The sequence below is a fragment of the Bacillus taeanensis genome (assembly GCF_003318295.1).
Lineage (GTDB): Bacteria > Bacillota > Bacilli > Bacillales > UBA6769 > Maribacillus > Maribacillus taeanensis.
On record NZ_QOCW01000018.1, the window covers coordinates 1 to 57,671 of the forward strand.

64 protein-coding genes and 2 pseudogenes (1 of these 66 running past the window's edge) are annotated in these 57,671 nt (G+C 36.0%); 10 read left to right on the forward strand and 56 right to left on the reverse strand.

What is annotated here, in order from left to right; translation table 11 throughout:
• Positions 1-201: 201 nt before the first annotated feature.
• A complete protein-coding gene (locus DS031_RS15470; protein WP_113806982.1) occupies positions 202-597 on the reverse strand; it encodes an acyl-CoA thioesterase in 396 nt (131 codons plus the stop codon).
• Positions 598-764: 167 nt separating this feature from the next.
• A complete protein-coding gene (locus DS031_RS15475) occupies positions 765-1,922 on the reverse strand; it encodes an MFS transporter (RefSeq protein ID WP_181833186.1) in 1,158 nt (385 codons plus the stop codon).
• A gap of 383 nt (positions 1,923-2,305) precedes the next feature.
• Here DS031_RS15475 and DS031_RS15480 point away from each other — a divergent pair, with 383 nt between their 5' ends.
• Positions 2,306-3,064 (forward strand): IclR family transcriptional regulator, encoded by a 759-nt coding sequence (locus DS031_RS15480; protein WP_113806984.1) that lies wholly within the window; start codon positions 2,306-2,308, stop codon positions 3,062-3,064.
• Between the two features lie 147 nt (positions 3,065-3,211).
• Here the strand turns inward: DS031_RS15480 and DS031_RS15485 are convergent, their stop codons facing one another.
• From DS031_RS15485 to DS031_RS24690, 10 genes are all read right to left on the reverse strand, one after another.
• Positions 3,212-5,104: a TRAP transporter permease gene (locus DS031_RS15485; protein ID WP_181833188.1), complete on the reverse strand. Its 1,893-nt coding sequence runs from the start codon at positions 5,102-5,104 to the stop codon at positions 3,212-3,214.
• A gap of 153 nt (positions 5,105-5,257) precedes the next feature.
• Positions 5,258-6,226, reverse strand: coding sequence for a TAXI family TRAP transporter solute-binding subunit (locus DS031_RS15490; protein WP_113806986.1), 969 nt, complete (start codon positions 6,224-6,226; stop codon positions 5,258-5,260).
• A gap of 69 nt (positions 6,227-6,295) precedes the next feature.
• Positions 6,296-6,457, reverse strand: a complete 162-nt coding sequence (locus DS031_RS15495; RefSeq protein WP_342767252.1) for a sporulation histidine kinase inhibitor Sda — start codon at positions 6,455-6,457, stop codon at positions 6,296-6,298.
• Positions 6,458-6,532: 75 nt separating this feature from the next.
• On the reverse strand, positions 6,533-7,381 hold the full coding sequence (locus DS031_RS15500) for a 3-hydroxyacyl-CoA dehydrogenase family protein (RefSeq protein ID WP_181833189.1): 849 nt from the start codon (positions 7,379-7,381) through the stop codon (positions 6,533-6,535).
• Between the two features lie 21 nt (positions 7,382-7,402).
• The gene (locus tag DS031_RS15505; RefSeq protein WP_113806988.1) at positions 7,403-8,596 is read right to left on the reverse strand and encodes a thiolase family protein; all 1,194 of its coding nucleotides are present in this window, start codon (positions 8,594-8,596) and stop codon (positions 7,403-7,405) included.
• Positions 8,597-8,619: 23 nt separating this feature from the next.
• Positions 8,620-9,393 (reverse strand): enoyl-CoA hydratase/isomerase family protein, encoded by a 774-nt coding sequence (locus tag DS031_RS15510; protein ID WP_113806989.1) that lies wholly within the window; start codon positions 9,391-9,393, stop codon positions 8,620-8,622.
• 46 nt (positions 9,394-9,439) lie between these two features.
• Entirely contained in the window at positions 9,440-10,204 is a 765-nt protein-coding gene (locus tag DS031_RS15515) for an enoyl-CoA hydratase/isomerase family protein (protein WP_113806990.1), read from the reverse strand.
• 37 nt (positions 10,205-10,241) lie between these two features.
• Positions 10,242-11,024 (reverse strand): enoyl-CoA hydratase/isomerase family protein, encoded by a 783-nt coding sequence (locus tag DS031_RS15520; RefSeq protein WP_113806991.1) that lies wholly within the window; start codon positions 11,022-11,024, stop codon positions 10,242-10,244.
• 34 nt (positions 11,025-11,058) lie between these two features.
• Complete coding sequence (locus DS031_RS15525) at positions 11,059-12,267, reverse strand: CaiB/BaiF CoA transferase family protein (protein ID WP_113806992.1); 1,209 nt, start codon at positions 12,265-12,267, stop codon at positions 11,059-11,061.
• Between the two features lie 463 nt (positions 12,268-12,730).
• Complete coding sequence (locus DS031_RS24690; protein WP_113807074.1) at positions 12,731-13,012, reverse strand: competence protein ComK; 282 nt, start codon at positions 13,010-13,012, stop codon at positions 12,731-12,733.
• Positions 13,013-13,066: 54 nt separating this feature from the next.
• Here DS031_RS24690 and DS031_RS15535 point away from each other — a divergent pair, with 54 nt between their 5' ends.
• Complete coding sequence (locus tag DS031_RS15535; protein ID WP_113806993.1) at positions 13,067-14,020, forward strand: D-2-hydroxyacid dehydrogenase; 954 nt, start codon at positions 13,067-13,069, stop codon at positions 14,018-14,020.
• A 628-nt stretch (positions 14,021-14,648) separates the two neighbouring features.
• Here the strand turns inward: DS031_RS15535 and DS031_RS15540 are convergent.
• A complete protein-coding gene (locus DS031_RS15540) occupies positions 14,649-14,909 on the reverse strand; it encodes a hypothetical protein (RefSeq protein WP_113806994.1) in 261 nt (86 codons plus the stop codon).
• A gap of 107 nt (positions 14,910-15,016) precedes the next feature.
• Positions 15,017-15,901, reverse strand: coding sequence for an AraC family transcriptional regulator (locus tag DS031_RS15545; RefSeq protein ID WP_113806995.1), 885 nt, complete (start codon positions 15,899-15,901; stop codon positions 15,017-15,019).
• Between the two features lie 118 nt (positions 15,902-16,019).
• Here DS031_RS15545 and DS031_RS15550 point away from each other — a divergent pair.
• Positions 16,020-16,969, forward strand: a pseudogene (locus tag DS031_RS15550) (EamA family transporter).
• A 163-nt stretch (positions 16,970-17,132) separates the two neighbouring features.
• On the opposite strand, the gene DS031_RS15555 reads toward DS031_RS15550, so the two are convergent.
• A complete protein-coding gene (locus DS031_RS15555; protein WP_113806996.1) occupies positions 17,133-18,407 on the reverse strand; it encodes an MFS transporter in 1,275 nt (424 codons plus the stop codon).
• A gap of 94 nt (positions 18,408-18,501) precedes the next feature.
• Positions 18,502-19,284 carry a PhzF family phenazine biosynthesis protein gene (locus DS031_RS15560; RefSeq protein ID WP_113806997.1) on the reverse strand — a complete coding sequence of 261 codons (783 nt, stop codon included), beginning with the start codon at positions 19,282-19,284 and terminating at the stop codon, positions 18,502-18,504.
• A gap of 107 nt (positions 19,285-19,391) precedes the next feature.
• Here DS031_RS15560 and pdxR point away from each other — a divergent pair, with 107 nt between their 5' ends.
• Positions 19,392-20,870: a MocR-like pyridoxine biosynthesis transcription factor PdxR gene (pdxR, locus tag DS031_RS15565; protein ID WP_113806998.1), complete on the forward strand. Its 1,479-nt coding sequence runs from the start codon at positions 19,392-19,394 to the stop codon at positions 20,868-20,870.
• A 142-nt stretch (positions 20,871-21,012) separates the two neighbouring features.
• On the opposite strand, the gene DS031_RS15570 is transcribed toward pdxR, so the two are convergent.
• The 5 genes from DS031_RS15570 to DS031_RS15590 form a co-directional block, all read right to left on the reverse strand.
• Positions 21,013-21,456 carry a MarR family winged helix-turn-helix transcriptional regulator gene (locus tag DS031_RS15570; protein ID WP_113806999.1) on the reverse strand — a complete coding sequence of 148 codons (444 nt, stop codon included), beginning with the start codon at positions 21,454-21,456 and terminating at the stop codon, positions 21,013-21,015.
• Positions 21,457-21,483: 27 nt separating this feature from the next.
• On the reverse strand, positions 21,484-22,245 hold the full coding sequence (locus tag DS031_RS15575) for a pirin family protein (protein ID WP_113807000.1): 762 nt from the start codon (positions 22,243-22,245) through the stop codon (positions 21,484-21,486).
• Positions 22,246-22,272: 27 nt separating this feature from the next.
• Positions 22,273-22,626, reverse strand: coding sequence for a DoxX family protein (locus DS031_RS15580; protein ID WP_113807001.1), 354 nt, complete (start codon positions 22,624-22,626; stop codon positions 22,273-22,275).
• Positions 22,627-22,865: 239 nt separating this feature from the next.
• The gene (locus tag DS031_RS15585) at positions 22,866-23,297 is read right to left on the reverse strand and encodes a DMT family transporter (protein WP_113807002.1); all 432 of its coding nucleotides are present in this window, start codon (positions 23,295-23,297) and stop codon (positions 22,866-22,868) included.
• 16 nt (positions 23,298-23,313) lie between these two features.
• Positions 23,314-24,009, reverse strand: coding sequence for a Crp/Fnr family transcriptional regulator (locus DS031_RS15590; protein WP_113807003.1), 696 nt, complete (start codon positions 24,007-24,009; stop codon positions 23,314-23,316).
• A 476-nt stretch (positions 24,010-24,485) separates the two neighbouring features.
• Here DS031_RS15590 and DS031_RS15595 point away from each other — a divergent pair, with 476 nt between their 5' ends.
• Positions 24,486-25,283, forward strand: coding sequence for a LysM peptidoglycan-binding domain-containing protein (locus DS031_RS15595; RefSeq protein WP_113807004.1), 798 nt, complete (start codon positions 24,486-24,488; stop codon positions 25,281-25,283).
• A gap of 384 nt (positions 25,284-25,667) precedes the next feature.
• Here the strand turns inward: DS031_RS15595 and DS031_RS15600 are convergent, their stop codons facing one another.
• The 29 genes and pseudogenes from DS031_RS15600 to DS031_RS15755 all read right to left on the reverse strand — a co-directional run bounded on the left by DS031_RS15600 (position 25,668) and on the right by DS031_RS15755 (position 49,159).
• Positions 25,668-26,174 carry a hypothetical protein gene (locus DS031_RS15600; RefSeq protein WP_113807005.1) on the reverse strand — a complete coding sequence of 169 codons (507 nt, stop codon included), beginning with the start codon at positions 26,172-26,174 and terminating at the stop codon, positions 25,668-25,670.
• Positions 26,175-26,479: 305 nt separating this feature from the next.
• A pseudogene (locus DS031_RS15605) lies at positions 26,480-26,593 on the reverse strand (acetyltransferase); the annotation flags it as partial.
• A gap of 122 nt (positions 26,594-26,715) precedes the next feature.
• Positions 26,716-27,075 carry a hypothetical protein gene (locus tag DS031_RS15610; RefSeq protein ID WP_113807006.1) on the reverse strand — a complete coding sequence of 120 codons (360 nt, stop codon included), beginning with the start codon at positions 27,073-27,075 and terminating at the stop codon, positions 26,716-26,718.
• Positions 27,076-27,292: 217 nt separating this feature from the next.
• Positions 27,293-27,676 (reverse strand): pepsin/retropepsin-like aspartic protease family protein, encoded by a 384-nt coding sequence (locus DS031_RS15615; RefSeq protein WP_113807007.1) that lies wholly within the window; start codon positions 27,674-27,676, stop codon positions 27,293-27,295.
• Positions 27,673-27,933 (reverse strand): hypothetical protein, encoded by a 261-nt coding sequence (locus tag DS031_RS15620; RefSeq protein ID WP_113807008.1) that lies wholly within the window; start codon positions 27,931-27,933, stop codon positions 27,673-27,675. The genes DS031_RS15615 and DS031_RS15620 overlap by 4 nt, the downstream gene beginning before the upstream one ends.
• A 169-nt stretch (positions 27,934-28,102) precedes the next feature.
• Positions 28,103-28,663, reverse strand: a complete 561-nt coding sequence (locus tag DS031_RS15625) for a sugar O-acetyltransferase (protein WP_113807009.1) — start codon at positions 28,661-28,663, stop codon at positions 28,103-28,105.
• Between the two features lie 49 nt (positions 28,664-28,712).
• Positions 28,713-29,723, reverse strand: a complete 1,011-nt coding sequence (locus tag DS031_RS15630; RefSeq protein WP_113807010.1) for an ROK family transcriptional regulator — start codon at positions 29,721-29,723, stop codon at positions 28,713-28,715.
• A gap of 302 nt (positions 29,724-30,025) precedes the next feature.
• The gene (locus DS031_RS15635; RefSeq protein WP_113807011.1) at positions 30,026-30,535 is read right to left on the reverse strand and encodes a CBO0543 family protein; all 510 of its coding nucleotides are present in this window, start codon (positions 30,533-30,535) and stop codon (positions 30,026-30,028) included.
• 160 nt (positions 30,536-30,695) lie between these two features.
• Complete coding sequence (locus DS031_RS15640; protein ID WP_113807012.1) at positions 30,696-30,989, reverse strand: Dabb family protein; 294 nt, start codon at positions 30,987-30,989, stop codon at positions 30,696-30,698.
• A gap of 137 nt (positions 30,990-31,126) precedes the next feature.
• Positions 31,127-32,044, reverse strand: coding sequence for an AEC family transporter (locus tag DS031_RS15645; protein WP_113807013.1), 918 nt, complete (start codon positions 32,042-32,044; stop codon positions 31,127-31,129).
• A gap of 15 nt (positions 32,045-32,059) precedes the next feature.
• Positions 32,060-32,371, reverse strand: coding sequence for a hypothetical protein (locus DS031_RS15650; protein ID WP_113807014.1), 312 nt, complete (start codon positions 32,369-32,371; stop codon positions 32,060-32,062).
• A 131-nt stretch (positions 32,372-32,502) separates the two neighbouring features.
• Positions 32,503-33,375 (reverse strand): LysR family transcriptional regulator, encoded by an 873-nt coding sequence (locus tag DS031_RS15655; protein ID WP_113807015.1) that lies wholly within the window; start codon positions 33,373-33,375, stop codon positions 32,503-32,505.
• A gap of 182 nt (positions 33,376-33,557) precedes the next feature.
• The gene (locus DS031_RS15660) at positions 33,558-33,827 is read right to left on the reverse strand and encodes a hypothetical protein (RefSeq protein ID WP_113807016.1); all 270 of its coding nucleotides are present in this window, start codon (positions 33,825-33,827) and stop codon (positions 33,558-33,560) included.
• Between the two features lie 82 nt (positions 33,828-33,909).
• Entirely contained in the window at positions 33,910-34,413 is a 504-nt protein-coding gene (locus tag DS031_RS15665) for a hypothetical protein (RefSeq protein ID WP_113807017.1), read from the reverse strand.
• 36 nt (positions 34,414-34,449) lie between these two features.
• Positions 34,450-35,265, reverse strand: coding sequence for an undecaprenyl-diphosphate phosphatase (locus tag DS031_RS15670; protein ID WP_113807018.1), 816 nt, complete (start codon positions 35,263-35,265; stop codon positions 34,450-34,452).
• Positions 35,266-35,347: 82 nt separating this feature from the next.
• A complete protein-coding gene (locus DS031_RS15675; protein ID WP_113807075.1) occupies positions 35,348-36,157 on the reverse strand; it encodes a DUF817 domain-containing protein in 810 nt (269 codons plus the stop codon).
• A gap of 58 nt (positions 36,158-36,215) precedes the next feature.
• Positions 36,216-36,431 (reverse strand): helix-turn-helix domain-containing protein, encoded by a 216-nt coding sequence (locus DS031_RS15680; protein ID WP_113807019.1) that lies wholly within the window; start codon positions 36,429-36,431, stop codon positions 36,216-36,218.
• Between the two features lie 10 nt (positions 36,432-36,441).
• On the reverse strand, positions 36,442-36,924 hold the full coding sequence (locus tag DS031_RS15685) for a DUF2975 domain-containing protein (protein ID WP_113807020.1): 483 nt from the start codon (positions 36,922-36,924) through the stop codon (positions 36,442-36,444).
• Between the two features lie 288 nt (positions 36,925-37,212).
• Positions 37,213-37,524, reverse strand: coding sequence for a hypothetical protein (locus DS031_RS15690; RefSeq protein ID WP_113807021.1), 312 nt, complete (start codon positions 37,522-37,524; stop codon positions 37,213-37,215).
• A 437-nt stretch (positions 37,525-37,961) separates the two neighbouring features.
• The gene (gene iscB / locus DS031_RS15700; protein WP_113807023.1) at positions 37,962-39,209 is read right to left on the reverse strand and encodes an RNA-guided endonuclease IscB; all 1,248 of its coding nucleotides are present in this window, start codon (positions 39,207-39,209) and stop codon (positions 37,962-37,964) included.
• Between the two features lie 934 nt (positions 39,210-40,143).
• Positions 40,144-40,359, reverse strand: a complete 216-nt coding sequence (locus DS031_RS15710) for a spore germination protein (RefSeq protein WP_113807076.1) — start codon at positions 40,357-40,359, stop codon at positions 40,144-40,146.
• 1,337 nt (positions 40,360-41,696) lie between these two features.
• Positions 41,697-43,232, reverse strand: coding sequence for a malate:quinone oxidoreductase (locus DS031_RS15720; protein ID WP_113807025.1), 1,536 nt, complete (start codon positions 43,230-43,232; stop codon positions 41,697-41,699).
• An 830-nt stretch (positions 43,233-44,062) separates the two neighbouring features.
• Positions 44,063-44,728, reverse strand: coding sequence for an NAD(P)H:quinone oxidoreductase (gene wrbA, locus DS031_RS15725; RefSeq protein ID WP_113807026.1), 666 nt, complete (start codon positions 44,726-44,728; stop codon positions 44,063-44,065).
• 42 nt (positions 44,729-44,770) lie between these two features.
• Positions 44,771-45,196, reverse strand: a complete 426-nt coding sequence (locus tag DS031_RS15730; RefSeq protein WP_113807027.1) for a DoxX family protein — start codon at positions 45,194-45,196, stop codon at positions 44,771-44,773.
• Positions 45,197-45,236: 40 nt separating this feature from the next.
• The gene (locus DS031_RS15735; RefSeq protein ID WP_113807028.1) at positions 45,237-45,839 is read right to left on the reverse strand and encodes an alpha/beta hydrolase; all 603 of its coding nucleotides are present in this window, start codon (positions 45,837-45,839) and stop codon (positions 45,237-45,239) included.
• 59 nt (positions 45,840-45,898) lie between these two features.
• Entirely contained in the window at positions 45,899-46,507 is a 609-nt protein-coding gene (locus DS031_RS15740; protein WP_113807029.1) for a flavin reductase family protein, read from the reverse strand.
• A 23-nt stretch (positions 46,508-46,530) separates the two neighbouring features.
• Positions 46,531-47,469 (reverse strand): ring-cleaving dioxygenase, encoded by a 939-nt coding sequence (locus tag DS031_RS15745; RefSeq protein ID WP_113807030.1) that lies wholly within the window; start codon positions 47,467-47,469, stop codon positions 46,531-46,533.
• A gap of 149 nt (positions 47,470-47,618) precedes the next feature.
• Positions 47,619-47,960, reverse strand: a complete 342-nt coding sequence (locus DS031_RS15750) for a MarR family winged helix-turn-helix transcriptional regulator (RefSeq protein WP_342767253.1) — start codon at positions 47,958-47,960, stop codon at positions 47,619-47,621.
• 335 nt (positions 47,961-48,295) lie between these two features.
• The gene (locus DS031_RS15755) at positions 48,296-49,159 is read right to left on the reverse strand and encodes an MBL fold metallo-hydrolase (protein ID WP_113807031.1); all 864 of its coding nucleotides are present in this window, start codon (positions 49,157-49,159) and stop codon (positions 48,296-48,298) included.
• Positions 49,160-49,380: 221 nt separating this feature from the next.
• Between DS031_RS15755 and DS031_RS15760 the strand changes: the two genes are divergently transcribed.
• From DS031_RS15760 to DS031_RS15780, 3 genes are all read left to right on the forward strand, one after another.
• A complete protein-coding gene (locus tag DS031_RS15760) occupies positions 49,381-49,761 on the forward strand; it encodes a VOC family protein (RefSeq protein ID WP_113807032.1) in 381 nt (126 codons plus the stop codon).
• A gap of 520 nt (positions 49,762-50,281) precedes the next feature.
• Positions 50,282-50,752, forward strand: a complete 471-nt coding sequence (gene trmL / locus DS031_RS15770; RefSeq protein WP_113807033.1) for a tRNA (uridine(34)/cytosine(34)/5-carboxymethylaminomethyluridine(34)-2'-O)-methyltransferase TrmL — start codon at positions 50,282-50,284, stop codon at positions 50,750-50,752.
• 254 nt (positions 50,753-51,006) lie between these two features.
• A complete protein-coding gene (locus DS031_RS15780) occupies positions 51,007-51,780 on the forward strand; it encodes a class I SAM-dependent methyltransferase (protein WP_113807034.1) in 774 nt (257 codons plus the stop codon).
• 148 nt (positions 51,781-51,928) lie between these two features.
• On the opposite strand, the gene DS031_RS15785 is transcribed toward DS031_RS15780, so the two are convergent.
• Positions 51,929-52,474 (reverse strand): helix-turn-helix domain-containing protein, encoded by a 546-nt coding sequence (locus DS031_RS15785; RefSeq protein ID WP_113807035.1) that lies wholly within the window; start codon positions 52,472-52,474, stop codon positions 51,929-51,931.
• A 149-nt stretch (positions 52,475-52,623) separates the two neighbouring features.
• Here DS031_RS15785 and DS031_RS15790 point away from each other — a divergent pair, with 149 nt between their 5' ends.
• Complete coding sequence (locus tag DS031_RS15790) at positions 52,624-53,247, forward strand: LysE family translocator (protein ID WP_113807036.1); 624 nt, start codon at positions 52,624-52,626, stop codon at positions 53,245-53,247.
• Between the two features lie 84 nt (positions 53,248-53,331).
• Positions 53,332-54,687: a D-serine ammonia-lyase gene (locus DS031_RS15795; protein ID WP_113807037.1), complete on the forward strand. Its 1,356-nt coding sequence runs from the start codon at positions 53,332-53,334 to the stop codon at positions 54,685-54,687.
• 341 nt (positions 54,688-55,028) lie between these two features.
• Here DS031_RS15795 and DS031_RS15800 read toward each other — a convergent pair whose 3' ends face one another.
• The 5 genes in view from DS031_RS15800 to DS031_RS15820 are tightly spaced (at most 57 nt apart) and all read right to left on the reverse strand, a layout consistent with a single transcriptional unit that may run on beyond the window.
• Entirely contained in the window at positions 55,029-55,274 is a 246-nt protein-coding gene (locus tag DS031_RS15800; protein WP_113807038.1) for a biotin/lipoyl attachment domain-containing protein, read from the reverse strand.
• 32 nt (positions 55,275-55,306) lie between these two features.
• Positions 55,307-56,854 carry a tripartite tricarboxylate transporter permease gene (locus DS031_RS15805; protein WP_113807039.1) on the reverse strand — a complete coding sequence of 516 codons (1,548 nt, stop codon included), beginning with the start codon at positions 56,852-56,854 and terminating at the stop codon, positions 55,307-55,309.
• A 57-nt stretch (positions 56,855-56,911) separates the two neighbouring features.
• Positions 56,912-57,046 (reverse strand): sporulation histidine kinase inhibitor Sda, encoded by a 135-nt coding sequence (gene sda / locus DS031_RS15810; RefSeq protein ID WP_113807040.1) that lies wholly within the window; start codon positions 57,044-57,046, stop codon positions 56,912-56,914.
• A gap of 42 nt (positions 57,047-57,088) precedes the next feature.
• On the reverse strand, positions 57,089-57,565 hold the full coding sequence (locus tag DS031_RS15815) for a tripartite tricarboxylate transporter TctB family protein (RefSeq protein WP_113807041.1): 477 nt from the start codon (positions 57,563-57,565) through the stop codon (positions 57,089-57,091).
• A gap of 45 nt (positions 57,566-57,610) precedes the next feature.
• Positions 57,611-57,671 carry the 3' end of a Bug family tripartite tricarboxylate transporter substrate binding protein gene (locus DS031_RS15820; protein ID WP_113807042.1) on the reverse strand. Its footprint extends 938 nt past the window's final position, so only the last 61 of its 999 coding nucleotides appear in the window; its start codon lies beyond the right edge, outside the window; the stop codon is at positions 57,611-57,613.

Below are 57,671 nucleotides of genomic sequence, written 5' to 3' on the forward strand. Positions count from 1 at the left end.
CTAATTCCTAACTTTCCTTCTTGATACTCTTTAACCACCATTAACTTTAATTCATCACTATATTTCTTAGCCAAAATAAGCACCCCAAAAGATTAGAATTTCACTCTAACTTTTGGGGTGCACCATAAAACTTGGCTCAAGTAAGAAAATTGTCTAGTTTAGTGCTGCCAATCCAAATTAAATAACCGCAACTAGCTCTCCTTATTTGAAATGATGTGCTATTTCCTCCACTACTTTTATGCTCTTTCGGTTTATTGTGTCGAACATGACGACCGTAACAGTAGTGTCTGTTAAGTGTTCATCATTTTGATTATAAATATCTTGCTTTAATAAAAAGCTTTTATTCCCAAGTCGAAGTGGCCGAGTAATAATTTTTAATGAGTCTCCTAATCTAGCTTCCTTCAGGAAATTTACTTCTAATTTTCTAATTACGGTACCTATATTTCTTTCCTGCTTTTCCTCAAATAATAATCCAGCTTCACGATACCATTCCTTACGTGCTATTCCAAAATAGGAAACATAGATACTGTTATTAACATGCTCTAAGCCGTCAATATCTTTTTCCATCACATCTATTTTTGTAACTGTCTCTAACAATATAATCCCCTACCTTTTCATCATTTTATTGTCTCTTTCTTTACACTTAATAAATTCTAATCCTGTCCCATGTAATCTCAATTTATTGAACATTGCCGTCTGCAATTGTGTTTATTTTCCATTAGAGAGACGCTATCTGAGAGATTTTTCAAGCTGTCTCTTGAAAGTTATGATTTAATCACTGATTTGACACTACTTCTATCATCAATTCTACTTGACATCATAGAACCTAAAGTTAAAAATATGGCATTAAAGGCAAATATAAAACTAACACCTGTAACTGTTGTTACTCCAGCAATTAACAACGGCATCACTATTTGAGAAAGTCTATTACCTGCTATTCTTAAACTTAACACTTCACCCGTTCGTTCTTCAGGTGCTAAACTAACAGTGACCATTATTGTAAGTGGTTGTACGATACCAAGTCCGACACCAAATATAGTTGCTGCAATAAGCATGGAGACAAAACCATTCATAAAGGATAGAGAACCGTATGCGATTGCACCAATAAACATAAAAACAGATAATACTCTAAATTTTTCATATCGATGTACTAGTTTAGGAATAAATACTCTAGTAATTACACTAGCCAAAGATTGAATGGTTAAAATCCAACCAATTTGAGAAGGGCTAAGTCCTATTGAATTGGCATACAGTGGAAAATAAACGTAAAATATATCTAGTGCACCTAAATTTAACATACTAATGAAAAAAGCACTCTTAATACCTGGAATCATGAAAACCTCTTTTACATTCCGCTCCTGACTGGAAGCATTCTGATCCTGTCCCTTACCTTTATTTAATAAACCTATTACAAGTAAGCACATTGTTATAACTGTATAGAGTAAATAGGAATCTTGAAATCCTATATGTTCTGAAGAATATCCACCAATTAATGGACCTACCATCATTCCAGATGAAACAAATAAACTAAAGGTTGCGATTGCACTATCACGATTATTATAAGGAACAGATTGGGTTACTCCTTTTTGAACTGCAACAAAAGTTAAAAAATGTGATCCCCCTAAAAGTAACTGTGAAAAATATAAAGCTATTAAGTTCGGAAATAGAAAAGGGATGGTAAATGCTAAAGCCATTCCTGAAGAGCCTATCAAAATAGGAATCTTCTCCCCAATTCGGTCAATAAAACGTCCAGTACTTACCGCTAGAAATAATGGGATCAAAGAATAACAGGCCGTCAGTATGCCCACCTCCATCACAGATGCACCAAGAGACTCTGCAAATAACGAGGTCATTGGACGTACAGCTGATATAGGTATTAAAACAAAGAGTGCTGAAACTAAATATAAAAAGTAATGCTTCATCATAACTCCGCCTTTTTAGTGGTTGATTAGCCTCTAGATTTTAACGACCATATATCTACCATAACAGCTATAGCAATCAATCCCCCATGAACTGTTCCATGTCTTTGAGTAAGAAATTTTGTAACCTCTAACTTTACAAAAGCGTAAAAAGGCAATATATTAAAACGATAATCGGATTAATAATCCGATAATTGAATTTTATCATTATTATCAATCTTTTTCAATAATTTTAAAAATTAAATCATTATTGATATTAATACTTGTAAACCACCTATTGTTATTAAACTGTAAAAGGTGGTAATATACGTATAATATTAAAAATAGAAGACCTTTTTATTCAAAATCAATAAACTATTTTCTATAGAGCGAAAGAAGGTATCTCAATGGTAGACAAATCGACCTCCCAAACATTACGAAGAGGATTAATGGTATTAGATCATTTTCACGGGAAAGACAAGGAGCACAGTGTAAAAGAACTAGCCAATCAATTAGAGATTTCATCAACTGTTACATTTCGATTAGTTAATACTCTAGTCGAATGTGGTTATTTAGAAAAAAATAATACTACTGGAAAATACAGATTAGGATTCAACGCTTATAAACTTGGCTTAAATGCAAATCCACATTTTTTGCTACAACAATTAGCAATGCCGTTTTTAGAGAAAGTTGCCGAAAAAACACAAGAAACCGTTAGCATGTATGTGATAAATCCTCTAACTTTAAAAGGAATTTGTATCACATCACTTGAAAGCCCAAATGAAATTAAATTTTCAACCCCTGTAGGTTCAATCCGCCCTCTGTATCGTGGTGCATCAAAAAAAGTATTACTAGCGTTTATGGATCCAGCACAGCAGGAACAAGTTTTTCAAAGAGCTATTGCGGATGGTTTTACAAAAATAGACGAATTAAAAAAGGACTTAGAGGATATAAAAAATAGAGGCTATGCTTATTCAGAAGGAGAAGTATACAAAGGAGCATTCAACATCTCTGTTCCTATTTTATCTTCTAAAGGAGAAATCCTCGCGGGTATATCCATCACTTTTCCGGTGTTTAGAAAAGAGAAAGATACTGTTTCTACATTTTCCAAACATTTAATAGAAGCTGCTAATCAAATTGAAAACGCGTTACAAACATCCAACTGAAATCATGCAAAAGGGGCTGTCTCAAAAGCATAGGTCAGACCCTCCCCGCCTCATATATAGTATACGATTTATAAAACGTATCTATATCTTGTGTGAGGTTGTGGGGGGTCAGACCCTATTGAGACAACTCCTTTATTATTTTTCCAGCTAACTAAATTTGCGCTTTTCTACATCGTTTGAAACATAGCTTTTCTTCGTCTTAACTAAGTAAACATATGCTGCAAAGAGTACGGCCATAGTTACTCCAGCTATATCCGTTACAAACTCTGGAAAAATTAATAAAAGAGCGGCTGCCAACGGTATAACTCTTTCGATAATATTTAAATTACTTTTCAACCATCCTACCATTGAAGCAGATAGTAAAGTAACACCGATAATACTAGTAATTAGTGATGTAATAATATCTTGTACATCTCCCTGGAACAATAAGGATGGTCCGTAAACAAACATAAAAGGAATGATAAACCCTACCAGACCTATACGTAAGGAACTAAAGCTGGTGGCCATCGGTTTACTACCAGCAATACCTGCTGCAGTATAGGACGCAAGAGCTACAGGAGGTGTAATTGGTGCTAGACAAGTATAATAATAAACGAACATATGAGCTACAATGACAGGTAAACCTACTTCAACCAATGCAGGTGCTGTTAAAACACCTAATAAAATATACGCAGCGGTTGGCGGAAGTCCCATACCTAGAATGATACTTGCTATTGTTGCAATAAGAAGAGTTAAAAACATCGAATTATCAGCAATACCTATCATAAGAGATGTTAACGTAATACCAATACCAGTTAAATTCACGATACCTACTACAATACCAGCCGTACCACAGGCAACCGTTACCATTAACATACCTTTAGCGCCTGTATATAGGGCATCAATAATAAAATCCCATTTAACTGTTTTACGTTTAAAAATAAAGGTTGCGATAATGATAGCAAATATGGCCCAAACAGCTGCTTTCATTGGAGATGAATGTGCAACCATCAGCATATAAATTAGCACGGCTAATCCGATATATAGATGAATACCTTGTTTGGCTACTGTCTTGAAATCAGGTAGATCTTCTTTTTTCATCCCACTCATATTATTCTTAGCAGCTTCAAAGTCAACCGACCAGTATACAGATAAAAAGTAAAGGAATGCTGGTATAATAGCGGCTATAACAATTTCAGAGTATGGTATCCCCGTCATTTCTGCCATAACGAATGCCCCTGCTCCCATAATTGGCGGCATAATAGCTCCACCTGTTGAAGCAACAGATTCAATTCCGCCTGCTACTTTTGGCTGATAACCTACCTTCTTCATAAGCGGGATTGTAAATTGGCCTGTAATACTTACATTCGCTACCTGGCTGCCTGAAATAGTACCCGTTAAAGCACTCGCAATTACCGACACTTTTGCAGGTCCACCTCTAAATTTACCACCAATAGCAAAGGCTAAATCTATAAAAATCTTCCCGGCACCTGTTGACTCTAAGAAAGCTCCAAAGAGGATAAACAAAGCAATAAATGTTGCTGCTACCCCTAAAGTAGTACCCCAGATTCCACTAGTAGACATATAAATAAGTGAAATCATTCTATCATATGAAAGCTCTCCAATTGAGAATATTCCAGTTAAATAATGGCCGAAGTACCCATAAATTAAGAAAAAAACACCAATCAAAGGTAGAATCCAACCTGTTAATCTACGTGTACTCTCCAAAAGTAAAATAATCGTAACTGCTGCAAAAAATTGATCAAGCACGTTTGGATTTCCTACTCGATTAAACAAGTCTGAATAGGATGAATAAAGGTAAATACCATTTGCTAACGCTAGAATTGCACTTACATAGTCTATCCAGCGTAACTTAGCTGATTTACTAATTGGGTAAAGTAAAAATACTAAAATCAATACCAGTGTTAAATGAACACTTCTTTGCAGCATTGGAGTTAGTACACCAAATCCACCTGTGTAAATTTGAAATATAGATAAAATTAACGCTATTGGTAAAATAACTTTTTTTAGAACCCTATTTTCTGAAATCGGCTTAGACAAAACAATCACTCCTTTCTTATCCCAGTCCCACTATTTTGTGAAATTAAAGTAATCAAATCATTAAAATTAATAAATCGGAGGAGACTATAAACTCCGAATAGTATTAGCAAGTCTCCTCCGTTTTATAGAAACCGCTTCCAATTACTCTGAAAATTATTCGATTGCACCGACTTCCTTGTAGTACTTTTCTGCACCTGGATGTAAAGGAATAGTATTTTCAGTTGCTGTCTTTAAAGAAAAGTCCTTAACGGCATCATGTGAAACACTAAAGTCATCTACGTTTTCAAAAAGCGTTTTTACAAAAGTGTAAACGACATCTTCATCAACCTCTGGAGAAGTAACTACTTGAGCATTCACAGATAGGGTTGTCATATCTTCATCCATACCTTCGTAAAGACCGGCAGGAAGTGTGTAATCAACATAATAAGCATGCGTACTAGAGACTCGTTCTCTTTCTTCATCTGATAGTGAAATGAATTTAATGTCTTCAGTTGTCGCTAAGTCCATAATAGATGCATTTGGACTACCAGACCAAAACATTCCAACATCAACATGATTATCTTTTAATGCATCAACTGCTTCAGAAAATGAAATAAATTGAGGCTCAAAATCATCATACGTAATATCTAAAATTTCAAGCATCCGTTTCGATTTAACTTCGTTTCCACTACCTGGTTGTCCAACGACAACTTTTTTACCTTTAATATCCTGAATTGAGTTAATATCAGAATCCGCAAGCGTTACAATAGTTAGCGGCTGATCATAAGCTACAAACACACCACTTAATTTTTGAGGATTACCTTCATAAACATCTGCACCTTCATACCCGTTAACAGCAACATCTCCACCCATTATAGCAAATTCAGCATCACCTTGTTGTAGTAAAGTTACATTTTCAACTGAACCACCAGAAGCTTGGTTTGTTACTTTAATGGTATCTTGACCTCCATTTACAATTTTAGTAATAGAAGCACCAATTGGATAAAGCGTACCACCAGTACCACCAGTTGTAATCGTTACGTTAGACTTATTTCCACCGGCACTTGAATTATCGGAACAACCTACCATTGCAAAAATGACGATTAATGAAATAAATAAACCCACTATTTTTCTTGTTTTCACTTATATACCTCCCCTATCTTTAATTTAATATATAAAAATCCCCTTTATTATTTCAACATATAAAATGTATCAAACGACAGCTTTCCATTCATCTTTTCTATACCTTATTAACAGTAATTCTCTTTTTTTTATTTCTTTTTCTAATAAAGAAATAAAGTCAGGGTCGAGCTTTAATACCCTTGCTTGAATATAGGCCTTTACTAAAAACTCATTACTTAGCCCTTCAATCATTGTTAATACCCTCTCCATAAACAAATAGATTTTTAAAGATATGTCGAAAGATTAAATTGAACTTATATAGTTAAATCAATTTTTATAGTTAAAAAACCCAGAACCAGTTTTCACCCCTAATTTACCTGCTTTTACATACTTAGTAAGTAATGGACAAGGACGATACTTTTCCCCTAAAGTTTGATATAAATATTCCATATTACGCAATCTAGTATCCAAACCAACTAAATCTGCTAGTTGTAATGGTCCCATTGGGTGATTTAACCCTAGTTTAATAGATTTATCAATATCTTCTGCAGATGCCACACCTTCCATCAACATGTTCATTGCTTCATTTCCTATTAAGCAATTCATTCTACTAGTGATAAATCCTGGAAACTCATTAACCTCTACTGTTTCCTTTTTCATCTGCTTGCCTATATCTTTTACATACTCTATTGTTTCCTCAGAAGTATCCAATCCTTTGATCACTTCAATGAGCTTCATCTTATGAACAGGATTAAAGAAATGCATAGCAATGACTTTATCAGGTCGTGATATTTGAGCTCCTATCTCCGTCGGACTCATTGTTGATGTATTTGTAGCAAGAATGGTATGAGGAGGACATAATTGATCAAGTTCTTTGAAAACTTTTATTTTTACGTCCATAATTTCTAATACGGCCTCTATAACAAGATCGGCATCTTCAACACAATCTTTCATATCTAATGAAAAAGTCAAGCTGCTCTTGCCTTTCTCCATATCTTCTTTTGTAATAAAACCTTGTTGTTCACTTTTCTTCCACTCATCATAAATGTACTTTTCAGCATCTTTTAAAGATTCTTTATTTATATCATGTAACGACACTGTAAATCCATTAAGTGCAGCAACATAGGCAACACCTCGCCCCATCGTTCCAGATCCAATTACTGCGATTTTAGTCATAGTCACCCCACCCTCCTTCAGTTAAACTTGTAAATTCTCAAAAATTGTCGTAATCCCCAGCCCTCCTGCAATACAGAGAGTGACTAATCCATATTTCGATCCTCGACGTTCCATTTCATGCAATAGTTTTGTCGCTAGGATAGCACCTGTTGCACCTATCGGATGCCCTAATGCAATAGCTCCACCATTAACATTAACTTTATCTAAATTAAGATTGAGCTCTTTAATTACAGCTAAAGCTTGAGCTGAGAACGCTTCGTTTAATTCAATTAAATCGATATCATCTAATGAGAGCCCACTTCGTTTCAAAGCCTTTTGTGTAGACTGGATAGGTCCTATCCCCATAATTTCAGGTGAAACTCCTGCACTTGCATGGGCTACAACTCTTGCTTTAGGAGTAAAACCTCGTTCCCTCGCAACAGACTCTCTCATTAAAAGAAGAGCAGAAGCTGCATCATTTCTACCTGAAGAATTACCTGCTGTTACTGTCCCGCCTTTTTTAAAAACAGGTTTTAAAGCTAGTAACTTTTCTAATGATGTTTGCCTTGGATGTTCATCTTGATCAAAAAGAATAGTATTTTTTCCCTGTTTCACTTCACATGGTACGATTTCATCTTTAAAAAGGTCGTTTCGGATAGCTTTTGCGGCTAACTCCTGACTTCGTAATGCAAATTCATCCTGCTCTTGACGTTCAATGTTGTAAAGATTTGCTAGATTTTCAGCTGTCATTCCCATTGTTAAATCACCGTATTCCTCAATTGGTTGTGAGTGAGGCTGACTCTCTATATTAGGATCAAGTAATAATCCATTTCCTGAACGATATCCAAATCTAGCATTCCGAATATAGTATGGTGCAGTACTCATACTTTCGGCTCCACCTGCTATGATTACATCGCTTAATCCTAACTTAATTTGCATATCTGCATTATTAATAGCTTGTAAACCGGAACCACATTGACGATGAATCGTATAACCAGGCACTTCTTTAGGCAGTCCTGCTCGTAACAAAGCAAGCCGTGCTAAATTAGATGAATCGGCACTTTGCTTTGCCTGCCCCAAAATAACCTCATCAACTAAATCTGCTGATGATCCTGATCTACGTAAAGTTTCTTTTAAAACACTTGCAGCTAAATAATCGACAAGAACCGTGCTTAACGTCCCTCCAAGTCTACCAATAGGAGTTCTAACCGAATTAACTATTACTGTTTCATGCATTTTTTATCCCACCTCTAGAACAATTAGCATTTATTATAACTTGGTTTTCTTTTTTCTAAGAAAGCTCTCGTACCTTCTTCCTTTTCTTCTGATGCAAAGGCAACGGTTTGCGCTAACTTCTCTAACATTAAACCTGTATCTAAATCAACATCTGCTCCTTTATTTACGACCATTTTGGCAAGTTGAACGGCTAATGTTCCTTTGGATAAAATCGATTTCACTATATCATCTGCAGCTTCAGCTAGTTTATGTCCCTCAACAGCTTGGGTTACTAAACCAATCCTCTCAGCTTCCACCCCGTCTATGATTTTTCCAGTTAAAATCATGTCCAAAGCTCTACCTTTACCAATCATTCTGCTTAATCTCTGTGTACCACCTGCACCTGGTATAATAGCTAAATTTAATTCTGGCAAACCCATTTTTGCGTGGGCTGCTGCAATTCTAATATCACAGGCTAAGGCAAGTTCTAGTCCACCGCCTAAGGCATGACCGTTTATGACAGCAACGGTAACCTTAGTTAATTGCTCAATTTTTTTATAGATGCCTTGCATTCCAGGTGCAAGTGCCTCCAGCGTGGATTTTTCATGTAGTTCTTTTATGTCAGCACCACCTACAAAAGCCTTTTCTCCAGCCCCTTTAATCATTATTACTCTGAGATCAGGTATGGAATCAAGTTCGTCTAGTGCTGCGTTAAGATCTTTTATTGCTGCTTGATTAAGGGCATTTCTAACTTCTTGTCTATCAATAATGATCGTACCTACATGGTTAGCTATTTCCGTCTTAATATGTTCAAACACACTATTCACCTTCTAATTAAGATTAGTAAATTTGTATGAAACAGATTTACTTGCCTTTCCATACAGGCTTTCTTTTTTCAAGAAAAGCTTGAGCCCCTTCAATACGGTCTTCACTCTCGTATACATTCGGGCCGATGTCTAGCTGCAATGCTTGAAACAACGAAACATCCATCGTCTTCCAAATAGTTTCTTTTATTCGTTGAACAGAAAGAGGAGCACATTCACAAATGCCATTTGCTATTTCAGCTGCTCTTTCCATTAACGCATCTTGGTCTTCTAAAACTTCATCTACTAAACCAACATGTAAAGCTTCTTCACTTGAAATCAACTGACCAGTAAATAACATTTTAGCTGCAAAACTTGGTGAAATTAATTTCGGTAAAATGGTAGAAGCAAATGTTGCCCCCATCCCTCTTTTTGCCTCTGGCATACCAATTTTACATCCTGATCTTGCCAAACGAATATCACTAGCTAGCGTTATCTCACAACCAGCTCCCACAGCCGCCCCATTAACGGCTGAGATAACTGGCTTATACGTCTCAATAATTGCGTTAAAGAGTCTACCTCTTAAAGGTTTCCGTTTAAATGCTTCAGGATTTTCCTTCGATTCTTTTAAATCTCTTCCGCTGCAAAACGCTTTATCACCTTTACCTGTAATGATTAAAACTCTAGCATCTTTGTCTTCTTTATATTCTCGTAAATACTCTAGAAACAAATCGGACATTTCAGAATTAATTGCATTCCGTTTTTCAGGACGATTTAAATATAAATAAGCAATTTGGTCTTTTTTCTCATATTCAATAAAACCCACTTATATTCTCCCCTTTCTTCCTATTACTATCAATCTATTATTTTCCTGTAAAATTAGCTTTTCTTCTTTCCTTAAAGGCTGTAACTCCTTCTTTATGATCATCGGTCTCCTTAATAATTGCGTAGTGAGATGACATCAAATCTAGTGCAGGTTCGAGTTCCATTGTTCTAGAATATCGTACAGCTCTTTTCGTCATTCTAATAGCAACCTGTGGACCTGATGCTATTTTTTCAGCTAATGCAATCGTCTTTTGAAAAAAATCCTCTTCAAGATACACATGATTAACTAACCCTAATTCATACGCCTCTTCAGAACTAATGAAATCCCCAGTCCATAATAATTCAAGTGCCTTAGACTCCCCTATAATTTGAGGCAAGAAGAATGCTCCTCCATCACCTGGCACAAGGCCAACTTTCACATATCCTTCACTTACTTTAGAATCACTTATAATCGTGCGAATATCGCACATTAACGCCATATCTAAACCTGCACCGACAGCTGGACCGTTAATAGCAGCGATGACTGGTTTATCTATGTTTTTTAAAGTAAGGGGCACACGGTGAATATTCTTCCAAAGCTTATTTTTATTATCTAGCGGCTTTTGGTCTTGTTTCATACCACCAACATCCCCACCTGAACAAAAAGCATTGCCGGCTCCAGTAACTACAATAACATTGACATCGTCATTTTCCTTCGCATCTTCTAGAGCTTTTACCCATTCATCTATCATTTGAGCATTAAAAGCATTTTTCTTTTCAGGGCGGTTTAATGTAATTGTCATAACATGGTTTTCAATATTCGTTAAGATTGTTGAACCCATTTAGGAACTCTCCCTTTTCTAATCTACCTGAACTTTATTGCATAACTTTTTCTTTTTGACGAATAATATTTTTTTGATGTAATAATTTAAGTTGATCTTCTGATAGACCTAGCATTTCCTGAAGCACTTCATCTGTATGTTCACCTAGTAATGGTGCAGCCACTACTTCTTCCAGAGGTGATTCAGATAAACGAATCGGAGACCCCGGCACTCTGATTTTCCCCACTTCAGGATGTTCAATCTCACGAATCATTTTTCGATATTTAAGATGCGGGTCATCAGCAACTTCATCTATTGATAATACGGGTGCATGAGGAACATTCGCCTCAATTAGAACATCGGAAACCTCTAGTTTCTTTTTATTAGAAGTCCAACTTGTAACAATTTCATCGACAAGTTTAGTATTTGCAGAACGGTCTACATTTGTTTGGAAACGAGCATCAGCAAGCAGATCCTCTCTACCCATTACTCTTAATAGTGAGTGCCATTGTCTGTCGGCAACACAGAGGATAGCAATGTTACCGTCTTCAGTTGGATATACATTATATGGAGACGTTGCCATACCACTATGTTGGTTTCCAGTTCTTTGAGAAACCTTTCCACCACTGCTGTAGTATGCACCCAATGCAGATGCAAGCGTTGGATAAATCGCATCGTGCATAGACACCTCAATTAATTGGCCCTTTCCTGTTTTCTCCCTTTGATAAAGAGCCGTTGTAATACCACCGAATAAATGAATTCCTCCTAGGAAATCACATAGAGCTGGACCAGCTTTAACAGGCGGTTTATCAGCAAAACCAGTAGTTGCCATTACTCCACCCATTGCTTGAATCGTTAAATCCATTGCAAGCCTCTCAGCATATGGACCATCTAAACCATATCCTTTTCCAGACGCATAAATAATACCAGGATTAACTTTTTTTAAAACTTCATAACCTAGTCCGAGGCGATCCATTGCTCCAAGAGAAAAATTCTCTACAACGACATCAGCCTTTTTAACCAGATCTAAAAACAACTGTTTTCCTTCCTCAGATTTAAGATCAATAGATACACCCTTCTTATTAGAATTCAGCATAAGTAACTCGTGACTATCGCCTTTTCTTCTAACTCGAAGATTCTCCCCTTTAATCGGTTCAATCTTAATAACTTTTGCACCTTGAAAAGCCAACATAAGTGAACAATACGGACCATTATAAATTTGACCTAAGTCTAAAACAACGATATCTTCTAATGCTTTTTTCATAATATACCTCCAATCATATTAGTCAGTAAGTGTGCTTAGCAATACCCCTTGCCTCTTTTCCGATTATCGGTTTAAATATCCGATTATCGTTTAGATTAACGTTAGTTTATCACACCAAAAAATAATATTCAACATAAAATTCAGATAATTTATACTTTTGGATAAAATAAAAAACATGTCTTATGAACAGTGCCTGGCACTGTTCATAAGACATGAATAAGTTGGTTGGATTAATCATCTTTTATTTAACCGAAAAAGTACCGTTCTAATTCTATAATCTGCAGTGGATCGCACCAGCTTTTGTGTTAATATATACAACTTTTAGCTCGCTCAGGACAAAGTGTTATTTTTATGTCTGATGATGATTTACTTGATGACGATTGTTCAGGTTAACCCACTTTAATGCTGCTTGACATTGAGCCTTTGAATGCAAATTTTTCTATCTTAAAGATGATAATTTTTCTCATGTAACCATCCTTCTTTTATTATTTAGTTGTTCTGAAGTTTGCAGTCTAAGAAAACAAAATTCGTAGTATGCTGTTCTTTGTATTTGGCGTTCTGATTTGTAAAAGGATAGATCAAGTTCAAGGTTTTGGTCGTTTTGAAAGATGACTGCCGAATGCTCGCTTTTTGGTTCAATTGCTTTGATTTTATTGTAAAAAATCCATATACACTCAATTTGTGTAGAAGAGTAGGTTGCAGCAGCAAAGGGATAGACACCTTGGTTATAGAACCTTTCAAAAATAGTAGTTAATGATTATAATAGATAGGAAATAATTAGTAAGAGAGGAGAAATTTTATGAACAGAAACGAACCTAACATTCTTGTATACAGCCCGGACCAAGCAGAAGAATATGCCGAATGCATCCGAAGTTATGGATTGTCATCCGTACAAACTGCGGCAAATCCAGAAGAAGCTGAACAACATCTACCGAACACTGAAATTATTTTAGGCTGGAAATTTCCTACCCATTTACTCAGTCAACCGATCTCATCATCTGTTCGCTGGTTTCAATCAATCGGAGCGGGAATTGATGATTTAATGCGTGACAAAACAATCCCTGAAAACATTGCAATTACAAGAATTCTCAATCAGTTTGGCACTCAAATTTCTGAATATGTGTTTACGTTTCTCTTACATATCGTAAAAGATGTTAAGCGGATGAGGCAGGCTCAAAGCGAGAGCCGCTGGGACCCGTTTATTTCGGAATGCCTCGCCGGTAAAACGATTGGTGTCGCAGGGATCGGCTCAATCGGCTCAAAAATCATTCGTAAAGCGCGCGCCTTTGATATGAATGTACATGGATTAAGCTTTAGCGGCAAACAAGCTGCTTTAGTAGATCAGCATTTTAATTCAAATGAGTGGGATGAATTTGTAAAAGAGCTCGATTATCTAGTCTTAACACTGCCTTTAACTGAGGAAACTCGCCATATTATCAAAAAGGATACGCTGCTCGCAATGAAAAAAGATGCTTGTCTTATTAACGTCGGCCGCGGCGCATTAATTGATGAACAAGATTTACTAACTGTTATGCAGTCAGGACACCTTCAAGCAGCCGTTCTTGATGTATTTGAAACAGAACCGCTCCCAAGAGACCATCCTTTCTTTTCAATGTCGAATGTATATGTAACGCCCCATCTGTCAGGTCCAAGTACAGTCAATGAAGTGAGCCGCTTTTTTGTGGAAAATGTAGAAAGATATTTAGAGGGACGTCCATTGAACGGGTTAGTTGATCGAGAGCGCGGGTATTAATAAGCCAGAGAAAAAAGCTGGAGGGATAGGCTGCTTGCCTCAAGTATTATTGAGGGTGAGCAACCTGTCCCCTTGGCTCACTTCTCAAACTTATTATTCGTAGTAAGGTTTAAATGTGAAAGGGATGAACCTTCCTAAAACCCCTATCCCTTCTACAAATGTGAACCCACCATCTTCTCTTTCTAATTCAGTTCCTATTTTATTGAACAAAAAATAATCATCGATTTCTTTGCTTACCACTTTATATTAAAAAAGGTAATTTAAGCAAGGACAAAGAATATATATAATTAGAACTAGAAGGAGGTGGAATGTTGACTTTACTCTACTACAAAGCAATGGAGGCGTTTAAACAAGATGCTGAGCGTCAGAAATCTAGTATTCAAACTAAAAAGCCGAATGAAAAAAAATCCAAATAAGTTTTTTGATTAGCTATTTAATGCATGATTAAAAGCCAAAGGGACAGGAAGTATGGTGCACCCCAAAGGTTAGAGTCAAAATCTAATCTTTTGGGGTGTTTATTTTGGCTGAAAAATATAGTGATGATTTGAAACTAAAGCCGGAGGGAAAAGCCGGAGGGACAGGTCCAGCGGCTCAACAATTAAACCTAGAAACCTGTCCCTTTGGCTCTTTAGCCTCTGAGATATTCAGCAACTAGAAACACCCGTCTTTCCTTGTCATATTGGACTTTACCGGATTTCATAGCATTCCGAAGTTTCATACGGGATAAACGATTTAATGCTAGTACTTCATCAGAGTCACGCGGACGAACACGACCCATTGTCCAGCCTTCGTCTTTGGTCTTCGAGCGAAATTTGTTAACTGCATAATCAACAGACCGGCCTTTTGTTTGTACTCTTTTATTAATTTCTTCTAATGTTATTTTTCGCATCGTACACCTCACTCAAAAATAACTCGTTAGTACTTATTATACCCTAGTTTTATAGGTTTGCTTCAACAAAGGGCAGGATTACTTTAAGTATTCCTTTACAAAGTGATTCAGCTACTTTTATATTTTTTGTACGCTAATGGCGTCATGTTCATCGATTTTCGAAACTGGGCAATAAAATAGCTAGTGCTGTTAAAGCCTACTTGATAGGCCACATCTGTGACATTGGATTCTGATTGCTGCAGTAACATTAAGCTTTTTTGAATGCGATAATCGGTTACGTAATTCAATGGCGTTTTCTTTAAAATCCGTTTGAAATACCGGCAGCATTCGGAACGGCTCAATTGGCCGGCGCGGGCAATATCATCTAAAAGAATTTTCTCCGCATAATGGGTGTGAATCCAATTTAGCATTTGCTTCATGCGCTGACTCTTTAGTTTTTCTATCTCTTCGTACTCTAATTGAAAGCCATTTAGTATTAAGTTTTTCCAAAGAAACGTTAACTGACTGGTTATATCTATCTCATAACATGACGGCTTTTGTTGAACAAGTTGATTAATGTTTACAACCGCATCTAAAATGTTCTGCGCCCAAGTTTCCTTTGGATCCAAATGTAAGTACGGTAAATTAGTTGCTTGAATATACGGATTGACATAAGTGGTATAAAGTTCTTGTGATAAAACAAAATGCGGCGAAACATTTAAACAAATATAAACACAGCCCGAATTTTTATGATCTTTTGCCGTGTGCAGACAGCCGCTATTTATAAACAGCCCCTCGCCTTCCCCCACAGCAATCTTTTCTTCATTAACTTGAAAGATTGCTTCTCCCTTTACAATTCGAACAAATTGAATTTCATCATGCCAGTGAAGCGGTATAAAGCCATTTATATTTTGGTTAACCATTGTTTCGTAACATGCAATCGGCAGCACCATTGTACGGTGTTCTGTTAATTCCTTTAAACTTTGTTCAATGATAAAATCTTTTATTTGCATATTCTAACCTCAATATTTTTATACTTTTTGATTCAATTTAAGTATTATTTTAACGATTTCCCACTTATTATTATCATCATGATAACACGATTTTTATATTTAAAGGTGGGAAATCACTATGGATAGAAGAAAAGGATTATTTCTTGTGCTAACAGGAGCTTCGTTTTGGGGAATTGGCGGCACTGTTGCAAAAAAGTTGTTTGAAGAATACGCAATCGATGTAGATTGGCTTGTTGCAACACGATTACTTCTTGCTGGTTTACTGCTGTTAGCCGTGCAGTTTATTGGGAAAGATCGCTCTCAAATATTTGATGTTTGGAAAACTAAAAAGATCGCTATTCAATTAATTATTTTCGGTCTGCTCGGAATGCTTGCGGTTCAATACACGTATATGGCTTCAATTCAACATGGTAATGCTGCTGTAGCAACATTATTACAATATTTAGCACCGGTCATGATTTGTTTACTTAATTTTAAGCAAACAATCTGTTTTAACCAAAAACGATTTCTTAACTGTTTCACTTGCTTTAGTTGGCTGTTTTTTCTTATTAACCAACGGCTCATTCTCTCAATTGTCTGTGCCGCCGCTTGCAATTGTTTGGGGTGTTTTATCCGGAGCTGCTTTAGCATTTTATACTTTATATGCCATTCCTTTACTAAAGCAATACGATTCCCTTGTTATTGTTGGCTGGGCTATGATCATCGGTGGCTTCGCCTTAAGTTTTATTCATCCACCATGGCAAATAAAATGTAAACAGCTTAACGCTCGAAGCTTATTTATATTTAGTTTTTGTGATCATTTTTGGTACGATGATTGCATTTTGGTTTTATATCGAGAGTTTACAAAGTCTCGCTCCTAAAGAATCAAGCCTTCTAGGAAATATAGAACCGATAGCAGCTGTTTTAACAACAGTTTTCTGGCTAAACGAACCTTTTGGAATGTTCCAATGGATTGGTACAGCTTGCATCATGATCATGATCATGATTTTATTACTGACTTTAACGCAAGATTCTTCTTCAAAAAATAGTAAATCTTATAAAAATGAAAAGCCTCTCAAAATTAGCTAGTTTCGCTTAAGCTAAGGAGGCAAACATCTCGGTTCCAATCACAAAAGCAGTGTGAGGACCCTTGTTCCAATGTTGAACTTCAAACAGAAAAAACCTCCTTAAGCGCGAAGCTGTAAGGAGGGGAAGTTCATTCTATCATTTGCGTACATCATTTTCGACTATCTTAATTAGCAAGTTGAGATGGACTTTCCTTCACTTCAAAATCTTGTTTTTTTAACAGAATAACAAATAAACTTGCTAATAAACAAAACATTCCGGCTAAAGTAAATGCCCATGAATAAGAGCTGAAAATATTATAGATGACCCCTGCTCCAGCTGCCGCTGCTCCTGCACCTAGTTGGTGAGAGGCAAAGATCCATCCGTATACAATTCCACTTTTTTCTTTTCCGAAGATTTGCCTTGAAATGTTAACGGTTGGAGGAACAGTTGCAATCCAATCTAACCCATAAAATATTGAAAAAATAATAAGCAGAATCATCGAGCCTTCAGAAAGTGCAAACGGAAGAAATACAAGGGAAACCCCTCTTAATCCGTAATACCAAAACAACAACCAGCGATTATCGATCCGATCAGATAGCCAACCGGAAAGAGTAGACCCGATTAAATCAAACACACCCATTAATGAAAGCATTGATGCAGCAGCAACAGCAGTAAAACCAAACCCTACACAATAAGAAATAAAGTGCGTGCCGATTAATCCACTAGTTGAAAGTCCGCAAATAAAAAAACTTACTGCCAGCAGCCAAAATTGTTTTACTTTTACTACTTCAAATAAGGTTTCAAAGGCGATAATAATAGGATTTTTCTTGTGGACTTTTTCACTTACACTTCCTTCCTCTTCCAGCCCATATGGAAGAAGTCCTATTTCTTTCGGTGAGTTTTTCATAAATAATAGAATGACTCCGAGCATAACAACACTGAGAATCAGAATAAGACCCATCGCCCATTTCCATGAATGTGTTTCTACGATAATCGCCAGCAAAGGGAGAAGCACTAATTGTCCAGTTGCCGTACTAGCTGTTAACATACCAAGTGCAAGTCCTCTTCTTTTTTCAAACCATGTATTCGCAATATACGGACTTAATACCGTTAAAAATAAGCCAGAACCTAATCCTATAATAACTCCCCAAATTAAAATTAACTGCCAAGGTTTCACCATAAAAAAAGTGAGCAAAATACCGCCCAATAATGTTGTCATTGCTAAAATCATCATTTTCTTTATGCCTGTTACTTCGATTAGAGCTGCCATAAAAGGTCCGGAAATTCCATACAGCAGAAGGCTTATCGCAAAAGCAAATGAGATTGTTGACCGTTCCCATCCAAATTCAGTTTCAAAAGGAACAATAAACACTCCTGATGAGGAACGGATAATACCTGCTATTATAATAGAAAAAAATGCAATAAATAAAATAACCCAACTATAATGAAAACGTTTCAAGACTTTCCCCCGCTGTCATGTGAATATAAAAAACAATACTGGATCAAACATAAGCAATATCTCAATTTAAATGTGAAAGTAAAAGTTTTTTATGTTAAATCCCGATATTTATCTCTGCTATTGAATACAGTACTGCTTTTCCAGCCATCTTTACCCGTGTATCTTCATGTTTACAATAAAGTGTACCGCCTCTGTTAGATAACTGTCTTGCAACTAATTCCTGCTTTTCTAACCTTTTTGCCCACAAAGGAACTAGACTGCAGTGCAAGGAACCTGTTACGGGATCTTCGTTTACTTTTAATTTAGGGAAAAACGCTCTGGAAACAAAATCAAATTCGCTTCCTTGGGCTGTAACACTAACACCCACCCCTTCCGGCAATGCTTCTAATTTGGCAAAGTCAGGGCTTACGTTTCTCACTTCTTCCTCGGACTCTAGTATAAATACAAGATCTCTATTTAAGTATGTTTCTTTTGGCACAATTCCCAAAGCTTTGATCATTTGATCAGTAACAGAAATTTCTTCTGAGGGAACAGCAGGGAAATCCAGTTCATATAAATCATCTTGCTTAGTTACCGTTAACTCTCCACTAATTGTATTGAATTTGACAGTGTCTAATCTCTTCTCATAATAATTCAGAATGATAAATGCCGCTGCTAACGTGGCGTGACCACAAAGGTTAATTTCTCCTCCAGGTGTAAACCAACTAAGTCGATAATGATCTCCTTCTTTTACTGCAAATGCTGTTTCCGATAGGTTATTTTCAATCGCTATTTTCTGCATAAGTTCATCTAAAATCCACTTATTCATAATACATATTCCTGCTGGATTTCCTTCAAAAACTTTTTCTGCAAAAGCATCAACTACAAAATATTTCATTTCATTACCTCCAGTGTTATAATGTGTTTTAACAATTCAACGGTAGTTTAAATGTATTTATATATAACACTCAACCCCCATATATAACACTTAAAGGAGATAAGCTTATGCACATTGAAATTCAACGGAATGCTGACATATCACTAACGAAGCAAATATACCACTCAATTCTCGATCATATTCGTTCCGATCTCTTAGAAGAAGAATTCCAATTACCTTCTGTACGGGAGCTCTCAAAACAGCTTGGAGTAAGTTTAGTTACTGTAGTAAAGGCCTATCAAAAGCTGGAACAAGAGGGATTTATCACATCTGTTCAGGGCAAAGGAACGTTTATTAGAAAAACAAAGTCAGAAGAAAATGCAAGGAAAGAAGAAACCAGTTCATACGACTGGCAGCTTTCTGTTCAAGATTATTTACCTAGATCTCAATTCGCTCGTTTCCATCAAGTCCCTGAAAAGATTCATCTCTCATCTTCTATGATTGATCCTGGACTTCTACCTAATCGGTACTTAGAGCAGGAGATTCATAGTATGCTTTCTGAAAACCCGAAAGTTCTCTCACAGTATGGAGAGATTCAAGGTGACAAGATGCTTAGAGAGGCAATGGTTGAGTATTTGAACAGTATAGATGTACCCACTTCTCCTGATAATATTTTAGTTACAAGTGGTTCACAACAAGGGATTGACCTCATTGCTCGTACATTCGTTGGACCAGGTGATGTAGTAGTCATGGAAGCTCCTACTTACCCGGGAGCTATTGATGTGTTTCGCGGGAGAGGTGCTGTCATTCTTACCGTTCCAGTTGACAGCGATGGCATGAGAGTAGATTTGCTTTACAATTTGTGTGATAAATATAAACCCAAAATTATTTATACGGTTCCTACGTTTCACAATCCAACTGGTGCTCTAATGCCTACAAAACGCCGCAGACAAATTCTTGAGATTGCTAAAAGTACGCAGTGTTTAGTGATCGAGGATGATCCATGGAGTGAAATCTATTTTGAAAGAAAGCCTCCAGCATCAATGAAAAGTTTGGATCAATACGGGCATGTTATTTACTTGAAAGGGTTAAGCAAAACATTGGCACCAGGCTGTAGAATTGGGATATTAGCTGCTTCCGGTTCTATATTTAAACGTCTTTTAGCTGCCAAAGCTAACACCGACTTAGGCAGTCCTTTACTCACACAAAAAGCCATCACTCCCTTTATTAATTCAAAAAGAATGATGAATCATCTAAAAAAATTAAGAACGGCTCTAAAAATAAGGCGTGATCTTGTTCTAGAGATTCTGTCACAACATTCACCTGAAGAAGTTTCTTGGTTCATACCAAAAGGAGGATTAAATGTATGGCTCACTCTTCCTTCCTGGATTAATACTGATCACCTCTTAATAGAAGCTAAAAAAGAACAAATCACTTTTTTACCTGGGTCTGCTTGTTACCCTTCGGAACAAGAAAATCATCATTTACGATTAAGCTTTTCTTATATGAATGAGCTGCACTTAAAACAAGGTGTTACGATCATTTGCAGCATCCTTCAATCCGCTGTTGACTTAAGTAAAAAGCAAGACAGCTCTCCACTTTTTTGATTTTAGATCTCATCTTGACTCGTTACAGAAACAAAAGCCGGAGGGACAGGCAGCCTGGCACATGTATTATTTAGTGCAAACTGCCTGTCCCTTTAGCTCTACTCTAGTCCATCTGTTGTTTTTTTCACTGATGTTTTGCCTGTTATTGCTGTAAACTTTCGGCACCGAGTCCGATTTTCTTTAATAACGCAATGAGCTGCTCTTTCTCTTCGTTCGTCACAAAAGATAGATTTTCTGAAACGGCTGCCGCGTGTTTCGGGAAAATCTCATCAAACAGCGCCCTTCCTTTCTCTGACAGAACAACATTAGAAGCTCTTCTATCATTAGGGTTTGGCTGTCTTTCAACAAGCCCTTTCTTTTCTAACTTATCAACTACATAGGTGATACTTCCACTAGGAATCGAAAATTTCTCACTAATTTTTTGGACAGGATGAGGACCTTTGCTGTATAGGAGTTCAAGAATCATAAAATTTTCATTACTAAGGTTGTGACTTTGAATATCTTTTTGAATGTTGTCAGCAACAGCTTTTGTTGCTTTCATCCAAATACGAAGCAATCTTAAATCCAGATTATTTTGATCTTCCATCCCGAGACCCCCCTTTAACGATTAAATTTATCTTGGTTTTCTGTATAAAGGATAATCAACTTCAGTTGGAATTTCGACGAGAAGCATCCGAAGTTTTTCTCCTTTAGCCTGGATGGTAAAGCGTTCAACTTTCTCTGACTGAAACATGATAAAATCCTTATGACCAAATGATACCGCTAATTCATCGATAACTCCACCATTACCTGTAATCGCTAAGCCCGCGAGTGTCCGATTAGGTGAAAGATCATACTGATAGGCTGCACCATTTCCAATTTCAACATCGTACATTTTGGCGTCTGTTACGAGATTGATTGGTGAATGTTCCCCTAATATCGTCTTAACTGTTACACCGTTTTCTAAGTTGACTGGGAAATCTTCATGCACGTATTGTGAGTAAGTTGGTGTGCGCTTTATCGCTTGGCTTAAGTGGGGCTCAAACCAAATTTGAAAAAATTCTGATGGCTCAAGAACCGTTTCGGCATGTTCTACACCTGATCCGGTTTGCATCACTTGAACACCACCACTACCGATTTCACTAATCGTACCAAGCGTATCTTCGTGACGACCTCTCCCCTTAATATTGTAAGTTAAAATTTCAAAACCTTTATGAGGATGAAAACCAATACTGCCTTCGCCTTCCGTTTTTGCCCAAGCCCAATAAAATAATGGTCCTAGTCTATTTATTTGTGATCCTTCGCCAGAAAAGCCGATCGGTTTTTGTTCTTTTATTTTTCCGTCATCAAACTGTCCAAACGCCTGATTCTCTGGTTTAATAATGTTTATTTCCACTTTAATCACTCCTTTATATTAATAGTCTTAAAGTAATGACCCGAAATTTATAAGTAATACAACCAATCCAAGAACGAATAAAACAATCGGCATCATCATTGCCTTTACAGGATCTTTCACCTTAATATGCGTAAAAATTGCCCCAAGCATTGTTGCAACAACCAATAAACCACCCCAAGCAGCAAATGTCTCATTCCAAATACCTGCGATTACTAATACCGCTGCAATTACTTCAACGAGACCTGTAAATATTCTAAAGGCTGCCGGATACCCGTAACGCTTAAATTCATCGACCAATTGCTTTGAACCGAATTTCATAAATCCAAACATTAGAAATCCTAATCCTAATAAAACTTGAAGAATAATTAATACAATACCCATTTAAAACCTCTCCCTTTATCCTAATATTATTTATATTAATTTTATTTATACTAAAATTAGCATATATTTATTCTAATATTAGGATAAATATATGTCAACAAAAAAACAATCCAAATTATGTGGATTGTTTTAATAACTGCTGTTCATATTTATTTTTTTTAAGCCATAAAAAAAGCCGGCATCACAGTTTACAGGTACTTCCGCTCAGCTCATCATCTCCGGCAGCACTTCTTTATTTGTTATTTGAATTGAAAAATTACGATGCCGCCTATCATGACTGCTACTCCAATTATTTTATTCAGACTTAACGAAATTGGCTCAATACCGAACAATCCGAGTGTATTGATCAGTAAGGCGATGAGTAATTGGGATATCAATAAAACGGAAACCGAAAAGGCCGGTCCAGCATGTGTGATCCCCTGCATAACGCTAAATACAATAATGACGCCGAATAAACCACCTAAGAGATAAACCTTATTCACCTCAAAGAGACTTTTGATGCTTCCGTCTTTTACAAGAAAATAAATAATAACAGATCCAATTAAACCAACACCGTGAACAATTGTAGTCGTTAACCATAACCCCGCTTTTGAACTTACGTTAGTATTAAAAATCCCCTGCACTGCGATTAAAACGCCTGCGAGTAATGAAAATACAATTCCTTTTACCATTCTATCCCCCATCAAATTATTCGTATTTTATCCCATCTGCCAATTCTTCTAGTTTCTTTACGTTTTTTACTAAAATGCGACCATTTCTTTTCTCGATCACATCATTTTCAACTAACTCGTTAATGACTCTATTAAGATGACGATAGCTTGTCCCTAACAACTCTGCCGTTTCCACTAAATTTGATGTTTTCACTTCTTCTACAAACGTACCGTCAACCGCTGTCAACATCGATAATAAATAACTCGCATACCTGTTTTCTACTCTCGTGAGAAGGTTAAGACTTGAAGCGGTCGTAGAGGAATATAATCGATTTGCAAGGTGATGGACGATATACTGAAGAAAAGTTGGATTGTGATAATAATGTTCAGAAAGAAAATCGAATTTTATTCCAATCAACATACATTCACTCACGCATTCAACTGTGTTTCTTGCATTCTTTTTTGTTACAAATTCTACTTCTCCGATTATTGACAGTGCATTATTAAACCTAAGTAAAAGCGACTTTCCATTCGGTAAAGACGTAAATATTTTTACTCTTCCTTTTACTAACAGGAGCAGTTCCTCTAAAGGATCTCCAACAGAACAAACGATTTCTCCTTTTTCAAACGTATACAAGTTGAATTTATCGAGATGTTCTTCATCAAATACTGTGAAAAGATCATGCATATGAAGCAAGTCGTACAGCAATTGTTTATCGTTACTTTTTTTCATTGTTTATCACCCTAACAATTATCTTTCCTGTCACTCATAGTAATATGTATGATGCTATAAAGGAAAGGACATTTGTCCTTTTTTGCTATAAAACGAAAAAAGTAATGGGGCAGCAGCTGCTAGTAACACAGAAATGATGCCAGGTTCAATATCCATTATGATCATCCAATAAATTAAACTGAGTGATACAAATACATTCAATATGTTTAAGTGAAATTGCTTCTTTTCATACGAAAAAGCCAAACCCTTGGTTGAATGAGGGTTTGGCTGCTTGTTTAGGGGATGGATGAGTTTAACAAAGTAACCATTTTGTTAAACTTATTAACTAATATAAAAGTTTTATTAGTGTTATTTCTGTTAGTTTTACACTTTTAACAGTTGTGCTGGCAATTAAATATGCGTATGTATTAAATGGTTTGCCCTTCCCCCTTTTCCCCTTTTTTAATAACATATAGTAAAAAAAAGGTTGTGAAAAAATGACAATTGTTTTTAAGAAAAATTATATTTATACAGTACGTCGAGGTGACACATTATATTCGATCGCCCGCAGATTCGGGAGCACAGTAGAAGCAATAGAACGAGCAAACCACTTATTTGAGCCTGTTACAGATCCAGGACTTATTTTCCCCGGAGATGTACTGGTTGTTCCGAGTCTTTCAAAAACAGGAAAAGTAACTTATGTTGTTAAATCTGGAGATACAATCAGTCATATCGCTGCTAGATTTAGTACATTTATTGATTTAGTTTCTGGTATTAATAAGTTAGAAAACCCTGATCTTATTTTTCCTGATCAACAATTAATAGTACCTGCATTTATATATGAAATACAATCTGGAGACACACTTTCAGCCATTTCGCGAAGGTTTGGAGTGTCGCTTTCAAAAATTCAAAAAGCAAATCAAGATCGACCAGGTTTTAAACTCGATTTAATTTGGCCAGAGTTTTATTTACTCATCCCTCTTCCAACCTCTGTAAATATTGTGGTATGGGACCCTCTTCCAGGGATGAAAGTTCGTAATGGGCAGCGAATAGAAGGTAATGCCAGAGCATTTGAAGCTAATGTTTTACATCAAATAAGAGATGATAACGGAGTCATTGTTTCGAACGAACGTTTTACAACAGCCGATGCAGGAGCACCTGAGTATGGAAATTTCACTAATACTTTACCATTTGACAGAACACCTACAACAAATAACGGTGAACTTTGGGTCTATACGAGAAGCCCTAAAGATGGAAGCATTCAAGATTTAGTAAGAATCAAAATTTATTTTTAGAAAAGATTATCCCTTGTTAATACGTATTCAAACTAATAACTCTCTTGGATTATTTTTCTCAGGAGAGTTTACTTAAAATCATCTATTTAAAAACTTAATGGGAAATGTTATTTTCATTTTAACCGCTCTTATATAGTAGATTATACTTTGACCTTATTATAAAAGTAGTATATAAACAAACATGTCCTTTCCCAAATCGACCGTTGAATAAGGATGCATACAGTATTTACTTTTAGTTTCCATAACCTTATCCTTCTCGGAACCAAAAAACACCTTGATCTAGTAGTGATCAAGGTGTTTTCAGTTTAACAAAATATCATTTTATAAGTAACTTATTTTTATTTTGCTTTCTCTTTAATTTGAAGTATTTTCCTTAGATCAATCTTAGATATTCTGTTTTTTATTCTCAACACTAAATTCTCTTCTAAGCAACTGTAAAAGCCAAGGCAAAATAAAACCAAAAACTCCAAAATATACAGGGATAGTGTACCAAGTTCGCCATCCAGTCAATTTCATATATCCAACTTTGACCAATCCCCATTCAAATAAAAAGGACAAAACTGTAAAAAATAAAGCATATAACCATTTCTTTTCTTGCTTTAGATAATTAAGATATATCACATAAAGCGATTCAGGTATAACTGCATAGGAAACAAATTCACCTATTCCTTCACTATGCTTCTTTCCCAAATCAAATACATCTATGTAGCTTCCAACAATTACATCTATCGTCCATGTCATATAACCAATCACACAAAAGGCAAAAAAGTTTTGTCTCCAACTTAGTCTTTTATGCATAAATACCATAAAAAGAAATACAATAATGGCAACTCCAATGGGATACCATGTACCTTTTGATGTATATTCCAAATTCTCTAAAAATTTGTCCATAATTTTCTCCCTATCATTATTTATGACTATTTTTTGTCATTATTATCTGAGTTATTCAATGCATGCTGTATAATACAAATCTAGTTAACATAATCTGACCTTATCGGAACCACTCATTGAGTGGCTTTTATTATTTTGAAGAAAGATTACAACTACAGCTTCAATAATTTAATATTAAGGTTGATTATTAACAATACCTAGGTTTTAATCAATGTTATAAAGGTAGATGATGTCATGAGTAAAAGCAAAAAACAACCTCAAAATAACATATTTCACCTGCAATGCATTTTAAGAAAATACTAACTTTAATTAATCTGTTTAATAACATTACCTGAATTTCCCCCAACGAGAACATTATCTGGTACATCTTTCGTTACGACTGCACCTGATGCAATGACAACATTGTCGTCCAAAACCAAAAGGACAGGCCGCCTGCCTCAAGTATTATTTGAGGGCGAGCAACCTGTCCCCTTGGCTCTAAAACTGCGTTTATTGAAACAAGACCATTTCAATATTTTCTAAGATTTAAAATAATATTTGTTCATTTTTCCCGATATACTGCACAATGTTCATCAGAAATACGATAATTTTCCTTACCTGTTAACGCTGCGACTTCGACTAATCTATGATCGAGCCTGTCCCATACCGCAACTGCATACAAAGACACCCATTCAACATTACCCCGTGCAAGCCGAAAGGAATAATAATCATTATCTGTTGTAACCAAGATTTCTTTATAAGTAATTTGCTTGTTTTTTCGGTTTTGAATCTCTAAAACAAAATCCAGCTTTTCTTCGTCTTTCGGTATCTGGATCATCCGTGCCACAAACATGCCATTAGGGTTTTTCTTTGTTTTATAAAGCTTTTCTGCTTCTATTTTAAGTTCCGGTCTTCCTCTCATAAGCTCTCCCTGCATACTTATATTTTATCGGGTAATTTATATAAATCCCTAACCAGCAATGATTCCTTTTATAAAAAGAGTTATTAATTGAAAAAGAGGAAGAAAATGAGTATCACCTTTATTAAATCCACATCAAATTTTCCATTTCGGTATCTATTTCTAATAAATAAAAGGAGCAATTCCTCTTATTAAGAAAAACTGCTCCTTTTAACATACTTTAATATTTTATTACTAGCTCCTTAAAATCAATCATCATGCCTGTTTTTAGCATAAAGTCAATTCCTAAGATCCCATCAAAATCATAGAGGTCTTTCGTCATTCCTAATTGCATCAAAAATAAATCAAGTTTTTGTCCATCAATCTCTACATTTTTCACATTTTGCTCATAACACAGCTCGCTATATCCGCCTACTCCGTACATTCGTTTAGATTTTCCATTAATAATATCCAGTTCTACATCTATTTCTGCGAGAAGGTCTGTATCAAATATTGTCGCTGCACATCCTGTATCTAGAAGAACATTTTCCAATACAATTGTTTTTCCGTTATGTGTTATTTCCAATTCTGCAATGGGAAGACCGTTTTCTAACCTTATTTTCATATACGTCCTCTAACACCAATAAAGCGTTGTTCTTCCACTTCAATTTGTTCTTTACTCGTATGAAAGATATATAATTCTCTTTCAGGGAATTCAAGATGTATTTTTTTATACCCACTCCACGCTTCCTTAGAGCTTGTATATTCTTCTATAAGAGACATTTCTTCAATAATTCGTTTATTTTCTTTTGAGTAAGCAGAGACGGCTTCGACTAACACAAACTTATCAGGATACTGATTTCTTATTTCCGTCCATTTCAAAATAATTACCTCCTCAAATGTTCTTATGCTTATCTTAACATACAGCTTTGTGAAAACACCCTTCTACCTAAAATCACTCTACTATCCTGCTAAAGGAGCTAAAACAATAGGCGTCATTATTTTAAATTCCGCTAAACTTTATCCTATTTTTTCACAACAAAACAATAAATTATATTTCAATCTGCTTAATCACTTTCGCAGGATTACCGCCCACGACAACGTTATCCGGTACATCTTTCGTTACGACTGCCCCTGATGCGATCACAACATTGTCGCCTACTGTTACACCTGGATTTATGACTGCATTTCCACCAATCCATACGTTATTTCCAAACGAAATCGGTCTTGCAAATTCTTTCCCTGAATTACGTTCAGCTGGATGAAGCGGGTGCGCTGCCGTATAAATTTGAACGCCGGGAGCAAGCATGCAGTTATCGCCAAAGCGCACTTCACAAACATCTAAAATCGTACAGTCAAAGTTTGCGAAGAAGTTTTCTCCTACGTGGGTGTTATAGCCGTAATCAAACCGAATATTCGGTTCCATGTAAACATTTTCGCCGGTGGAACCGAGCAGTTCTTTTAATAATTTCGTCCGCTTTTCCCCTTCTGTTTCCAATGTTTGATTATATATTCTCACTTTTCGTCTTGCTTCTTCACGTTCTTTTAATAATACGGAATCAGCGGGATTGTACATTTCTCCGGCTAACATTTTTTCTTTTTCGGTTTTCATTTTTTTAACCTACTTTCAAATCTATTTTTTTAACACATGCATTTCCCGATTATTTTACTTCTGTTTCATTCAGCATCAAATCAAGTCCAAGACGCTGCAGGCCGTATAAATAGTCCTGTTTCCAATCACTCGCTGTCAGCTTTGGAAGATGTTCTGATGGGATATATTTTGAACTTCCTATTGCGATTTTTTCTAAGATTACTTCGTCCACTTTATCCTTACAAAAAATAATGCTGTGAGGATTAATCGTCGCCGCAAATGACGCTATTAATCTGCTGATCGCATCAACCTGAGTCTCGTCGCTGAGCGTTCCATCTTCAAGCACCTGACCAAAGTTTTTGTCATTATACTGTGGAACGAAAGAAACCTCTCCTGCGAAAAAGGTACTTCCCCTTACGACATCTCCATTAATCATAATTCCTGCACCAGGACCATTTTGACCAGAGTACAAATAAATAAGCGATTGATGATCCTGAATCCCTTTATTATAGTGATAACCGAGAACAGCAGCATTCATATCGTTTTCAACGGCAACCGGGATGGAAAAATGTTTCTCATAGTATCCTGTTAAATCAACATTTTGAAACTGCTCGTAGCCTGGTATAAAAAAAATCCGGCCAGTATCAACCGAACCCGGCACCCCAACTGCGATCGAGCGTATTTTTGAATTTGAAGCTATGATTTTTTCGATAAAGCTTGTTAATACATTTATCCCGTCTTCTATTAATACACTTGAATCTTTTCCCTGCTCCTTCACTTCTCCGACACAATTAAAAATAGTATAATTTGTCTCATTCTTTTCTAAGAAAACAGCAAGACCGAGCATATGCTCAGGATTGTATGTATATCGTTTCGCTCTTCTTCCGCCGCTCGATTCATCTAAACCGGCTGAAAGTATTTCGCCATCCTTCTCCATCTGAGCTAGGAACTTACTAATTGTCGGGAAACTAATTTCTAATTTCTCGCTTAATTCCACTTTTGTCGCACTTCCAAGCTCTAAAAGCGACCTGCGAATTCCAGAAAGAATTACTTTCCCCATCGATTTTGGTGTAGGCTTCATAAACATCACCACCTGGTAAAATAGACTTATTAAAGAAATTTAAAAAGTATCCAGCAAAAGACTTATTAAAGATCTTTAATAAGTGCTGGTGATAATATAACATATATTCTGAAAACAAGAAAGCCAAGGGACAAGCAGCTTGCCTCAAGTATAATTTTAAGGCAGTTCACTGTCTCCTTGGCTCTTCTTTTTTTGCTACTTTTTATTTTTTAAGATAGTAATGTAAACAGCCATTCCTAAAAATGTAGAAATGACAAGAAAAAGAAACAATGGTGTGGATAATATATTCATTTTCTAATCCTTTACTTTAATTCGCTTAAAGATGGATGGAAAACTAATAACAAGATGATGATAACCGGAACAGAAGCTGCTAAAGCAATTAACGGCTTTTTGTAGTGAAGACGAATCATAATAAATGAAATGACGTTAAACAATGTTGACCACCAGATGTTCCAGCCGTTATCAAAGATAAATAAACCCTTTTTTACAAATAAAAATTCCAGAAAAGAAAAATAGGCAACCCAAACTCCCATGTACAGCCATCCTCTTCGTTTCGGAAAATATCGTAAATAAATCATAAAAGCAACCGGAACGATAATAAAAGAAAATGTAATATCAATTAACGTATGATTCAGCCAATTAACTGTCACCGCTTTGTATGCCCACAATGTATGATTATAAAACAGAAAATTATATAGCAAATTAAAGATAATATAGTATTGAATCGTCGGATAGTACTCTTCCCAGCGCTTCCAATCCACAAATATTTTTGCAAAAATAAGGTAAACAATGACAACGAATAATAAATACACAGCAAACTTCCTTATCCTTTTAGCTATCATACTCTCCTTTTTTCTAATTTTTAAACACTATCAAGATAGAGAAACAGGCAGCTTTCCTCTTAAAAAGAAAACCAAACAGACATTGCAATAAGCAATGTCTCTACGTGTGATATGTAATCATTAATGTCTATTAAAGCTCGATATCTACACCAATGCTATCAACACGGCCAACTTCACGAATATATGCCGCAACAGCTTGATGATCTTCATTTGCAGCATACGCATCTAATGCAGCTTGATCTTCAAAGCGAGCCATGAGCATTACTTGGTATTCTTTATTTCTTTCAGCTACATTTAAACCTGCTTGAATTTCAACGATTCCTGTTAACACATTTTCCAGCGCTTTAAAACGGTTCAAAACCTCTACAAGCTGCTCTTGAGTCGTAGTTTCAGCAAACTTTACAAGTACAATACGTTGAATCATAAATATTCCCTCTATTCTCATTATTTTTGTGACTTTTCTAGTTTACATATTTACTAGATATTTAGCAACTGCTCTAAACAGCCTGTTCCTTTAAATCATCTCCAAAATAGCCAAGAAAAGATTCTATTAAACAAATATTATGTTTGATATATATATACAACAGTAGTAACTGTAATCACGCTGCATAAGGTTGTTAGTAAAACAGCTTGTGCAGCATATTCAGGATGATTTCCATATTCCAACGCAAAAAGGGAGCTATTTCTTGAAGTAGGAAAAGAACTTGCAATAAACAGCGCTTGTGCAATGGTTCCTTCTAAACCTAATACTGAAATTGTCACAAACGCAATACAAGGTCCCAATACCAGTCTGCCGAGAAGACTTAGTACCAATGGAGTGGACAGTTTATGAATTTTTATAAATGCACTTTGTGCGCCAAGCGTAATAAGAGCGATTGCTAAAAAAGCATGTGAAGTATTTTCTATTGGTGTCCAAATAAATTCCGGAATTTTTATCGATGTTGTTTGAAGAAAAATCCCTAACAAAAAGGCGTAAAACACTGGATTTTTTAAGAGTACCTTTATAGCTTGGAATCCTTTTTTATCAACAGACACACAGTTAAACAATCCATAAGTATATGTAAGAAGATTTTGAAAAATTAACACAACAATTTGCACAGATAAACCTAACGGATTGTGCTGAAAAACAAGTTGACTTACAGGTAATCCGAAATTTCCAGAGTTTACTAGTACAACACTATTTTTGAAAGTTGCAGATAACCCGTACTCAAATTTATATATTTTAGAAATACTTATGCTTACGCAAATCAAAAAAAGAGCTTGTAAGAGCAGAAAACTCATCACATATAAAAGTGTGCTTCCACTTATTTTACTTTCATATATATTGGCAAAACATACTGCCGGCATTAGTAAAAAGTTATTTAATTTAGACAACGTGCCCATATCAAACGTGTATTTTCGATGGAGAAATGCTCCAACCACAATAAGTAAAAAGACTGGAAAGATAACCTTCATTATAATCAGAAATAAAATCTCCATAACTTTCCCCCTCTATTAAAATGGTTGAAAGATCTGGATAAAGACCTCATAGTTATGGTTGTATGTTACCGTGAAGGCCACGTCATCCTTACCGGTCGTTTCATCATGTATTTCTTTAATTCCGTTGAGCGGTAAACAAAAATAGTTTCCCGTTATCGGCTCACTAACCATCAGTCGTTCCGGATGAAAGTGAACATCACCACATTTAACACGACTCATAAAGCTAAACCCCGCCCTATCTTCCATCTTATCCTGTAAGATTGCGTCAAAATTTTTCCCTTCATGCGCCTTTATCATTGTGATCAGTTTTCTCGCTAATTCCTTCACTTTCACTCCCCCCTCGGTAATTTCATTATAAAAAGCTAAAAAACAATAGTGAAATACAAATAAACTATCGACAGGCATTCAAAAAATGAATACACAAAAAGAGGCTGTCTCCATAGTGACAGCCCCTTCAATTAAATACCCTTCTTAAAATCCAATTTTTTAACAAAGTTAACAAACTCTTTAATCGCTTTTATTTCAAGAGATTCTTCATAATAAAGCATCCACGTTTTCCTTACAAGTGGTTTCCCGTTTTCATCCTGAAGCTTCATATAATATAAACTTTTATTATCCTCCACAAGTACACTCGGAAGAATCCCATATCCTAACCCATTCATTACCATTTCTTTGCATGTATCTGCTTTGTCAACTTCCATCCCAATCAACGGAGGCTCAGAAAAGGTTCTAGTCCACCAATTATCAATTAATGATTTTAAGGTAGGATCGGTGTCATATTGAGTTCTTGTCATCGACGGTAAATCCTGAAGCGCTATTTTTTCTTTTGAAGTGATGCAAATATTTTCTTCAAATAGAAGCTGCTTAGCTCCTCCCCAGTGATAATCTCCTCTCACAATTCCAATGTGAACGTCACGATTATAAACATGGTTAAAAGCTTCATGACTCCATCCGGTTGTAACTTTATAGTTTACTTTTGGAAACTGTTCACTAAACAGCTTTAAAAGTCCTGGCAGCTTATGTCTTGTAATGTAATTAGAAACTCCTAACCTTAACGTTCCTCTTATTTCGTTATCCATGTTTTGAACCGTTTCTTTAATATGACGAAGACGAGCAAGCATTTCATCTGCACATTTCACCAAATATTCTCCTTGTGGGGTAAATTGAACTCCTTTCGTTCCTCTACTAATAATCGCTTGATCGTATTCCTTTTCTATTTGTTGAATTCGCTTCGTTAACGAAGGTTGTGAAATATATAAACTTTGTGCTGTTTTTGTAATGTTCTTTTTTTCATACAAAACTTTTAATATTTTCCAATCGCGTTCATCCATACGGTCCTCCATAAAGCTTTACAGGTAGATTTTTCTTTTACATTTATTAAACCATCGCACAATTTCTATAAAATCAGAAAAGCCACTGAGACAGAAAACTTGCCTCTTTTCCCATTTTAAAAGATTGAACTTGTCCCCTTAGTTCTTATTAATGAGTTAAAGAGTATGATTAAATGTCTTTCCTACATTTGAGTGATTCCAGTTACTAAAACCCAAAAGAATAAAACACTAAAAGATAAAGCAATTGTCAGTACTGCCAAAGTTATAAAACGCTTTTTAATCAAACATACAACTGAAACAAAAATGCCGATTGCAGGAATCCCCAACCAGACGATATCCTGTAATAACTCGCTTTTTGATCCGATAACGCCAAGAAAATTAGTAAAAAACATCACCAACCAAAGAATTTGCAGTGCGAATACACTTTGTAGAGATAATTTAGTATTTAACATCCCAGTCTCCCCTTAACAAATCCAATTAATTTTCTTCCACTATACCGCTTTTACTGAAACGTAAAATAGATTAATATTCTCTCTAGCCGACTTTCCCAACCATAACTGCCGCAGCTTTATTTTCACGAAACCCAAATTCTATATTTATCTTATTTTCTTTATCAAAATAGCCAACCGTATTTAAGCCGCCTTCCACTCTTTCATAATAATTTTGACCATACTCTTTGATTACTTCTTCTTTTGTATCTCCAATTTTAATTCCTTTAGCCGTTTCATAATGTTTAGTGAAGTAATAGCGAATTACTTTGTCTGCCGCGATTCCAAACTCTATCTCGTCATAACTTAAATATTTTGACTTTGGATTTGCTATTTCTTCCACATCATTCGGCTTTCCAAAAGCAGCTGTAACATCGTTTTCCGTTGAATGTATTGAAATAGATTTTACCTTTTCAGCCGACAAATCAATACTTTTCGTATCTTCATAAAAATCCATCGTGTCTTTTGCGAAAGGATCGTATCCTATTACAAATACAAACAGTAGGACACTCAAAATCTGTGCTGTTACTTTTATCATTCTTTTCAACATCATCCGCACCCATTCAATGTGAAAGTTTTTATGTAACTAGAAGAAAATTAAAAGCAATACGCCGACTCCGAAGCAGTAGTATGTAAAATAAATTAGTTTTCCGTTTTTCATAATGTTCATAAACCACTTTAACGCAAAATACGTCATGAAAAGCGTTGCCAAAAATGCCGCTGCATACGGAAGCGCTAAGTCTGCTTTATTCGGTTCATTTAAAAAGTCTGAAAAACCAAGTATGACACCGCCAAGACTTACCGGGATATACAGCATAAACGAAAAACGAAGCGCTGTCTCTTGTTTCATGCCAACTGCAAGTGCTGTAATAATCGTTGCTCCTGAACGACTGATGCCTGGCGTTAACGCGGCAGCCTGACCTAAGCCAACAAGAAACGCATCTTTTATGGTAAGATGCTGTTCGTCTTTTCTTCCTTTACTATTTCGAATCAACCACAGTGCTGTACCTGTCACAAAGAGCATCAAGGCAATTGTTGTGATAGTCACATTTTCAGCAATATAGTCATTTAGCAGTATCCCAAGAACACCCGCTGGAATTGTGCCAATGATGATGAAGAAAATAAAACGAAAATCACTTTTAAAGCGCGAATTTCTCGTTTTCAAATAATACATCGAGTTCACGATCAGTCTGATGATATCTTGTTTGTATATGTAGAGAATCGCAAGCAGTGAAGCGGTATTTGTTAAAATCGCAAACGTAAATCCTTGTTCACCGAGACCCAACATTTCACTCGCAATCATCACATGTCCGCTCGACGAGACCGGAATTGGTTCGGTAAAGCCCTGCACGAGCCCGATTACGATCATTTTAATCATATAGATAAACTCTGATTCCCCCATGTTATCCCCCTAGCTAATTGTTAACGGTTATAAAGCAGACTCCCATCAGTGAGGGGTTTTCATCATCCCCATTGATCATGTCTTACTGCCCGTGATGACGCGGTAAAAATTGACCAGCCTCTATCCTAGCAGCATTTTTTCCCTTAACCTGCTTTAATGTCGCTACAATCAGAAAGCTAACAATTACTAATAACAGCCATGAACTTACCTTTCCGAGATGCACGATACTCCATGCCTCGGTTTGGTTCGGATATTGCCACGCTCCAAAGAACGTTGCGATATTTTCAGCGATCCATATAAAAAAGCCAATGAGCACAAATGAAAGCGCGAGCGGCATACGATAGCGAGTTCCACTAACCTCGTATGTAACCGATGATTGCCAAAAGACGATCAGTACAAGTCCGGATAACCACCACCGAACGTCAATCCAATAATGGTGGGTGAAAAAATTTAAATAAATTGCCGATGCAAGCGGTACAACAACTAAAAACGGCGGCCATTTAACTAGCTCAACGTTAAGCCTCCGCCACGCCTGGCAAAGATAACTCGCTACACTTGCGTACATGAACCCACTGTACAAAGGCACTCCGAAAATTTTAAAAATTGCTTCCTCCGGATAAGACCAAGAGCCCATTTGCACTTTGAATAGTTCAAGCGCAAGTCCGATCAGGTGAAACAATGTGATTACCTTTAGTTCATCGCGTGTTTCAAGCCCGGAGCGCACCATCCACCACTGCATCAAAAGGCAGATGATCAAGAGCCAGTCATACCTCGCGAGGAACGGAAGCGAGATGAGTTGTGTAAAAGCCAAAGATGCAAAAATAACGACAGGAAACAAACATGATAAGGCCTGTTCCCAGCCAAAACGAATGAGTTGTTTTAGTGCTCTCATAATTTCTGCCTCCAACGTTTTTTTGAATATCATGTAAGTCCTGCCCTATTTATTAATCTTATGAATCTTCATCGCTGCGGTATTCTAAAATATCGCCTGGCTGACAGTCTAACGCTTTACAAATTGCCTCTAACGTTGATAATCGAACCGCTTTCGCCTTACCATTTTTTAATATAGAAAGATTCGCCATTGTTATTCCAACACGCTCAGATAGTTCTGTTACACTCATTTTCCTTTTAGCCAGCATCACGTCAATGTTGATTATAATCGCCATTGTATTCACCTCAGACCGTTAAATCATTTTCTGATTTTATATCGATCGCTTCTTTTAAAAGTTTTTGAAGAACAGCCGCAAACACTGCTATTACCATTGAAGCAAAAATGATGATCATTCCAATCAGGATGACACCTGGCGCATCATCTACTTCGCCGATGAGATAGAAAATCGGCATGTTGATTACATAGATAATACTAATTGCAATCGCACAATATTTAATAGTTTTTAAAGCTTTTACCGAAATTTGGGAGAACGCTTTGTTTGTATCAATATAACTTAACAATTTAAAAGCTTGATACAGTGCAAAGTAAAAGGGAATTGCCGCGGCATACAAACCGATTAACGTGTAATATTTCATAAAAGCTACATCCGCAGCTAATTGCGCCGCATAATCCGCAATCTCAGGCACCAAAAAGATGCACACAGCAAGAACCGGAAGCCCAATTATAATCACCGCGATCTTTAAAAAAAGTGTTGTTCCTCGTTTCATGAAAAGCACCTCACTCATTTATTGTCATTTTAAATCTAACACGTTATTTATCGTTTTACAATAAATTTTTATTTATTTTTATAATATTATTATTGTTATGGAATTATTCGTTTTATTTTAGACAAAGAAAAAAAGCATTCCTTCTGACAAAGAAATGCTTTCTAAATTTAAGATTTAATTGATAAATGATTTAATAAACACACCTTAATATATTGTATAAAAGCAGCGGGAACAGGTATCTTTCTTCTTTTTCCAGTTTAGAGCATACAACATGTCTCCTTGGCTTCATTATTCGTAATAAGGTTTATATGTAAAAGGAATAAATCTTCCTAAAATCCCTATCCCCTCTACAAATGTGAAACCACCATCTTCTCTTTCTAATTCAGTTCCTATTTTATTGAACAAAAAATAATCATCGATTTCTTTGCTTACCACTTTATAATGAATCGAGTTCAATAGACACTCATTTCCGCTGCATTCTATATTATACTCACTTGTTAACCAGTCATCAAAAGTATGGGGAGATGGTTTTGTAACGGCAAGAATTATTAGGAACAGTATTAAGCAGGTGGCAATCATTAATTTTTGTTTCTTTTTCATTTAAAAGCTTCCCCTTTTAATTTATCAAGATCCTCAATAATTACATTCGTATAAGCGATCACCTAGTATTTTATAACTTATCAAACTAACTTCATTTCTTTAACAAGAAAAGCAGTATCTCTTATTCCACTCTTGAACCTGTTATTTTAAAGGGATTGTTGTTTACCTTTCTTGTTGTTTCTTACAATATAAAAAAGCAGCTAAAAAACATCCAAATCCTATTATATTCATAATTATATTACCTATATCGCCAATACTATTAATCGTTAATCCAATCAAAAAACTACCAAACAAAATAAATAGGATTGCAAAAACCAACTTCAAATTATCCAATCCTGGTTAAATCCGACTATATAAAACCATCTAAATTCATATAAAATAACTAAAATCATGTTTTATTATAGAAAAAACAGATCTAACCAGATTCACCTCCTTTTTTATTCATGTTTATTCAAAAAATAAATGTGGTTAAAACGCCATAAAAGCTTAAGGCGGTTTATTCCATATCTTTTTAAAACCTTTCCTTCAGTCGTCGTCAGGTTACACTGCTTCTTTTTAGGATAAAGTGCTGTGATATATCCTTCATAGACGTCCCCATTTCGTTTCGTATAACGGACAAAGTCTCGATGGTGAAAATCATTGACTTTGTCTATTTTCTTTTTGGAACGTCTTCTCATCGGTTTGATGCACCAATCCTTGATGTGACACTGCTTAGAAGAAACGTGTAACTGGGAAAGAACAATGGCATCGTTTGAATGGGATTTTCCAATTGCCCAGTCTATCCGCCGATTGGCCGTATCTCCTCCTGTTGTGAGCGTAAGAGGCCCGATTTTTTTCAATTCCTGTTGAAAATAAGTTTTCCCCTGCATCACGTGCATCGCATCATGGAAAGCGATCTTTTTTCCACGAATCTTTTTGAAAAATCGTTCCGCATGATCCGATTCTTCTCCTGTTACTTGTTCGTGACAAGAGGAACAGAGTGTGATGAAGTTGTGTATCGAGTCAGAGCCTTGTAAACGTCTAGGAATAATATGATGAACTTCTAAGCGACAATGAGTATTTCCACAATCTTGACACGTAAAATGATCTCTCATTAACGCTGCTTTTCGTAAGTTTTCATCTAATCGATTGGATTTTTGATAATCCCACTGATAAGGTTGACTGCCTTTTTCCAACTTACGAATATCAATCATCACATTTTCTAAATGAATGTGGTTCACGCGAGTCCATTTCATTAGTTTGTTTAACAAGCGTAATGTTGCTTCTTTTTTTTGTTTGATACTTGGTGGGGTACGACCTTCTCTTGTTGATGATGAACGGTTATGAAACCGTTTTGGACGATTTTTTTTGTGAGAGCGTTTATACCTTCTATAACTTCTTCTTGTGTCCATTTTATCTTTTACATCGGTGCGGTGTTCGATTGTTCCTTTAAAGACCGGTTTGTTTTTTGTTTGGCATTCTTGCACAAGGGCAATGCCAGTAAATTTAGAGCCATCATCGATATTAAAATGAATCAGTGTTTGATCGATTTTTTCGTCTGCCACTTCCTTAAAAAGTTGAATGACCATTGGAAACTTGTTGATGAGTGCTGCTTTGTTTTTTCGAATAAGAACCCAACCGCGATTTTCATTTGTCGGAGAGAGTTTCCTTCCTTTTCCATCTAACACAAAACAGTATGAGACCATCTCTGGTCAGCCTCCTTCGAAAAGGGGATTGTTCTCCTTGCCAAAGTCATCAGACGGGATGTGTGCGTTCGCTGTTTCGTTTCCAAGAGGTAGGAAACAGTCTTACTTAGCACTCATAGAGCCTCAGACTGGAGAAACATCCAAGGGTATGTCTGAACCGCTCCCTGACAACGTAGTTCATCATGCTGTCTTTCTTTCAAAAGACTACACTCACTGAGGCTTGAAAGCACAAAACAGTTCATATAAAACCAAGTCCTCTCGATTTTATATGATTTTTTACGGTTTTATACGAAATAAAACCAACTGTTCCGAGCTCCTTATATTTCATGTGTGATTTTGACATTCTTATTGCACGATCCAGCTTGGTTTGCTCTTAAGAGAAGTTTTACTTATTTTTGATTTCTTCTAACAAGGAAATAATCTTTTCGTTTTGTTCAATTAAGGTATTGTTCTGCTGTCTCATTCTTGTAAAATCGAATAAGAACACTATTAAAATAATTATTATAAAGACCATAGACATTTATTTCACCTCAAATCTACTATTTCTAACCTAACACTTATACTACCATAAAAATCCATATTTGTTGTTGGACTATTTGGAAGTACTACAATAAGCAAAAGGAGTTGTCGTTGTGACAACTCCTTATTCTACTCTTACACTCCGTTAACTTAAAAAGCCAAAGGGACAGGTAAATTGGCTCTTCGAATTATAATCTAGAAAAGAAAACTTATGTTTACTATAATAAGAAGATAGAAATTGTTCTTACTGCGTTGGATGGTACGCATTGCTAAGTTAAAAACCATCATTAAAGCACCGGAATAAAACCTTGCGAAAATCGCTTTATTATCCGGACAGTACGTCAAAGGAATGAAAAGAGTAAAGAAAAAAGCTGCTCATCAATGGTATTGACTGCAGCCTGTAAATGGGTTTAGTTTAGACATTTCCTACTGTATTTGAATCGAAAACATCTGGATCTACCGCATTGGAAATACTGATTCCATTATTATTTAGTACCAAATTCCCTGTACCACTACCAGATCCTGCAATTGATTTTGATGTCTCTTCAGGGGAAATCTGCAGTGTATTTCCAAAGTTTACAGTTCCACCATTTGAGAGAAATTGAAAAGGTCCAACTACAACAGATGGCAACATCCTCACTCCCTTTTTGTTTTCATTTAAATAATTTATTTTATGTTTGAAACTAAAAAAAGTTACCGTCTTCTACCTTGGGGCAAGCCCATCGAGTTTTCTTGGCTTAATTTCTATAAAACAAAGCGCGATGCTCAAAAAGCGGTAACAGAAAACCCAAATGAATCATTAATAAATTGTAAATTTTGTAAAATTTCAGTAAATACTATTCCCTATTTTCTTCAAATGTTTTATGATAATTATGAGAGTTCTCTCTCACTCTCACTTCTTTTTCATACTCAATCGCCTGCCAGTATTTAGACTTCTCTCATTTAATTTAAGTTCGGCTCAAAAAGACCCTTCGCGCGCAAAGGGTCTTTTTGCTTACCTAGCCTCAGTTTGTTAAGATGCTAGTCACCTGCCGATTCGACAAGTGATTTTTTTCTAAACACGAATTAACGACCACGTCTCTAAAGCTCGCAATTCTAGTACTGATCAAAATCTGCCGGCTTTGGACTTTTTCCTGTATACGTTTTCAATTCAGAGAAAGGCATGTCAATATGCATTGTAATGGCATCCAGCTAAACATTTATTCGATCCTTGTCCAATTTACTGAACATTTAAAGTAGACGAAATTAAACGACCCAAACTAGATGTATTTATATTTTATTAAATCTTGTTTCGAAGCCTAGTTAATTTTTAATAACGCTAAATCCTAGATGAAATAGATAGAAAAACTCAGTCTAATTAACCCTTAAACTTAGTTTATCCGTCGCACAAATTAATTATATACTGCCAATTTAAAATTTTCAATTATTTAGCTCTTTGATTTTTTTCTTTTAAAGTTTATTAATTTTATGTTATCGGTTATTAACTAAATGTTAAAATTTTATAAATTTTTAAAAAATAGTTGAATTCCCCAAAATATTTTCTTTATAATAAGGACAGATATTAAGAGAAAAGATCCTGTTGAAATCTTTGTTGAGGGCGATAAGGTCATTCTGAAAAAGGATTCCCCTCATCAACCTTGCCAAGTTACTAGTAAAATTTTAGAAGAGAATCCGGCTGCAGCAGGAAGAAAGCCTGTATTAAGTTGAGAGGCAGTGGAGCAAATCATTCAAAAGCTATCATCAAAGCGAAAAGTTGAATCGTGAGCGACCTATTAGTGCCGTGAAGATCATCTCTACCCATTCTCTCTTATTTACATAAAAATATATGTTTGAAGCATCATTTTAAATCTCAAAAAAAAGCCATTCATCCCCTGCCAAACATTCTATTGAATGTTTGAGGAAGGGAACTTCTGGCTGAATTTTGTTAAACTTTTTTATTCAATGATCTTGGTTTCTGCATCGAAAGAATTAACTTAAGACCGGCTCTTTTGCTTTGGCTTTGGTCTTTTCTTTTGCTTTTTCGCTTATGCTTAGACCAAGTGTCTGGGCGGTTAAAGTATGAATCTCTCTTAGAAGTTCTGGATTTTCCATTAGTGACACGCCATAAGAAGGAATCATTTCTTTAATTTTCGGTTCCCACTCTTTCACATGATCAGGGAAGCATTTTTTAATGACTTCAATCATCACGTGAACGGCAGTAGAAGCACCCGGAGAAGCGCCGAGCAGTGCTGCGATTGAGCCATCAGCGGCACTGACAACTTCCGTACCAAATTGAAGTGTTCCTTTGCCAGCTTCAGTATCTTTAATAACTTGTACACGTTGGCCCGCTACTACTAAATCCCAATCCTCGCTTTTCGCGTTCGGGATAAACTCACGTAACTCTGCTAGGCGCTGTTCTTTCGATAACATCACTTGCTGAATCAAGTATTTTGTCAATGCCATCTCTTTTGCTCCTGCCGACAGCATTGTTAAGAGATTGTCCGGTTTTATGGAAGTTACTAAATCAAACATTGAACCGGTTTTTAAAAACTTTGGTGAGAATCCGGCAAACGGTCCAAACAGCAGCGATTTTTTATTGTCAATAAATCGGGTGTCAAGATGTGGAACAGACATTGGCGGAGCACCAACCTTCGCTTTTCCGTATACTTTTGCATGATGCTGTGCTGTAACATCTGGATTATTACACACCATAAAGATGCCGCTTACCGGAAAACCACCAATATTTTTCCCTTCAGGAATACCGGACTTTTGCAGTAAATGGATGCTTCCTCCCCCGCCTCCGATAAAGACGAATTTGGCAGTATGGCGTTCGACAGTGCCGCGATCGAGATTGCGCACTTTCAATTCCCATAAACCGTCGCTAGTACGTTTAATATCACTTACACTATGTTTGTAGTTTAGATCGATATTTTTACTCTCTAAGTGGTCAAACAACATACGCGTTAAAGCACCAAAATTGACATCCGTTCCAGAGTCGATTTTAGTAGCCGCGATCGCTTCATTCGATGCGCGTTCCTGCATAATAAGCGGAATCCATTCTTTCAGTTTTTCCGGATCCTCAGAAAATTCCATCCCTTGGAATAAGGGATTGTTTGACAGCGCTTCAAAACGTTTCTTTAAAAATGTGACATTTTGTTCTCCTTGTACGAAACTCATATGAGGCAGCGGCATAATAAAATCCTGTGGATTCTCTATCAGCTTGTTGTTTACAAGATAAGACCAAAACTGCATGGAAAGCTGAAACTGTTCGTTAATGTTTATAGCTTTACTAATATCAACAGATCCATCTGGTTTTTCTTTTGTGTAGTTAAGCTCGCACAATGCCGCATGACCTGTGCCTGCATTATTCCATTCGTTCGAGCTTTCCTCTCCTGCTTTTGAGAGCTTCTCAAACACTGTAATTTTCCATTCTGGTACTAGTTCTTTTAAGAGTGTTCCTAAAGTTGCACTCATGATTCCCGCGCCAATTAAAATGACGTCTGTTTTAGTTTCTCTATTGCTCATGTTTACCAACCTTTTCTCTAAAATTTGCCGAAAAGATGCAGGCGTCACACTAAGCTAAGGAGCCCTCTAGTCACACACATCTTTTCTGTATCAATGAACCATATCAAAGTGTATTACTATCATTATACATTAAATTTTCTACTATTATCTGATAATTATAAACTATTTGAAGCTGATAAAAAAGTGAGAAGTCCTTTCAAAAGGCAGAGTTACACCGATTTTTAACTTTATTTTCACATTTGTTCTCTTCCAAAAAGAAAACGCTGCTCTTCGACTTCGAATTGTTTTTTACTCGTATGAAAATGGATAATGCTTTTTCAAAAAATACACATTAATTTTTTTATATCCATCCGATGCTGTATTTAAACTTATATATTCTGTTATAAAAACCACTTTTTCAAATATTTGTTTCTTTTCGTTTGAGTAAGCAGCGATGGCCTCGACTTATACAAACTTATTAGGATCTTTCTTATCTCCGTCCACTTTAAAATGATTAATTTCTCAAATGTTCTTACGCCTATCTTACCGCGACTTCTATCTTAGGGCAAGTCCACGAATGTTCCAAAAACATTGAGCAGCTCATATGGGTTTTTAGAGTTAAAGAGATTATGTATATGAGGTTTTTTATCTTACTATATTTAACGAATTTCAGCCAGAAGTCTCCTTCCTCAAGCGCGAAGCAGTAGGGAGGGGAGGTTCATGGAGACCTGAACCTATTGAGATATCCTCAAAAACAGCATGATAAAAACCAAAGCAAAAACCTAGTGAAAAGTTACAAAACTTCTCACTAGGTTTTATTATTTGAAGCTTTTGAGACAGCTCCCTATCATTTATTGATTAGCTTTTTTAACCCATTCTGCAACTGTTACAGTACGTTTAGCTTGCTGTTTCACAGCAGCTTGAACATCCTCTACCATTTGACCATTTTGATCCACCGTAACACTTGTACCATACGGGTTACCACCTGCTCCAAAAGTAACCGGGTCTGTATAGCCTGGAGCTGCTACGATTGCTCCCCAATGATACATTGTTGTGTATAATGATAAGATTGTTGCCTCTTGACCACCATGAGGGTTTTGCGCAGAAGTCATTGCACTTACTACTTTGTTAACAAGTTTTCCATTAAACCATAGACCACCTGTCGTATCTAAAAATTGTTTCATTTGAGCCGGCATATTACCGAATCGAGTCGGGACACTAAAAATAATTGCATCTGCCCATTCAAGATCATTTAAGGTTACTTCTGGAACATCTTTTGTAGTTTCAACATGAGCTTTCCAACCTTCATTTTCATCGATAACTGATTGTGGAGCAAGTTCAGGTACTTTTAATACTTTCACTTCGGCACCAGCTTCTTTTGCACCTTCTTCAGCCCATTTAGCCAGTTGATAATTCGTTCCACCCATACTGTAATAAATCACCGCTAATTTTATATTTGTCATTTTTTCTTTCTCCTTTATTGTTGAACTTCCAAATAATTTGGATAGAAAACCCATTTTCATACACCACCTAGTGCTTCTTTTTTTGAAATCTCTTTATTAAGCAGCTTTTGTTAAGTCATTTTTTGAATCTCTTTGAAAAATCAACTGACTCACGGATAATAGTTTGCTTCCATTGATGACAAGATAGATTGCTATTGCTAAGAATGCTAAATCTAACTCATATCCAGCCATTTGGCCGTTTCCTAATAAACCTACTGAAAGCTTAACTTTTAGTGTGGCTCCAATCATAAGAAGTGCAAACAAAGCAGATACAAGTCGAGTTCCTAAACCAATTACTAATGCAGCACCACCAATTAATTCAATAAGTGCTATGCCATATGCCATAAATCCTGGTAATCCAATACTTTCAAACCATCCAACAATATTTTCAATGCCACCTTGGAACTTTACTAACCCATGAATGAAAAATAATGCTCCTAATGTTACTCGTAAAAGTAGTGCTCCTAATTCGCTCTTAAACATAACTAACTTAACCTCCAACTATATTTTTAAAATTAAATAATTACAACTTACGATACCACGCTGCTGCGGCTTCCACTTCTTCAGGAGTCAATTGATGACCTCTATCTTCCCAATGGATTTCTACATCTGCATGAGCCTTTTCTAATAACGATTGTAATTCAGCCGATTCCAGCGGTGAGCAGATTGGATCATTTGTCCCAGCAGCAATGAACACCGACTTCCCGGATAAATCAGGAAGTTCAATTCCTTTTCTAGGCACCATTGGATGATGAAGAGCTGCACCTTTCAATGAATGTTGATAGTGAAAAAGCAAGCTAGCTGCTATATTCGCTCCATTTGAGTAGCCAATGGCAATCATATTACCCCTGTCAAATTCATACTTTGCTGCGGCTTCATCAAGAAACTCATGAAGCTCCTTTGTGCGGAACACTAAATCTTCTTCATCGAATACCCCTTCAGCTAATCTTCTAAAAAAGCGGGGCATACCATTTTCTAACACATTCCCACGAACGCTTAATACAGATGCTTCATCATCAATTCTTCTCGCCAGGGGCAGCAAATCCAGTTCATTTCCTCCCGTGCCATGTAATAATAGGAATGTTGGTTTTGTAGAATCTTTTCCCTTATTAAATATGTGTTTCATTATTGATCTCCCTTCCGTACATGAACATCGATATTTGGTATTTCTCTTCGGTTATTCAGTTATTTTGGTCGTTCAATGGAAAAAATCTCACCTATTTTGGCATAATTACTACCAGCTAACCGGCTTACAGCAGCCAAGCCCTTTGGATCAATTCTGCCATTTTCATAAATGGCACTGTCAATGTGATAGTGAACAACTTTTCCGATTATAAGATCACATCCGGTAGAATCTAAACCACCTAATTCTAAGGCATGTTCTAAGGAACACTCCATTCGAATTTTCGCTTCTTTTACACCAGGCACCGAAATTTTCAAGCTTTCAACAGGCGTTAACTTTGCCAGCTCTATTTCGCTTTGGTCAGGAGGAAGGCTTGCGGCTGTTTGATTCACTTTTTCAACATTTTGTTCATCTACAATATGAACCACAAATTCCTTAGATTCAATTATGTTCCTCGCTGTATCCTTTTGCTTCCCTTCTGTCCGTTGAACAGCCAATGAAATCATCGGAGGATTAGATGACACGATATTAAAATAACTAAATGGGGCTCCATTCAAAACACCATCTTTCGAAATGGTTGTAACGAAAGCAATAGGTCTAGGTATGATACTTCCTATTAGAACTTTATAATTTTCTCTTTCAGAATTATTAGCTGGGTCTATCGAAAGCAAAGACATCATTCCTTTTCATAAAATCAGTCTAATTCTCTTACTTCAAACGGCAGCAATGTTTGTTCAATCTTCCCTCTATGAGGCTCATACTTTGAAGGGAGCATTAATTTCCCTCCCATTGTTTCATGCGATTCATCATGTGCGAACCCCGGAGGATCCGTCGCAATTTCAAATAGTATTTCCCCATGTTCTCTAAAGTAAATGGCATTAAAATAGTTTCTATCCTGTACTGGTGTAACACCATATCCATTCTCTGCAATATACTTTCGCCACTCTAATTGATCGCGGTCATCAGCAGCGCGCCATGCAATGTGATGTACAGTTCCCGCACCCATTTGTCCACGTCCTATAGAGGTTAACTTTAGATCAATGATATTTCCAATTTCAGCTGTAGAACGAAAGCGGGTGAAGTCTCCTTCCTTAGCAATTAATTCAAGTCCCATCACACTCTCTAACAATTCAGCAGTTTTATCCGGTTGAGCAGATAAAAGAGTTGCTCCTCCAAATCCTTTAATGGCAACTTCAGACGTTACTTCACCAAAACTCCATGAATTTACTTCTCCTTCTTCTCGTTCAACAATTTCTAAGTGAAGACCATGCGGATCGTCAAATTCCAAATATTGCTCTCCAAAGCGCTCCATTTTAGTAAAAGGAATGTTGAACTTTTCCAGCCTTTTTTCCCAAAAATCCATGGCACCTGTAGGAACAACATAAGAAGTCACTCCTACTTGACCGTCTCCGATAATTCCTTGACGAGCTCCTGCCCATGGAAAAAATGTAATGATGGTTCCCGGCTTTCCACCTTCATTACCGAAATAAAGATGGTACGTACCTGGATCATCAAAGTTCACAGTTTGTTTAACTAAGCGCAAGCCTAAAACTCCTGCGTAGAAATCTACATTCTCTTGAGGATGACCTACAATTGCTGTAATATGGTGAATCCCCATTGTTTTCTTATTCATTTTTTTAGCGCTCCTTTTTAGTTATAATCCGTATATTTATAGAAAGGTTGATAGCTTATTTTAACCGTACCTTTAAAATTAAAATCTTTTCTTATTCATCCTAGTTTAAAATATCTTGATTTCAAGATATAAACTTAAAAAAATCAAATTTATACTCTTTCCCTTACTTTCTTCAAAAGTCTAACTAAAGTCTCTAATTCATCACTATTTAACGAATCAAAAGTATAATCGACAAACTCTTCGTGTTCCGGCATAATTTTCTTCATTAATTCCATTCCATCTTCAGTTAATGCTGCATGTATTACCCGCCTGTCTTTAGGACAAGCATGTCTTTTTAATAGAGATTTCTGTTCTAATTTATCAATAATATATGTCATGGAACCACTTGATATTAGTATGCTTTTTCCTATCTGTTGAATCGTTTGTTTACCTTTATGAAATAATACCTCTAGAACCGAAAATTCCGTAATCGTTAAGTGATTTCGAGTCATATCTTCCCTTATTCGTTCTTGTATAGCTCTAGACGTTTGCATGAAGACCATAAATGGATGGTTTGTGCATTTTCTCTCTATGTTTACCACCTCTAGAAATTATCTTTAATTAAAATATCTTGAATATGAGATAATAGTAATACATTCAATCCTTCATGTCAATAACATTTTTTAGTTTTCTAAATAAACATACGGCCGCAGCCTACATTCATTTACAGATTTTCCGAACGAGAAAGCTCACCGCCTTTAGGAAAGGGAGAGATAGCCTCAAACCCTTACCTATCCATATCAAAGACTTCTTCCCATTTCTTAAATAACGAACACTTTAACACGTGTTAGATAACTCTATTTTTCATTTTCTTCTCATTGCCGTTTACAAAATTTCTGATATATTCAAGCTGCTCTTCATTTGGTATTGTCTTCCGTTCCCCTTTAAATCTGGCAACTGCTTGATCAAAAGAAATGCTGTCACTAACAATCTTCCCGATAAAAGTTAGCTCATCAAAAAAACGCCACATTTGTTCTTTTGTTTGCGGATCCTGATGTCCTGTCACATAATAATTCACATCATATTTTTTAATTTTGTTAAACAAGATCGTTAACTCGTCTTTGTCATAGCTCCATTCACCACTGTAAAAGTCCTGATAGATGCAATCTCCTAGAAACATTACTTTTTCTTCTGGAACATAAACAATCGACGAATCACGAGCATGAACGCCTCCTACATGCTCAACTACACACGTTATTCCGCCCAAATCTATTTCTATTTTTTTATAAAATGTGAAATCCGGTACCTTCAACTCCAAATGTTCACGTGTAGGCATTTCACGTTTGATCATATCTCTGCAAAATTCAATTTCTTCCCCTGTCTCTACACGCTCATCTAATGAAGCATCATCCCATTTCAGCGTTTTCAGATAAGCGATTTTCTTTTTCGTTTCATGATGACTAATCGTTGATATGTCCATTGTTTTCATACCAAAAATATGATCCCAATGCCAGTGTGTAATCACAACAAACTTAACCGGGGCTATATCCATCTCTTCCACCTGCTTGAGAAAATCGTTGGCATGTGCAGGTGAGTTTCCTGAATCAACAATTAAGCTAAAAGTACTTCCGCAAATTAAACCTAATGCAGGACGATCTGTTTCTGAATAATGAGGCATATAATACACTTTATTTGCTAGTTTTTTCAGCATTGAAAGAACCTTCCTTCATATTTTTTCAAAAATCGTTTAAACATTTATTATCCTTTTCTTATCGCATTAATTGTTAGTAATCCTTATTAATAAAAATGCGTAATTGGTAAGGATTCATAACGTATTTTACATGCTATGATATAAGAGTACTCCAAGGAAAGGCACAACACGAAACTTTTTTCGAGCCGTTTAGCATTTTATTAAAAGGAGTGGATAAGTTTATGATTAGTAAAGTTGGTCAAATTATGTTGTATGTTACGAACCAAGATGAAGCTGTGAATTTTTGGACAGAAAAAATGGGATTTAGCGTTATTTCAGAAGAAAATAACGGGCAAGGAATGAGATGGATTGAAGTCGCTCCAACAAAGGACGCAGACACAAGCATCATTCTGCACAACAAAGAATTCGTTGCGAAAATGTCACCTGAATTAAATCTTGGTACACCTTCTTTAATGTTTTTCTCAAAAAATCTTGATGGATTACGGAACGATTTAGTAAATAAAAATATTAAAGTCGGAGAAATTGTAGACATGCCTTCCGGTAGAGTATTCAACTTTGCCGATCATGAAGAAAATTATTTTGCTGTGATGGAAAAAAATTAAAAGTACAATATGTTTTATATACAACGAGAGAGCAGCTTTCTCCTTTGAGACTGCTGCTCTCTTTTCACTTTCTAGACGATCATTATTTTTTGATATTCTATTATATCTTCTCGTTTTTGAAAAATGAAAGATGCCAATTACCAAACATACCATACTTACTGCCCGAACAACTCCGGAAATACCGATTCGAAGCCAAATTTCTTCCGATGCCATTGGGTGAAGATAATCAAACGAAATCGCTTTCAAGAAAAAAGAGATTGCAATTGAGAAAGATAGAAAATGCAGCACTGTCCACACGTATCCAGAGTGATTATTTTTATTTTTTATAACCAAAGTACCACTGTTTTAAAAAGCCAATTTTATGCTGCAAATTATGGTATCGTTATTCAACTCTTCTGCCTTTTCTTCAATAAGAAAAGGCGAATACCCATGTTTAGTATTAACACCCCTTTAGCATAAGTGTTATCTTTACAATCAATATGCTATAATTTGGAGTAAATAAAGATAGAGGTGACCACTCTTGGCGATACATGTTGTACTATATCAACCAGATATTCCGTCTAATACTGGAAATATTGCACGTACCTGTGCAGCAACGGGTACAGCTTTGCATTTAATTCGACCACTTGGCTTTTCAACAGATGAAGAAATGTTAAAACGAGCAGGTATAGATTTCTGGCAATCTGTAAACATAACGTATTATGACTCATTGGATGACTTTTTTTCAAAAACACAAGGTGAGTTTTACTATATTGAGACGTTTGGTGAAAAAGCACATTCATCGTTTGATTTTAGTGATTTATCAAAGGAACATTATTTTATGTTTGGAAAAGAAACAACGGGTTTACCAAAAGATTTATTGAAAAAAAATAAAGATCACTTTTTGAGAATACCAATGAATGATAATGTTCGTTCACTGAACCTGTCGAGTACAGTTTCAATATTGGTGTATGAGGCTTTGCGCCAGCAAGGATTTCCCAATTTACAATAAAAAATCTTCCGTCTTGGAAGATTTTTTATTTTATTTTCCATAAGAAATTTAAATTTCAAAGCGTTTTTCTCTGTACCAAACTCTTCAAAACCTAATGAAGTGTACAGTCGTTTAGCTGATTCGTTCGTTGTAAGTATCGTTAATGTTTTTAATTTTTGTTCGTTTCCTTTTTTCATAGCTTTCATTATAATATAATTAACAAAATTATACAGATCCTTTTCGTTTCCGTATCATTAATAAAGGGAGAGATCAAAATGAAAAACCAACACACCAAGGACGATTGGAATGCCAATTTATATGATCAAAGCCATTCATTTGTTTCAAAGCACGGAAATGATCTGCTTGAATTATTAGCTCCAAAAAAAGGCGAAAAAATTCTTGATCTTGGCTGCGGAACAGGCGATTTAGCGAACCAGTTACATAAACTCGGCGTTCATGTAATCGGAATTGATAAATCTGACAACATGATTTCTGAAGCGCAAAGTAAGTATCCCCATATAAAATTTATTGTTTCAGATATTACAGAATTAGAGTGGAATAACGAATTTGATGCTGTTTTTTCCAATGCCGTTCTGCACTGGGTGAAATCTCCCAAACATGCCCTCGAGAGTATTTATTATGTATTAAAAAAAGGCGGTCGATTTACGGCAGAGTTCGGCGGTAAAGGCAATGTTAGAATCATCACGAATGAAATTATTAACCAATTCGAAAAGTTCGGGATTGACTATAAACCTGATTTATTCCCATGGTATTTTCCGAGTATCGGTGAATACGCATCGATTATGGAAAAATGCGACTTTCGAGTGATATTGGCGCAGCATTTTGATAGACCTACCCATTTAGAGAATGATTACGGATTAAGAAACTGGATTGAAATGTTTGCCGGTAGTATGTTTAGTGGTCTGTCTGAAACTATGAAAAACCGAATAATAGATCAAGTAGAAAGTAATTTAAAAGAAAACTTATATCATAACGGACGTTGGATCGCTGATTACAAAAGAATTCGTGTGATCGGCGTTAAAGAGTAAGAAAAGAAAGGCGCAATTCCTATTCAGGAATTGCGCCTTATCATGAAATAGCTTGTACAATAATTTTAAAGTTCCCGTATTTTTCTCCATCAAATCTACTCATTACTATAAGAAGCACCTACTCTTCGTAATCCTATAGTGCAAATGTTTAAAAAACCGGCGGCGTTACTGAAAATAGGATAACAGCAGTTTCATGAAAATTATTTTCCCATTTATGCTTCATATAGGCTGGTATTTTAACACTATCCCCTGTTTCTAATATGTATTCTTCATCATCTAAAAACACTTTAACTTTCCCCTCTAATAGAAAAGCGACTTCTTCTCCTTTATGTTCTAATAGTTTCTCAGATGAAGATGTATGAGGCGGTACATTCATAATTGCAGCTGCCAGTGTTCCTGTAAAATCAGGGGATAATAACTCATACGATAAATTTTCAACAACCATTTTTTTGCGTTCATTTGACCTAACAACTAGATCTTCAGTATTCGTTTCTTCAAGTAAAAAACTAAAGGTAGGAACATCAAGGGCTTTTGCCAAAACCTTCAGAGTCTGAATGGAAGGATTAGCCAAACCCCGTTCAATCTGACTTAACATGGAAGGTGTTATTTCAGCTATTTTTGCTAATTCTCTACTGCTAAACCCTTTAGCTTTTCTGTATTTCTCTACTTTCTTACCAATATCCAGTTCTCCCATCATCATACTCCTTTTAAATAAAATTTAAAATCATTTAATTTTATTAAATATAAATAAACATTTATTTAAACTTGTGTTAAACTACATTTAATATTAGTTAATTATATTTTACAAAGGATAACCATACAAGTCAGTAAGGAGTGAAAAAAATGAATGAATTTTTTACGTTCTTCGTTCTTTCCTTATTTGTTGTAATGAGCCCTGGTATCGATACAGCACTTATTACAAAAAGAACTATTTCAGACGGAAGAAAAGATGGATATAAAATGGCTCTCGGTATTACAACCGGCTCTTTAGTGCATACTTTTGCCGCTGCTTTTGGACTTTCAGCTATTTTGATGCAGTCCGCTGTTGCTTTTGAAATTGTTAAATATGTTGGTGCCATTTACTTAATATATCTCGGTCTATCTTCTTTCATCTCAAGGAAAAAGAATAAAGAAAGCAGGATTGAAAAGGAAAACAATTTTGAATTGAAAAAGTCAGCCTTTAAGCAAGGTCTCTTCTCTAATGTACTCAATCCCAAAGTTGCCATGTTCTTCTTAACTTTTTTACCGCAATTTGTGAAAGCAGGAGAAAACACAGCACAACCACTTATTATCATGGGGGTTATTTACACACTGCTCTCCATTTCTTGGTTTTTTGTTTATGTCTTTTTTATTAACTATTTACGTGAATGGCTTCTATCTCCAAACGTACAAAGAATAATGGATAAAGCAACAGGTCTTGTCTTAGTTGGATTTGGATTAAAGCTATCCTTAGATAAACAACATTAAAAATACTTGAAGCAGCTTGTTTGTGTTAAATTTAATTTAACTTTGCTTTGGTAGCCGTATTAAGTTAATTAGGAGGTTAACGAAATGAAAGAGCTGGAATCCATAGATCTGAAAATATTGAAAGAATACTATCCTTTACTGGAAAAACTTATTTCACTCGATGAACTATTATGGTTAAACCCGAGCCTTGAACCATTCAAAACCGGCATTAACAAGTGCCCTCTTTCTCAAAAGGATGTAAATGATGCCGAGGAAAGATTGAAACGGTTTGCGCCTTATATCGCGAAAGTTTTTCCTGAAACAGAAAAAACAAACGGCATCATCGAATCTCCTTTAGCGGAAATTCCAGCTATGAAACAATCGTTAGAACAAACTTACAATCAGCCTATTTTCGGGGAATTACTGCTTAAGTGTGACAGCCACCTGCCGATTTCAGGATCGATTAAAGCAAGAGGCGGTATTTATGAAGTGCTCAAACATGCAGAACAATTAGCATTAAAGCATAAACTGTTAACAACTGAAGATGATTATGCGATTTTAGATAGCCAAAAATTTCGAACATTTTTTTCAAACTATTCCATTGCCGTAGGATCCACCGGAAATTTAGGTCTCAGCATCGGCATTATGAGTGCGAAGTTAGGTTTTAAAGTAACGGTTCATATGTCGGCTGATGCAAAGCAGTGGAAAAAAGATTTACTGCGAAGCAAAAATGTTCAGGTGATTGAATATGAAGCAGATTATAGTAAAGCGGTAGAAGAAGGCCGCCTGCAAGCAGAGCAGGATCCTACTTGTCATTTTATTGATGACGAAAATTCGACTGATTTGTTTTTAGGATATGCCGTCGCAGCTTCCCGCTTACAAAAGCAATTGGAAGAGTTAGAGATTACCGTTGATGAAGATCATCCTTTATTTGTGTACCTTCCATGCGGTGTAGGCGGTGGTCCTGGCGGGATTGCTTTTGGATTAAAGTTATTGTTTCAAGATCATGTGCACTGTTTCTTCGCTGAGCCTACCCACTCGCCGTGCATGCTGCTCGGCTTAATGACCGGCCTGCATGAGCAAATTTCCGTTCAAGATATTGGAATTGATAACATCACAGACGCTGATGGACTTGCTGTTGGCAGACCGTCCGGATTTGTCGGTAAAACGATCGAACCGTTTTTAAGCGGCAGTTATACAGTGAGTGATGAAGAGCTTTATAAATTATTAAAGGAACTCGCTGATACAGAAAACATTTATTTAGAACCTTCCGCACTTGCCGGTATGATTGGTTCGATCAAGTTATATAAAGAAGGCAGTGAGTACTTACAGAAGCATCTGTTAACAGAAAAAATGACGAGCGCCACACACATCGTTTGGGGCACCGGAGGCAACATGGTTCCTGAAGAAATGATGAAGCAGTATTATCAAAAAGGCTTGGATTTAATGTTAGAAGATTAAATCATTCAACACGGTGGTTCGTTAACCTTTGAAATCTCAGTTTTCATTCAGAAACCTCCACCAGTTGTACTTAATGTTCTTAACAAGGTTTTAAGAAAAGGCTAATCGTTATAGCAATCGATTAGCCTTTTTTTACATAACTATTAATTTTTCCCGAATTCTATATAATACGTTTCATGTTTTGACATATAGATTCCTATTAGCTTTTCAAAAAAACTACTTATTTCATTTTCATCTGCATTAACTCCATTTTTAAATTCTTTTAATCTATATAACTGTCATATTTTATTGATTTACTTACATATTAAATAGTCACACTGCATTTCTTTGTAAAATTGCTTTCAATCACTACCTGAAATTACAAAATCATCTTCAAGTTCAGCTAATGTCATATCTGGCTTCACAACATCGCCTTCTTGAATATTTAATCTTAAAACTTTTCCACTTACGCCAATAGAAACTTCCTCGATTTGTTCAGCTGTTCTTATAATAAACAACTTTTCCCACTCATAGACATATGCATCGGTTTTCACATAAACTTCTTCTACTTTTCCATAGCAAGGACAAAGTACTTTTTCGATGACCATCCATATACCTCTTTTCTGCCATATAGATATTTTCACTTCGAAACTACTTTCTTTTCATCTAAGTCATCATCATTATTATGTTGTGGTATAAAAGACTCTTTCTTCTTAAAACGATTTGAAATAATCGGGAAGAATAAAGCAACTAAAGCAATAAGAATAATGATTAAAGAAATTGGACGTGTAAAGAATGAAAAGTAATCGCCATTCGTAATTAACAACTGTCTTCTAAAGTTTTCTTCCATCATCATACCAAGTACTAATCCTAAGATCATTGCAGCAGGAGAAAATAAATATTTTTTCATAAAGAAACCGATTACACCAAAAAGAACCATAACCCACACTTGAAACAAATCATTTGCAACCGCATATGAACCAATCACAGACAAGAGAACAATAAATGGCCCTAAAATGTAATAAGGGAGCTTTAAAATTGCTGCAAATGCTTTAACCCCAATCCGACCACCTATGAATACGGTTACACTTGCAATTAACATTGAAAAGAAAATGCTATATAAAAGAAGCGGCTGTTCTGACATTAACTGCGGACCAGGCTGAAGACCTTGAAGTACAAGCGCCGCTAAAATAACTGCTGTTGTAGGACTCCCTGGAATTCCTAGAACTAGTGTTGGGATCATTGCACCGCCAGCAGCTGCATTATTTGATGATTCAGGGGCAATAACACCCTCTTCGGCACCTTCACCAAACTTTTTCTTATCTTTACTTGAACGCATCACTTCACCATAAGCAACAATTGAAGCAATAGAGCCGCCTGTTCCTGGAAGAATTCCAATTAATGTACCGAGAACAGATGCCTTAAACAGTACCCACTTATATTTAATCATTTCCTTCAATTTAATTGTTTCCATCGAAACTTTTGTACCGCTAGATTTGTTTCCGTTTTCAGATTGTTCTATCACTTGATTAAATACTTCAGCTAAAGCAAAAGCGCCAATCATAATTGGAATGAACTCTACTCCATTTAACAAGTAGATACTGTCAAAGGTAAAACGTTCTGCTCCAACAATAGGATCAAGACCTATCATCGCAAGCATAATACCAAGAATACCAGAAATTCCTGCTTTCAAAGGACTTTTTGAACCAATTGATGCAATAACCATTAACCCTAGTAATGCTAATGCAAAATATTCTGCACTTTGAATTTGTAAGGCAATTTTTGAAAGCGGCGGTGCTAACAGCAGCATAATTATTGCAGCAAAAACACCACCAAATGCTGAAGCACTAATCGCAAGCCCAAGAGCTCGTCCTGCTTGTCCTTTTTTAGTCATTGGATAACCATCAAATGTCGTTGCTACAGCTTCCGGTGTACCTGGTGTATTAAACAATATGGCTGTAATCGAACCGCCATATGCTCCACCCGCATAAAGTGCAACAAGCAGGATAATTGAGGGCAGTACACCCATATAATAAGTAAATGGAAGCATTAAGACAATTCCCATTGAAGAACTAATTCCAGGGAGAGAACCAAACAAAACCCCTATCATCATACCTGCAAATACAAGCAATAAATTAGATGGTTGTAATATTGTTTGAAGTCCCTCTGTAAGCAATTGAAAATCCACAAGTCTTCCTCCTCACCAGATCACTTTCCCATCAATTAGACGAGAAAGCTTTTATTGTTACCCATCTAAAAACCTTAGCTTTCCCCTTAAAATCTCTTTATTTAAAAGAGCAATAAAGTCTTCATCAATTTTCAATTGAACAGATGGTTCATATCTTCCAATTAAAAAATGATCTGAAAGCTTTTGACGCATAGCTGTTCTCCTTCTTTCCATTAAACAAACAATCGTTTTTTATTAATATATAAAATAGCTAAGTGCTTTTATAACATCATATCCTCTTGGAAGCGGTACACTTAATATATTTCCAAAAACAAACGCAAATCCAAAAGGCAAAACTAACGATTGAACCGTAATTTTTGTCCAGTTTCGCTGTCCTAGTAGGTAAAAGAGAGAAAAAAGCAGGAATACAGAACCTAAAATAAAACCTAAATATTCTACCAACACTATAAATACGATGATACTGACTAATACACCGACTACGGTAGGCGTCAACACTGTTTCCTTATCAGCTTTGTTACCTTCTGCCTTCCATTTTTTAATTGCTTTTATTAATGAAATTGTCATTAACACCAATGCTAAATAAAGCAATGCTTGCGGAAAACCAGCCGGGCCAATAGGGTCTGATGCGCGTTCATCAGGAATCCCATATGATTCTTTTAGAAATAAGCCGATTACAATCATAAGAATAATGTGAAAAATGACTTCACCCATCTTTTTGCACCTCCTAAAGGAGGCGGTTACAAAACCGCCTAGATCTTATTTTAATCCTGTTTTCTTTGCTACTTCCTCAAAAACTTTATATTCTTCTGCCCACTGC

Coding starts and splice junctions, on each gene's coding strand:
- DS031_RS15535 (WP_113806993.1), top strand. CDS start 13,067: ATGAACAGAAACGAACCTAACATTCTTGTATACAGCCCGGACCAAGCA.
- DS031_RS15475 (WP_181833186.1), bottom strand. CDS start 1,922: ATGAAGCATTACTTTTTATATTTAGTTTCAGCACTCTTTGTTTTAATA.
- DS031_RS15630 (WP_113807010.1), bottom strand. CDS start 29,723: ATGAAGCCTACACCAAAATCGATGGGGAAAGTAATTCTTTCTGGAATT.
- DS031_RS15645 (WP_113807013.1), bottom strand. CDS start 32,044: ATGGAGATTTTATTTCTGATTATAATGAAGGTTATCTTTCCAGTCTTT.
- wrbA (WP_113807026.1), bottom strand. CDS start 44,728: ATGGGTTTTCTATCCAAATTATTTGGAAGTTCAACAATAAAGGAGAAA.
- DS031_RS15525 (WP_113806992.1), bottom strand. CDS start 12,267: ATGAAAAAAGCATTAGAAGATATCGTTGTTTTAGACTTAGGTCAAATT.
- DS031_RS15495 (WP_342767252.1), bottom strand. CDS start 6,457: ATGATTGAAGGGCTAAGTAATGAGTTTTTAGTAAAGGCCTATATTCAA.
- iscB (WP_113807023.1), bottom strand. CDS start 39,209: ATGGTCTCATACTGTTTTGTGTTAGATGGAAAAGGAAGGAAACTCTCT.
- DS031_RS15785 (WP_113807035.1), bottom strand. CDS start 52,474: ATGGGAGAACTGGATATTGGTAAGAAAGTAGAGAAATACAGAAAAGCT.
- DS031_RS15505 (WP_113806988.1), bottom strand. CDS start 8,596: ATGCATGAAACAGTAATAGTTAATTCGGTTAGAACTCCTATTGGTAGA.
- DS031_RS15595 (WP_113807004.1), top strand. CDS start 24,486: ATGACAATTGTTTTTAAGAAAAATTATATTTATACAGTACGTCGAGGT.
- DS031_RS15540 (WP_113806994.1), bottom strand. CDS start 14,909: ATGCGAAAAATAACATTAGAAGAAATTAATAAAAGAGTACAAACAAAA.
- DS031_RS15560 (WP_113806997.1), bottom strand. CDS start 19,284: ATGAAATATTTTGTAGTTGATGCTTTTGCAGAAAAAGTTTTTGAAGGA.
- DS031_RS15790 (WP_113807036.1), top strand. CDS start 52,624: ATGAATGAATTTTTTACGTTCTTCGTTCTTTCCTTATTTGTTGTAATG.
- DS031_RS15685 (WP_113807020.1), bottom strand. CDS start 36,924: ATGAAACGAGGAACAACACTTTTTTTAAAGATCGCGGTGATTATAATT.
- DS031_RS15660 (WP_113807016.1), bottom strand. CDS start 33,827: ATGTTAAATACTAAATTATCTCTACAAAGTGTATTCGCACTGCAAATT.
- DS031_RS15655 (WP_113807015.1), bottom strand. CDS start 33,375: ATGGATGAACGCGATTGGAAAATATTAAAAGTTTTGTATGAAAAAAAG.
- DS031_RS15780 (WP_113807034.1), top strand. CDS start 51,007: ATGAAAAACCAACACACCAAGGACGATTGGAATGCCAATTTATATGAT.
- DS031_RS15570 (WP_113806999.1), bottom strand. CDS start 21,456: ATGGAAGATCAAAATAATCTGGATTTAAGATTGCTTCGTATTTGGATG.
- DS031_RS15625 (WP_113807009.1), bottom strand. CDS start 28,663: ATGAAAACCGAAAAAGAAAAAATGTTAGCCGGAGAAATGTACAATCCC.
- DS031_RS15815 (WP_113807041.1), bottom strand. CDS start 57,565: ATGGGTGAAGTCATTTTTCACATTATTCTTATGATTGTAATCGGCTTA.
- DS031_RS15680 (WP_113807019.1), bottom strand. CDS start 36,431: ATGGCGATTATAATCAACATTGACGTGATGCTGGCTAAAAGGAAAATG.
- DS031_RS15615 (WP_113807007.1), bottom strand. CDS start 27,676: ATGAAAATAAGGTTAGAAAACGGTCTTCCCATTGCAGAATTGGAAATA.
- DS031_RS15760 (WP_113807032.1), top strand. CDS start 49,381: ATGATTAGTAAAGTTGGTCAAATTATGTTGTATGTTACGAACCAAGAT.
- DS031_RS15500 (WP_181833189.1), bottom strand. CDS start 7,381: ATGACTAAAATCGCAGTAATTGGATCTGGAACGATGGGGCGAGGTGTT.
- DS031_RS15610 (WP_113807006.1), bottom strand. CDS start 27,075: ATGAGAGGAAGACCGGAACTTAAAATAGAAGCAGAAAAGCTTTATAAA.
- DS031_RS15665 (WP_113807017.1), bottom strand. CDS start 34,413: ATGTTGAAAAGAATGATAAAAGTAACAGCACAGATTTTGAGTGTCCTA.
- sda (WP_113807040.1), bottom strand. CDS start 57,046: ATGCGTCAAAAGCTTTCAGATCATTTTTTAATTGGAAGATATGAACCA.
- DS031_RS15590 (WP_113807003.1), bottom strand. CDS start 24,009: ATGAAAAAAAGTAACGATAAACAATTGCTGTACGACTTGCTTCATATG.
- DS031_RS15600 (WP_113807005.1), bottom strand. CDS start 26,174: ATGGACAAATTTTTAGAGAATTTGGAATATACATCAAAAGGTACATGG.
- DS031_RS15720 (WP_113807025.1), bottom strand. CDS start 43,232: ATGAGCAATAGAGAAACTAAAACAGACGTCATTTTAATTGGCGCGGGA.
- DS031_RS15745 (WP_113807030.1), bottom strand. CDS start 47,469: ATGAATAAGAAAACAATGGGGATTCACCATATTACAGCAATTGTAGGT.
- pdxR (WP_113806998.1), top strand. CDS start 19,392: ATGCACATTGAAATTCAACGGAATGCTGACATATCACTAACGAAGCAA.
- DS031_RS15735 (WP_113807028.1), bottom strand. CDS start 45,839: ATGAAACACATATTTAATAAGGGAAAAGATTCTACAAAACCAACATTC.
- DS031_RS15795 (WP_113807037.1), top strand. CDS start 53,332: ATGAAAGAGCTGGAATCCATAGATCTGAAAATATTGAAAGAATACTAT.
- DS031_RS15730 (WP_113807027.1), bottom strand. CDS start 45,196: ATGTTTAAGAGCGAATTAGGAGCACTACTTTTACGAGTAACATTAGGA.
- DS031_RS15750 (WP_342767253.1), bottom strand. CDS start 47,960: ATGACTCGAAATCACTTAACGATTACGGAATTTTCGGTTCTAGAGGTA.
- DS031_RS15585 (WP_113807002.1), bottom strand. CDS start 23,297: ATGGTAAAAGGAATTGTATTTTCATTACTCGCAGGCGTTTTAATCGCA.
- DS031_RS15690 (WP_113807021.1), bottom strand. CDS start 37,524: ATGAAAAAGAAACAAAAATTAATGATTGCCACCTGCTTAATACTGTTC.
- DS031_RS15670 (WP_113807018.1), bottom strand. CDS start 35,265: ATGGGGGAATCAGAGTTTATCTATATGATTAAAATGATCGTAATCGGG.
- DS031_RS15755 (WP_113807031.1), bottom strand. CDS start 49,159: ATGCTGAAAAAACTAGCAAATAAAGTGTATTATATGCCTCATTATTCA.
- DS031_RS15580 (WP_113807001.1), bottom strand. CDS start 22,626: ATGGGTATTGTATTAATTATTCTTCAAGTTTTATTAGGATTAGGATTT.
- DS031_RS15800 (WP_113807038.1), bottom strand. CDS start 55,274: ATGGTCATCGAAAAAGTACTTTGTCCTTGCTATGGAAAAGTAGAAGAA.
- DS031_RS15675 (WP_113807075.1), bottom strand. CDS start 36,157: ATGAGAGCACTAAAACAACTCATTCGTTTTGGCTGGGAACAGGCCTTA.
- DS031_RS15640 (WP_113807012.1), bottom strand. CDS start 30,989: ATGATTCAACGTATTGTACTTGTAAAGTTTGCTGAAACTACGACTCAA.
- DS031_RS15480 (WP_113806984.1), top strand. CDS start 2,306: ATGGTAGACAAATCGACCTCCCAAACATTACGAAGAGGATTAATGGTA.
- DS031_RS15545 (WP_113806995.1), bottom strand. CDS start 15,901: ATGCAAATAAAAGATTTTATCATTGAACAAAGTTTAAAGGAATTAACA.
- DS031_RS15520 (WP_113806991.1), bottom strand. CDS start 11,024: ATGGGTTCAACAATCTTAACGAATATTGAAAACCATGTTATGACAATT.